This window comes from Streptomyces sp. NPDC126510, from assembly GCF_040302345.1.
Lineage (GTDB): Bacteria > Actinomycetota > Actinomycetes > Streptomycetales > Streptomycetaceae > Streptomyces.
Window position 1 is genome coordinate 1 of sequence record NZ_JBEORR010000050.1, and the last position, 42,819, is coordinate 42,819.

A 42,819-nucleotide genomic window follows, 5' to 3' on the forward strand; every position below is an offset into this window, starting at 1 on the left:
GCGGGCGGCGCGACCAACAGCTGGCAGGGCCGGTACGCGACCCCGCCTTCGGGCAAGTCGACGTTCTACGGCATGTACTACGACGAGAAGCCCGTGTACCACGACCCGCCGTCCAACCAGTGGTTCGGCTTCCAGGCGTGGTCCATGGAGCGCGTCGCCGAGCTGTACCAGCAGACCGGGAACGCGCAGGCCAAGACGGTCCTCGACAAGTGGGTCGACTGGGCGCTGTCCAAGACCACGTTCAACCCGGACGGCACGTTCCGCATCCCGTCGACGCTGCAGTGGTCGGGCCAGCCCGACACCTGGAACGCCTCCAGCCCCGGAGCGAACAGCGGGCTGCACGTGACCGTCGCCGACTACACCAACGACGTCGGCGTGGCGGCCGCATACGCCAAGACCCTGACGTACTACGCGGACCGCTCCGGTGACACGGAGGCCGCGGCAGCGGCGAAGAAGCTGCTGGACGGCATGTGGGCCAACCACCAGGACACCCTCGGCATCGCCGTTCCGGAGAACCGCGCGGACTACAACCGCTTCGACGACCGGGTGTCCATCCCGAGTGGCTGGACGGGCACGATGCCGAACGGTGACGCGATCAACTCGTCGTCGACGTTCGAGTCGATCCGCTCCTTCTACAAGGACGACCCCGCCTGGTCGAAGATCGAAAGCTATCTCGCGGGCGGCGCGGTCCCGTCGTTCACGTACCACCGCTTCTGGGCCCAGGCGGACATCGCCCTGGCCATGGGCTCGTACGCGGAGCTGCTCGAATAGCCCCCGCCGGGCGCTCCGCGGGTGGCGCGGTTTTCGTCTGCGGGCCGTGAGTGGCTGGTCGTGCAGTTCCCCGCGCCCCCAGGACAGCGTCCGAAGCTCTGCGTACACGGCCCTGCACCTGACGCGGGGCCACCACGGCCGGGCGGTCCCCACCCGCACTGGGGGCCGCCCGGCCCTCGCACGTCCCCCCTCTCGGAAGGACCCCCACCGTGCGAAGACCCCGTATCCTCACGGCCGTGCTGGCGCTGGCGGCCGGGCTGCTGTCGGGCGCCCCCACCGCCCTGGCCGCCGATCCCCCGGCGCCGAAGCTCGCCGCGGACACGTACACGTGGAAGAACGCCCGGATCGACGGGGGCGGGTTCGTCCCCGGCATCGTCTTCAACCGCTCGGAGAAGAACCTGGCCTACGCCCGCACGGACATCGGCGGGGCGTACCGCTGGCGGGAGTCCTCCAAGACCTGGACGCCGCTGCTGGACTCGGTCGGGTGGGACGACTGGGGACACACGGGCGTCGTCAGCATCGCGTCCGACTCCGTCGATCCGAACCGGGTGTACGCGGCGGTCGGGACGTACACGAACAGCTGGGATCCGAAGAACGGTGCGGTGATGCGCTCCTTGGACCGGGGCGCGAGCTGGAGGAAGGCCGATCTGCCGTTCAAGCTGGGCGGCAACATGCCGGGGCGGGGCATAGGCGAGCGGCTGGCGATCGACCCGAACCGGAACAGCGTGCTGTATCTGGGCGCGCCCAGCGGCAAGGGGCTGTGGCGGTCGACGGACGCGGGCGTGACCTGGTCGCAGGTGACGAACTTCCCCAACGTGGGCGACTACGTGGCGGACCCGAGCGACACGTCCGGTTACTCCAGCGACAACCAGGGCATCGTCTGGGTCACCTTCGACGAGTCCACCGGCACCGCCGGGAGCGCCACGAGGACGATCTACGTCGGGGTCGCCGACAAGGACAACGCGGTGTACCGGTCGACGGACGCGGGCGCCACCTGGCAGCGGCTGGCCGGGCAGCCCACCGGCTACCTCGCCCACAAGGGCGTCCTGGACGCGAGGAACGGCTACCTCTATCTCCCGTACAGCGACAAGGGCGGCCCGTACGACGGCGGCAAGGGCCGGCTGTGGCGGTACGCGACGGGCACGGCGACCTGGACGGACATCAGCCCGGTGGCGGAGGCGGACACCTTCTACGGCTTCAGCGGACTGAGCGTGGACCGGCAGAGGCCGGGCACGGTCATGGCGACCGCGTACAGCGCCTGGTGGCCCGACACCCAGATCTTCCGCTCCACGGACAGCGGCGGCAGCTGGTCCAAGGCGTGGGACTACACGTCGTACCCCAACCGCGAGAACCGCTACACGATGGACGTCTCGTCCTCGCCGTGGCTGACCTGGGGCGCGAACCCGCAACCGCCCGAGCAGACGCCGAAGCTGGGCTGGATGACGGAGGCCCTGGAGATCGACCCGTTCGACTCCGACCGGATGATGTACGGGACGGGTGCGACGGTCTACGGCACCGAGAACCTCACGAACTGGGACCGCGGAAGCAAGTTCGCCATCGAGCCGATGGTGCGGGGCCTGGAGGAGACGGCGGTCAACGACCTCGCCGCTCCCCCGTCCGGCGCCCCGCTGCTGAGCGCGCTCGGCGACATCGGCGGCTTCCGGCACACGGACCTGACGAAGGTGCCGTCGATGATGTTCACGCAGCCGAACTTCACGACGACCACGAGCCTGGACTTCGCCGAGGCGAACCCGGACACCGTGGTGCGGGTGGGCAACCTGGACGCGGGGCCGCACATCGCGTTCTCGACGGACAACGGAGCCGACTGGTTCGCCGGAACCGACCCTTCGGGCGTGAGCGGCGGCGGCACGGTCGCGTCGGCGGCCGACGGCAGCCGGTTCGTGTGGAGCCCCGAGGGAGCGGGCGTGCACCACACGACCGGCTTCGGGACGTCGTGGCAGGCGTCAACGGGGATCCCCGCCGGGGCGATCGTGGAGTCGGACCGGGTCGACCCGAAGACCTTCTACGGGTTCAAGTCCGGCACCTTCTACGTCAGCACGGACGGCGGGGCGTCCTTCGGCAAGTCCCCGGCCGGCGGGCTGCCAAGCGGCGACAGCGTCCGCTTCAAGGCGCTGCCCGGCAAGAAGGGCGAGGTGTGGCTGGCGGGCGGCGCGGCAGGGGGCACGTACGGGTTGTGGCACTCCACGGACGGCGGAACGAGCTTCACCAAGCTCGCGAACGTCGAGCAGGCCGACACCATCGGCTTCGGCAAGGCGGCACCCGGCGCCTCCTACCAGACCCTCTACACCAGCGCGAAGATCGGCGGAGTGCGTGGCCTCTTCCGCTCAACGGACCAGGGCGCGAGCTGGACGCGCATCAACGACGACGCACACCAATGGGGTTGGACGGGCGCGGCGATCACCGGCGACCCACGGGTGTACGGCCGCGTCTACGTCTCCACGAACGGCCGGGGCGTCCTCTACGGCGACAGCTCCGGCGCCGGCCCGACGGATCCGGGGCCCGGCCCCGGCCCGACACCGACCGCCGGCTGCAAGGTGACGTACCAGGTCACCAGTCAGTGGCCGGACGGTTTCCAGGCGGACGTCCAACTCACCAACACCGGTAGGAGCGCCTGGAACGGCTGGTCACTCGGCTGGACCTTCGCCGACGGCCAGAAGGTGACGCAGGCGTGGAACGCCGAGACGGCACAGTCGGGTTCGGCGGTGACGGGGAAGAACGTCGGCTGGAACGCGAGCGTGGCGGCGGGGTCGTCGGTGAGCTTCGGCTTCACGGCGAAGCGGTCGGGCACGAACACGAAACCGGCCGCCTTCAAGCTGGGTGACCAGAGCTGCACGGTCGCCTGACCGGCCGTCCGAGGGCGTGTACTGGACACGGTATGCGCCCTCTCCGCCGCCAGAACCGATCACGAATCGATCACCTCGCCCGCACACTACTCACATTTTCTTTACATATCCCGTTACGCTCACCTCTCACGAAACACCTCAGGGGGGTCCATGTCGTACACCCAGCCTCCGCCGCCGCCCGGCTTCGGGCCCCAGCCCTCCCCGCCGGTTCCCCGGCCGCCCTGGACCCGCAAACGCGTCCTCATACCCACCGCCGCAGTCGTCCTCCTCCTCGGCATGGGCATCGGCTCGGCCGGGAACAGCGGCGATCCGGAGAAGACCGCCGCCGCGCCCCGCCCGACCGTCACCGTCACCGAGAAGGCGCGGGCGGACGACGAAGCGGAACCGGCCCCCACGGTGACCGTCACCAGGACCGCCACCGCCACCGCCACCGCCAAGCCCAAGCCCAAGCCCAAGGCGGACACCGCGGACGACGCCCAGGCCGCCGACACCGCTGCCGAGGGCACGGCGGTGTTCAAGGTGTGGGGCTCCGCCCCCTCCGGTGTCGACATCACCTACGGCAACGACGGCACCAACCTCCAGGGCAAGGGCCTGCCCCTGAAGAAGACCCTGACCGTCAAGGACGACGCCCTCTACTACCAGGTGACCGCTCAGCTCATGGGCGGCGGCGACATCCAGTGCTCGATCACCATCGACGGCCGGACGAAGACGGGCCGGGCACAGGGCGGCTACAACATCTGCTCCGCCCAGCTCAACAGCGACTTCAGCGGTGATTTCAGCTAGGGCCTGCCGCAGGATTCACCCGGTCTTGCGGAACGCCCGCAGGCCGAACACCGGGTCGGGGCGCGGCCGGTCCTGGTCGGGCAGCTGCGCGAGCCGCGTGGCGAATCCGTCGGCCAGCGGGTGGCCCGGCGGCAGGGTGACGAACCAGCCCCGGCGCAGGTCGGCGATCGTACGCCGGGGGCTGCGGCCCTGACCGTGACCGGTGAAGCGGCCCTGCCCGGCCGGGACCAGACCGCGGGCGGTGGCGCAGGACTCGATGTCCGCCGCCGCGTCCCGGACCGGGCCCCGCGGCCGGGAGGACAGCACGACATCGATGTCGCTCCCCACGTTGTGCGAGGCCGCCTTGTCGACTGTGGTGACATAGACCCCGCCGGGGCGCAGCACCCGGGCGCACTCGCCGACGATGGTCCGCACCTCGGCGGGCCCGGCGGCCAGGTGCAGCAGCCACACGCTGCACACGGCATCGAACTGCCCGTCCCGGAAAGGCAGCCGGCGGCTGTCGGCGCGTACGACGGCACCGGGGAGGCGGGTGGAGGCCTGCCGGGCCATCGCGGCGGCGAGATCGACGCCGGTCACCCGCATGCGGTCGCGGGCGGCGGCGATGCGGCGGGTCACGATGCCGGTGCCGCAGGCGACGTCGAGCAGACCGCGCGTGTCCGGCGGTACGAGGCTCAGCACGGCCTGCGCGGCGGCGGCCGCCCTGGGCTCGCCTCCGCGCGAGGCGTCGTAGCGCTCCGCTTCCTTGTCGTAGTCGAGCACCCCGTCAGTGTGCCCCGTGCCCGGGGGCGAGGTCCTCGACCCTGCGGGCGAGCTCGAAGTCCTTCTCGGTGACGGCGCCGCCCGCGCTGTGCGTGTGCACGGCCAGGGAGACGGTGTTGTAGCCGAGCGTCAGGTCGGAGTGGTGGTTCAGTTCCTCCTGGACCTGGGCGATGTGCACGACCATCGCCGTCGCCGCGAAGTGCGATCCGAGCCGGTAGGAGCGGAAGAGGTGGTCCCTGTCGAGCGACCAGCCCGGCAGTTCGGCCAGCCGGTCCTCGACCTCCTTCTGCGACAGCGGTTCGACGGGCATGGGCTGCGCTCCTTCCCGGACTGCGGTGTCCTCGGTGTTCTCTCAGCCTGCCACAGCGGGGCGGCCGGAGCCCTGGTCACCAGGGGGCGTCTGTCCGGTGCGGCCGGTTCTCGACTACGGTCCCGGCATGACCACTCACCCGTCCACCGCCGAGCAGGGCGTGGGCCCGCTGCTGCGGGCCTGGCGGGAGCAGCGGCGGGTCAGCCAGCTGGAGCTGGCCCTGCGCGCGGACTCCTCGGCCCGGCACATCAGCTTCGTCGAGACGGGTCGCTCCCGGCCCAGTGAGGAGATGGTGCTGCGACTGGCCGAGCATCTGGACGTCCCCGTGCGGGAGCGCAACGCCCTGCTGCTGGCGGCCGGTTACGCTCCCCGCTACCCGGAGACCCCGCTGGACGACCCTGCGCTGGACGCGCTGCGGGCCGGCATCGACCGGCTGATCAGCGGCTACGAGCCGTATCCGGCGCTGGTGGTGGACGCGCTGTACAACGTCGTGGCCGCCAACCGGGGGGTCATGACGCTGGTCGACGGTGTCTGCGAGTCACTGCTCGAGCCCCCGCTGAACGCGATGCGGCTCGCCCTGCACCCGCGGGGTCTCGCGCCCCGCATCCGCAATCTGCGCGCCTGGCGGGGGCACCTGCTGGAGCAGATGGAGCGGCAGATCGCGCTGCACCGCTCGGAGCCGCTGCGGGAGCTGTACGAGGAGGTGGCGGCGTATCCGGCGCCCGAGGCGGATCCGGTGGACGAGCCGTCGGAGCCGGTTCCGTACTTCGCGCTGCCGCTGCGGATCGAGCACGAGGGACGGACGCTGTCGTTCATCTCCTCGATCTCCACCTTCAACACGCCGATGGACGTGACGGTCGCCGAGCTGGCCATCGAGACGCTGCTCCCGGCCGACCCGGCGACGGTCAAGTACCTTCAGACGTCGATGTCCTGACGGCTTTTCAGGGACATGTGCTGGAGGACGGCGAACCCGGCCACGGCCAGGGCCTGGAGCACGGTCCACACGGCGCCCGCCGTGCTCGGCGTGAGCCACAGCGCCAGTGCGGCGAGGCTCACCGCCGCCCAGGCGAGGTTGGCCTCGACGACGGCCCGTACGCCGAGCGCCGGCGGCCGCCTGCGGGCGGCCAGCAGGCCCACGGCCGCCGCGTAGACGGCGAGAAACGCCCCCACGGCCGGGAGCAGCGTGGGGCCCGCCCCGAGGAACCGGCCGAGCGGGCCGGAGAAGGCCAGGTAGCCGAGCGCGTTGGCGCCGGTCACGACGGCGTCCAGGGCGAGGAAGCGGCGCAGCATCGACTGCGGCTCGGAGGTACGGGCGAGTGCGGCGAGCTGGATCGAGGACATGGGGAGTCACCCTCCGTCGGTTGGTGGCGCTGCGGCTGAGGCCGGTTCCCGGGCCGGAGTGCGCCGGCCCGGGAACCGGTGCGTCCACGATCCCTTTCGGGTGGCGTCCGGTCGATTACCCGCGGGGTCATGCCCGCGCCGCTCCTCCGCTTCCGGCGATCTTCTCGCTCCCGGCCCTGTCATGCCGGCGACCGACCGTGACAGACTGATCGCAGGCTTGGGCGCGTTGGGGAGGCGTTGCGTGAGTGAACGGCGGGCCGCACCCACCGTGGGCCAGGTGGTCCTGGGCAAGCGGTTGCAGGAGCTGCGTGAGGCCGCGGGCCTCAGTCGTGACGAGGCCGCGAAGGTGCTGCGGGTCGCCCCGGCGACGGTCCGGCGGATGGAGACCGCCGACGTCGCGCTGAAGATCCCGTACGTGCAGATCCTGCTGACGGCGTACGGGGTGGCCGAGGGCGAGATCGCCGCCTTCGTCGACCTCGCGGAGGAGGCGAACCGGCCGGGCTGGTGGCAGCGGTTCCACGACGTGCTGCCGGAGTGGTTCAGCCTGTACGTGAGCCTGGAGGGCGCGGCCCGGATCATCCGGTCGTACGAGCCGCACTTCGTGCCGGGGCTGCTGCAGACGGAGGGGTACGCGCGGGCCGTGCTGGAGACCGGCACCATCGCGAACGCCGGGCCGGGCGCCGTGGACCGGCATGTGTCGCTGCGCATGGAGCGGCAGCGGCTCCTGGACCGCCCGAACCCGCCGCACCTGTGGGTCATCATGGACGAGACGGTGCTGCGCCGCCCGGTGAGCGCGGACGGCCGGGTGATGCGCGACCAGCTGGACAAGCTGCTGGAGTACGCCGAGCGCGACCGGGTGACCCTCCAGATCGCCGAGTTCGCGGACGGCCCCCATCCGGGCACGTACGCGCCGTTCTCGCTGTTCCGCTTCGCCGAGCCCGAGCTGCCCGACATGGTCTTCACCGAGTACCTGACCGGCGCGCTGTACCTGGACTCCCGCAAGGAGGTCTCCGCGCATCTGGAGGTGCTGGACCACATGACGGCCCGGGCCGGCTCCGCGCAGCGCACGGAGGAACTGTTGCGGGAGTACCGCGAGCGCTACTGAGCCGCTCGCCTCCCGCCCGACGTCATAGACGGGTTCTGACCCGTACGGGCGCCGTCGGCAGGTGTGCTTCCCGGCACGCCCCTAGCGTCGGGATGACGGGGCGGGCAGGAAGCGCTCGCGGAGGAGGTCCGATGCCCGGATTCGAGGTGCTGTACCAGGCGGCCGCGCTGTGCCTGATGTACCCGGACGACGACTTCCGCACCCGGCTGCCGCTGTTGCGCGAAGCCGCCCCGCAGTTGCGGGGGTTCGCCGACCACGCGGCGCTCACCCCGCCGATGGAACTGGCCGCCCACTACGTCGAGGTCTTCGAGGCCGGGCAGGACCACAGTCTGTATCTGAGCGTCTGGCGCGAGACCGCCCCGGCGCCGTCGGAGGAGCTGTACCGCGCGCACGGCCTGGAGACCACAGGCGAGGAGCCGCCGGACTTCCTGCCGGCGGTCCTGGAGTTCGCGGCCCGCACCGGTGACACCGGGTTGCTGGCGGACCACCGGGACGGCCTGGACCAGCTCCGCTGCAAACTCACCGACTTCGGCACGCCCTACGCGACGGTCCTGGACGCGGTGTGCGCGACGCTGCCGCCGGTCGCCACGGGGCGCTAGGCCCTGTCGTAGGCGTGGCGGGCCTGCTCGACCTCGTCCAGGTGTGCGGCCGACCAGTCGGCGAGGTGGGCGAAGAGCGGGGCGAGGCTGCGGCCCAGCTCACTGATCTCGTACTCGACCCTCGGCGGGACCTCCGGGTGGTAGGTGCGCACGACCAGACCGTCGCGTTCCAGTTGCCTGAGGCGCTGGGTCAGCACCTTCGGCGTGATCGTGCCGATGCGTCGTTCCAGCTCGACGAAGCGCTGCCGGCCGTGAGTGTGGAGCGTCCACAGGATCGGCGTGGTCCACCGGCTGAACACGATGTCCACGACCCCGCTGATCGGGCAGGCGAGTTCCGGGACGGTGGCGGCGGGCGCCGCCCCGGTCATCTCAACGGCCATGCGCACCCCTTAGGGATAGTCACTTTCCTCTAGGTACCTACTATACCGACGGTGTTAGCGTCCACGACATCGGCAACAGGGCCGTACGACAAAGGAGTTGCTCATGATCGTGGTGACGGGAGCGACCGGGAACGTGGGCCGATCGCTGGTCCAGGCGCTCGCCGGGGACGGGCAGAAGGTGACGGCGACATCGCGGAGGGTCGCGGACGCGGACCTGCCGGACGGTGTCCAGGCCCGCCCGGCGGACCTGACCGACGCCGGCAGCCTCCGCCCCGTCCTGGACGGCGCCGACGCGCTGTTCCTGCAGAACGGTGGAGCCGACGCCCATCTGCTGGACCCCGGGCAGATCCTCGACGCGGCCCGGGACAGCGGGGTCCGGCGTGTCGTGCTGCTCTCCTCCCAGGGGGTCGCGACCCGGCCGGAGTCGGATTCCCACGGGGGCGTCGGACGGGCCATCGAGGACGCCGTACGGCGGTCGGGCCTGGACTGGGTGATCCTGCGCCCCGGCGGTTTCGACTCCAACGCGTACGCGTGGGCCGAATCCGTCCGCACCCTGCGGACCGTCGCGGCGCCGTTCGGTGACGTCGGGCTGCCCACCGTCGACCCGGACGACATCGCCGCGGTCGCGGCCGCGGCACTGCGCGAGGACGGGCACACCGGACAGGTCTACGAGCTGACCGGGCCCGCCCTCAGCACGCCCAGGCAGCGCGCCGAGGCACTGGCGGAGGCGCTCGGCGAACCGGTCCGCTTCGTCGAGCAGACCCGGGACGAGGCCCGGGCGCAGCTGCTGCGGTTCATGCCCGAGCCCGTGGCGGAGACGACACTGGCCATCCTGGGTGAGCCCACTCCCGCCGAGCGGCGCGTCAGCCCCGACATCGAGCGGGTCCTCGGCCGCGCGCCCCGCACCTTCGCCGACTGGGCCCACCGCCACGTCGCCGCGTTCCGTTAGGGCCGCTCAGCCCTGGTCCGGGCCGCTCTTCTCGGTCCGGCTGCCCCCCTGGTCCTTGTCGTCGTCCACGATCTCCGCGTCGACCACGCCCTCTTCTCCGGGCGAGGTGCCGGAGGGTTCCTCGGTGGGGGTCTGCTGGGCCTGGGCGTACATGGCCTGGCCCATCTTCTGGCTGACGGAGGCGAGTTGCTCGACGGCGGCGCGCAGGGCGGCGGTGTCCGCCTGCTGTTCCAGGCGCTCCTTCACCCCGGCGACGGCCGACTCGACCTCGGACTTCGTGCCGGCCGGGACCCGGTCGCCGTTCTCGCGGAGGAAGTTCTCGCTCTGGTAGACGAGTTGCTCGGCCTGGTTGCGGGTCTCGGCGGTCTCGCGGCGCTCCCGGTCCTCCTCGGCGTACTGCTCGGCCTCGCGCATCATGCGGTCGATGTCGTCCTTGGGCAGGGCCGAGCCGCCGGTGACGGTCATCTTCTGTTCGCGGCCGGTCGCCATGTCCTTGGCGGAGACGTGCATGATGCCGTTGGCGTCGATGTCGAAGGCCACCTCGATCTGCGGTACTCCGCGCGGCGCCGGCGGCAGGCCCGTCAGGTCGAAGACGCCGAGCTTCTTGTTGTACGCCGCGATCTCCCGTTCGCCCTGGTAGACCTGGATGCCGACCGAGGGCTGGTTGTCGGCCGCCGTCGTGAAGATCTCCGAACGCCGGGTCGGGATGGTCGTGTTGCGCTCGATGAGCTTCGTCATGATGCCACCCTTGGTCTCGATGCCCAGGGACAGCGGGGTGACGTCGAGCAGCAGCACGTCCTTGACATCGCCGCGGATGACGCCCGCCTGGAGCGCCGCCCCGACGGCCACCACCTCGTCGGGGTTGACGCCCTTGTGCGGGTCCTTCCCGGTGAGTTCCTTTACCAGGTCGGTCACCGCGGGCATCCGGGTCGAGCCACCGACGAGGATCACGTGATCGATGGCCGAGAGCTTCACCCCGGCGTCCTTGACCGCCTGGTGGAAGGGGGCCTTGCAGCGGTCGAGCAGATCGGCGGTGAGCTCCTGGAACTGGGCCCGGGTCAGCTTCTCGTCGAGATGCAGGGGCCCTTCGGCGGAGGCCGTGATGTAGGGCAGGTTGATCGTCGTCTCGGTCGAACTGGACAGTTCGATCTTGGCCCGCTCGGCGCCCTCGCGCAGCCGCTGCACCGCCATCTTGTCGCCCGCGAGGTCGACGCCGGTCTGGCCCTTGAAACGCTTGATCAGATACTCGACGATCCGCTGGTCCCAGTCGTCGCCGCCGAGGTGCGTGTCACCGTTGGTGGCCTTCACCTCGATGACGCCCTCGCCCATCTCCAGCAGCGACACGTCGAAGGTGCCGCCACCGAGGTCGAAGACCAGGACCGTCTGGTCGTTCTCCTTGTCCAGGCCGTAGGCGAGGGCCGCCGCCGTCGGCTCGTTGATGATGCGCAGCACCTTCAGGCCCGCGATCTCACCGGCCTCCTTGGTGGCCTGCCGCTGGGAGTCGTCGAAGTAGGCGGGGACGGTGATCACGGCGTCGGTGACGTCCTCGCCGAGGTAGGACTCCGCGTCCCGCTTGAGCTTCTGCAGCACCCGCGCGGACAGCTCCTGGGCCCGGTAGCGGGTGCCGTCCACATCGCCCTCGCCGGGGAAGCGCCAGTGTGCGTCACCCATGTGCCGCTTCACCGAGCGGGCGGTGCGCTCCACGTTCGTCACGGCCTGCCGTTTGGCCACCTCTCCGACCAGCACCTCGCCGTTCTTGGCGAACGCCACGACCGAGGGCGTGGTCCGGGCCCCCTCCGCGTTGGCGATGACGGTGGACTCACCGCCTTCCAGCACGGCGACCACCGAGTTCGTGGTTCCGAGGTCGACTCCGACCGCTCGTCCCATCGCTGTCCCCTTCCGCCAGGGCGACGACTCGCCACACACTCCAGCACAAAACTTGAGTGCGCTGTTGTCAATGCCGCGAAGGGGTGATCGGCCCGCGCAGCGCCACGGCCCGCCGGGGCCGGTCGGTGACGAGCACGTCGACGCGCGGGTGAGCGAGGAAGGCCCGCATGAGCGTGTCGTCGTTGACGGTCCAGACCATGGTGAACAGGCCGTGCCGGGTCGCCTCGCGCAGCACGTTCGTCCTGGCCAGCCGCTGGTGCACGGCGACGCCGTGCGCCCCGCAGGCCCGGATGCGGCGGGCCGGGAACAACTCGCTCAGACGGGTTCCGGGCAGCCGCGACAGGGCGAGTTCCCGGCGGTCCCGCCCCAGGGACAGGGCAGTGCGTACGCCGGGGAAGCCCTGGGTGACGGCGGCGACGGAACGGTCCTCCAGCGAGGTGACGACGAGTCCGTCGACACCGAGCAGGGCGACCGCCCGGTCAATCACCTCCTGCTCGTAGCCGACCTCCTTGAGGTCGAGGTGGGCCACGAGTTTCCCGGCGATCAGCGCCATGACGTCGTCCACCACGGGCACGGCGTATCCGGCCCGCTCGCACAGCCCGGCGTGCGTGAGCGCGGACAGCGGCGGCCCGGCGGGACCGACCCCGGGGTCGTGGTGGACGACGAGGACTCCGTCCCCGGTGCGGCGGACGTCGAACTCGACGTACTCCGCGCCGGACGCGAGCGCGTCCTCGTACGCCTCCCAGGTGGCGGGACCTGCTCGCTCGGAGCCGCCGCGGTGGGCGGAGACGGCGGGGTGTGGGGTCATGGTCGTCGGTTCCCGGAGGGCGAGCGGGGAGACGCTTCGGGCAGCAGGTCGTGGCCGGTCGCGAGGTGGGGGCGAAGCGGCAGCCGTCCCGGCGGCATCGCGTTCCTTCCGGCCCGGCGTTCCGGGCGTCCGGTTCCCGCCCCCGCCGGAGGCGGTGAACCACGACGCGCGGGCCGCCTTCGGTGGGCGGGCCCGCGCGACGGGGGTGCGGCAGGTCAGGCGAGCTTGGCGGTCAGCGTGATGGGCGTCGCCTTGAGGGCCTGGCTGACCGGGCAGCCGACCTTGGCCTCGTCGGCGGCGGCCTGGAAGGCCGCCTCGTCGATGCCGGGGACGGTGCCCTCGACGGTGAGGTGGATGCCGGTGATGCCCTCACCGGGCTGGAAGGAGACGTCGGCCGAGGTGATGAGCTTGGTGGGCGGCGTCCCGGCCTTGTTGAGGATGTTGGAGAAGGCCATGGAGAAGCAGCTGGAGTGGGCGGCCGCGATCAGCTCCTCGGGGCTGGTCTTGCCGTTCGCCTCCTGGGCGCGCGAGGCCCACGTCACCGGCTGCTCGCCGATGGCACCGGAGGAGTCGAAGGAGACGACACCGTTGCCCTCGAGCAGGTTGCCTTCCCAGACGGTGTGTGCGGAGCGCGTGGTAGCCACGAGTTCTTCCTTTCGCGTGCGGACTCGCGTGCGGGCCCGTCGCCGGGCCCCGTGCCCCCCATCCGATCACACTACGGCTCAACTCACGCGGAGGACCTGCCCTCTGGCGGTGTGCGTGCGCCGCCGGAGGTCAGGCGGCGTGCTCCTCCTCGGTGGCCTCCAGCGGCACCTGCGGTCCGTTCGCCTCGCGCAGCCAGCGCCGGAGCACTCGGTGCACGTGCTCGGCGCCGACGAGCTCCTCGCCCTCGCCGACCGGTGCGGAGACGCCGAGCGGGGACAGCAGGAAGGGTCTGCCCTGGGCTCCGCCGAGGCCGCCGTGGGAGCCGATCTGCTCCTCGAAGGCGAGGACTTCGCCGTCGGCCGGGTCGTGGAAGGAGTTGACCATGATGTCGGCGGTGTGCGGGAAGGAGTGCGTACGGCGTATCGCGTCGGCCGCGCCCGGGCCGAACGGGGCGAGCGGGCCCGGGTTGTCGTCGAGGTCGGCCAGGGGGATCTCGGCACCGTACGCGCCGAGGACGACACCGCCGTGCTCCTCGCTGCGGACCAGCAGGAAGCCGATGCCGGGATGGTTGGCGAGGGTCGGCAGCAGCGCGGGGTGGCGGGCGTCGATCTCCTCCTTGCTCATCCGGTGCGCGACGTCCGGGAAGGAGACCAGGCCGAGGTTGCCGGAGGCCAGCACGATCGGCTCGGAGTCGCGCGCGGGGCGATGCTGTTCGCCGGTCTCCGCGACGGGGAAGCGCAGCGCGGCGCGCACGGCGGCGCGAGCCTCCGCGCCGCTGCGGGTGCGCTCGGCCTTGCGCGGTACGGGCATGCCGCAGCCGGCCCGGACCAGGTCGCCGAGTGTGAGGCCGTAGCGGGAGCGGAAGGTCTCGCCGGGGCTCTGCCCGTGGTCGGACAGCACGACGATCCGGTACGGACGCGGGGCGTGCTCGGCGACGTTCTCGATCAGGGCGAGCGAGCCGTCGAGGCGTTCGAGGACCTTCTGCGCGTCCCGGCTCGCCGGGCCGGAGTGGTGGGCGACCTCGTCGTAGGCCACCAGATCGGCGAAGACGGCCGTGCGGCCGACGAGCATGTCGCCGGTCACGGCGGCCACGACGACGTCCCGCTCGACGACCGTCGCGAAGGCCCGGACGAGGGGGTAGAGGCCGCCGCGGGAGACGCGCGGGCGCTGCTTGCGCAGGCTCGCGCGGGTGGACTGGCCGATCTCGCGGCCCACCTCGGCGATGAAGGAGAGCGCGGTGCGCACGGCGTTGGCCGGGTCGCAGAAGTAGGCGAAGTAACCCGCGCGGGAACGGTTCTCCCGGCTGCGGCGGCGGGCCGCGATGGACAGCACGAGGGCCTGCTGCTCGGCGCCGCCGCTGAACAGGTTGCCGCGACTGGCGCCGTCGACGGTGAGCAGCCCGCCGTGCCCCGCGTGCCCGACGGCACGGCGCTGGAGTTCGGCGGCGCTGGTCGGGCGGTTGCAGACGACCACCTCGCGGGTGTCCTTCTCGTACCAGCGGAAGGCGGGGACGTCGTGGTTGCTGCCGTGCAGGATGCCGAGCTGGCTGGCGCCGGTCTGGCTGGACCAGTCGGTGCGCCAGGGGGTGAGCCGGTGGGTGGGGCGGCCGCCGTCGCCGATGTCGAGCCAGCGGGCGACGGTGGGCATCAGGCCCCTGCCGACCGCGTCGAGCAGGGTGTCGTGGCCGACACCGTCGAGCTGTACGAAGACCGTGCCGGGGCCGGCCGGTGAGGGCGGTCCGGACCGGCGGCGGCGGTCCGAGAGGCGGTAGAGCCTGCGGCGGTAGGCGTCGTCGTCCCGCACGGCCAGGGCGGCGCCGGTCGCGGACGCCACCGCGGACATCACCGCGGCGACCACGACCGCGGTCTCCGGCGCGGCGGCACCGCGCTCGGCCGGGTTCAGGTGCAGGGCGAGCAGCAGCAGGGCGCCGTTGAGGAAGAAGACCAGCAGTCCCAGCACCAGGGCCGGCACGAGCAGCAGCAGCCGGACGAGCAGCGGCCACACCAGGGCCGACAGCAGACCGAAGGCACCGGCGCCGAAGGCCGCCGTGACGGCTATGTCGGTCGCGCTGTCGCCGTTCTCCGAGCGGAGCCGGAAGTCGGGGAGGATCCCGGCGAGTACGAGCATGGTGACGGTGGAGACCGCCCACACGGCGACGCTCCGCCCCACCTGACTGGCGGCCCGCCGCCATCGCACGCCCCGCACGCCCCGCCACCTCACGTCCCTGGCCCGCAGCCGCGGCGGGCCCTCCCCCACAGTGTCTCAACGCCCGGCCGGGCGGTTTCGTCCCCCGGTCGAACCACCGTGAGGGGGACGGCGTCAGCGCCCGTCGTAGCCGGCCGTCGGCATCGACAGCCGCCGGTGCACGCACGCCTTCATCGCCGCGTCGTACGCAGGCTCCGCATGCCCCACCGTCTCCACCCGTACACCGCGCCGGGCGCATTCGGCGGTGAATTCCTCGACGGAGGCCAGCGCGCTCTCCAGGACCCGCCGGCTGGGCGCGACGAACAGGTCGAGGCCGGGCCGGACGCCGTCCCACAGCGCGCCGTGGTCGGGCCGCAGCCCCCGGACCAGTAACTCCCGGCTGACCACGTAACCCCGCTCGGCGGCCCAGCGGGCGCACATGGCGTGCTGACTGCGGGAGTCGACGAGGAACGGATCGTCGTCCAGTTCCTCCAGCGGCGTCAGACTCGCGATCGCCGTGACCCGCACCGGCACCATGGGCGTCCCCCTCACCTCCGGTTTCGCCGCCGACCCTACTCCTGCACGTAGGCTTCGGGGGAGTCGCGCGAAGGAGGCAAAGAAGTGCCGGTGGAGATCACCTGGTGGGGTCACGCCACTTGCACCGTCGAGGATTCGAACGTGCGCGTGCTCACGGATCCCCTGTTCGCACGCCGGCTCGCACACCTGCGCCGCCGGCGTGGAGCCCTGCCGCCCCCGGGCGCCCCGCACGCGGACGTGGCGCTGGTGTCGCATCTGCACGCCGACCACCTGCACGTGCCGTCGCTGATGCGGCTCGCCGAGGGCACGCGCCTGCTCGTGCCCCGGGGCGCGCGCCGGGCGGTGCCGGGTCTGCGCCGGCTCACGCACCTGCGCGTGAGCGAGGTGGCGCCCGGCGACGAGACGCCGGTCGGCGACATCGTCGTACGGGCCGTGCCCGCGCGGCACGACGGGCGGCGACTGCCGTTCGGGCCGCACCGTTCCCCCGCCCTCGGCTACGTCATAGCCGGCGAGGCCCGGACGTACTTCGCCGGAGACACCGGGCTGTTCGACGACATGGCCGACGCGGTCGGGCCGGTCGAGGTGGCGCTGCTGCCGGTGGGCGGCTGGGGGCCGTACCTGGGCGAGGGGCACCTGGACGCGGGCCGGGCGGCGCAGGCGCTGGCCCGGCTGGCGCCGCGCAGTGCGGTGCCGGTGCACTACGGCACGTACTGGCCGATCGGCATGGACGCCGTGCGCCCCCACGAGTTCCACGCGCCAGGGGACGAGTTCGTCCGGCTGGCGGCCCGGCACGCGCCGGCGGTTTCGGTGCACCGGCTCGGGCACGGGGAGAGCGTGCGCCTGGAGGCCGCGCGGTGAACGGGTCCGCGCCTCTGGCGCTCGCGCCCCTCCTCGCGGCGTCGGCCGTCACACCGGCGTCCGTGGTTCCGGCGTCCACGCAGCAGGCGATCGGCTATCCGACGCTCTTTCTGCTGGTGCTGGCCGGGGCGCTGGTGCCGGTCATTCCGACCGGCGCGCTGGTGAGTTCGGCGGCGGTCGTCGCCGTGCACCGGACGGCGCCGTTCTCGCTGGCGATGGTGTTCGTGACCGCGTCGCTCGCGGCGTTCCTGGGCGATGCGGCGCTGTACTGGCTGGGGCGGCGCGGACTGAAGTCGAAGAACGGGTCGCGGTGGCTGGAGGCGATCCGCTCGCGTGCGCCGGAGGACCGGCTGGAGCAGGCGCAGGGGAAACTCGCCGCGCACGGGGTGGCGGTGCTGGTGTTGTCCCGGCTGGTGCCGGCCGGGCGGATTCCGGTGATGCTGGCGTGTCTGCTGGCGGAGTGGCCGATGCGGAGGTTCGCCCGGGGGAATTTCCCGGCGTGTCTAGCGTGGACCGTGACGTATCAGTTGATCGGGATTCTCGGGGGGGCGCTGTTCGACGAGCCGTGGCAGGGCGTGCTGGCGGCGATCGCGCTGACCGTGCTGATCAGCGCGGTGCCGGCGGTGGTGCGGCGGGTTCGGTAGCGCCGTGGTGGGTTGCGGTTCTCTTCGGGGTGCGAGTTGTGGGGGGTTGATCGCGCAGTTCCCCGCGCCCCTACATCGTTGTCCTAAAGCACCTTTGACGCGCCGACCGGCATGTCCCAGAGGTTTTCGCGGGGCAGGCCCGCCTTCTCCCAGGCCGCCCGCACCCGCGTCAGGGGCTCCATGACCGGCTCGGCCGACAGGACGAAGGTGGCCCAGTGCATCGGGGCCATCCTGGCCGTGCCCAGGTCCTGGGCGGCGCGGACCGCTTCTTCGGGGTCGCAGTGGACGTCACGGAGCCACCAGCGGGGGTCGTAGGCGCCGATGGGCAGGAGGGCCAGGTCGATTCCGGGATAGCGCCGGCCGATGCGGGAGAACCAGTGGCCGTAGCCCGTGTCGCCCGCGAAGTAGACGCGTTGGCCGTCCTGGTCGGTGAGGACCCAGCCGCCCCACAGGCTGTGGCAGGTGTCGGTGAGGCTGCGCTTGGACCAGTGGTGGGACGGGACGAAGTCGAAGCGTACGCCGTCCAGTTCGGCCGCCTCCCACCAGTCGAGCTCCGTCACGCGCGTGAAGCGGCGGCGGTGGAACCAGCGGGCGAGCCCGGCCGGGACGAACACGGGCGTGTCGCGCGGGAGTCGGCGCAGGGTGGGGGCGTCGAGGTGGTCGTAGTGGTTGTGGCTGATGACGACGGCGTCGACGCGCGGCAGGTCCTCCCAGGGAACGCCGACGGGGGTGATGCGGGCGGGGGTGCCGAGGATGCGGCGGGACCAGACCGGGTCGGTGAGAACCGTCAGTCCGCCGATGCGCAGCACCCAACTGGCGTGTCCTGCCCAGGTGACGGCGACGGTGCGGGCGTCGACGCGGGGCAGCGGGGCCGGGGCGTAGGGCAGCCGGGGGATGTCCGCCAGGCCCTGCGGGCCGGGTCTCACCGCGCCCTCGCGGGCGAAGCGGGCCATGGCCTTCAATCCCGGGAGCGGCGCGGTCAGCCGGTCGTGGAAGGTGCGCGGCCACACCCGCCGCTCGGCCAGGGGCCGGGGTTCGGCCAGGGGCGGATACGGGGGTGCGAGGGGTGACGGGAGCACGGGCTCGTCGGCTGCCCGGGGGGTCGCGCTGGTGGTCGACTCGGACTGCTGCGTCATCGAGGAGGCTCCCATCGCTCAGCGTCGTCGCGGAGATCGTCGAAGACCGATTTCAGTTGGATCAACGCGTGGTGCACGTGCGGCAGTTCCAACGGTGTGGGTGAGGTGAGGCATTCCGCGCGCTCCGTCTCGGAACCGGCCACCAGTGCGCCGGTGGAGAGCCGCACGCGCGGGGCTTCGAGGTCGTCGCCGAAGCGGTGCCCGCCCGGGGCGGGCATGCCGAGGCGTGCGGTGAGGAAGTCCTCCAGTTCCTGTGCGTCACCGATGCCGTGCGCGGTCAGCGCGGGACTCAGCGGCGTCAGGTCCACGTACAGGTGGCGGCCCGACCGCGGGGGCCGGGCGAGGGCGCCGGCGGCGACGACGGTGGTGTGCGCCGCGGCGGCCAGGAGCGCGTGCAGGCGTACGGCGGCCGCCACGCGCGCGGTGACCGCCTCCGGCTCCCCGAGGGCGTATCCGGCCGCCGCGGCGACGGGCGCGGCGACGCGGGCGTCGAGGGCGGTGAGGACGTCGAGGACGCGCGCGTGGAGACCGGCCCCGCCCTCCCCGGCCGGGAAACGGGCCACGGCGGCGGGCCAGCCGGCCGGGAGCAGGGCCCCGGCCAGATCGGTGACGACCGTGACCCGGTCGGGCACCATCTCCGCGGGACTGAGCAGCACCGTCTCGCGCGGGCCGTGCAGGGTGTCGCGCCAGGTCTCGTCGCTGACCAGGTGCAGGCCCTCCCCCTGCGCGGCCTCGACGGTCTCGTGGAGCAGTTCGGGAGGGGCGACGGTCGCGGTGGGGTCGTCGGCGACGGACAGCACGAGCAACCGCGGGTCACCGCCCTCGGCGCGGACCCGGCGCACGGTCTCCAGCAAGGCGTACGGGTCGGGTACGCCGCCGCTCTCCGGCGGGGTCGGCACATGGAAGGCGGGGCGCCCCAGCAGACGTGCGTAAGGCGCCCACCAGGCGGCGCAGGGTCTCGGCACGAGGACGTCGCCGCCGAGGGCGGCGGTCAGTGCGAGCAGCAGGGCGGGCGCGCCGGGCGCGGACGCCACCCGGTCGGGGTCGCAGCGCAGTCCGCGCCGGTCCCAGTAGCCGCAGGCGGCTTCGCGCAGGGCCCGGCTGCCACCGACCGGCTCGTGGCCGCCCCGGGACGCCGCGGCGGCGAGCACCGCGGACAGCTCCGGCAGGACCGGCAGCCCGTCCTCGGGGAGCGGCGGCCCGAACCGGACGGGGCCGTGACCTTCGGGGGCCGTCCGCCGCATCCGTACCTCCGCAGTGCCAGTGCCTGGTGCCGCCGTGTCGTGCCGCCCTCGGCGCGTGCGCCGTCCGCTGCCCGGGGGTCCGTACGGCGCGGCTCGTGCCCTCGGCCACCGAGTACCCCGGGAGCCACCGCACCATGGGCGCCGGCCGGGTCGTGAGGGTCACAGCATGAGCGGGCCCGGCCGGGGAAGCCGTTGACGTCCGGGGCGGTGGACCGCCCGGCGCCTCAGCGGCAGGGGTCGCTCTCCCGGTTGAGCAGCCGGTGCAGGGCGGCACCCAAGGCGCCCGCGATCAGGACCCCGCCCGCCACCAGGGCCGGCACGGAGTCGGTGAAGGCGCCGCCGTCACCGGCCCGTACGCCACGCTGGACGGCCGCCGGTTCGCACTCGGTGTGCTGCGGTTCGCGGTGGTGCGGGGGCTCGGGGCAGGGCTTGTGGGCGGGTGGGTCCGTGGGCCGGTGCGAGGGCTTGTGGGGCGCGGAGCCGTGGGTCACGGTGAACGTCGCGCTCCACGGTGTGCCCTCGCCGCCGGGAGCGGCCGGGCAGGTGCCGTCGACGGTCCACGCCGAGTCCTCCCCCTGCGCGTCCGGGTCGCCCTCGAAGCTCTCCGCCGAGGCGATCAGGGCCGTGCCGCGGTAGGCCGGGCCGGACACCTCGTCGTCGTTGCCGGTGACGAGCTGCAGCGGCACCGTGCCCTCGTCGAAGGCCTGCGAGGTGGCGTCGATGCTGTCGGGCGGCGGCCCTTCGGTCGGGTCGCAGCTGACCGAGACGGTGAGCGTGCCTCCGGGCCGGACGGCGGCGGGACTGACCTCGGCGGCCGGTTCGGAGAATTCGGCCGGCGCGAAACCCACCAGGGCTGAGCCCGCCAGGACGGAAACGGACAGGGCGTACAGGCTGCGGCGCATCGAGGGGACTCCTTCGGTGGTGTTACCCCTCTGCCATGACAGCCAGGCCTCTGTGGCGTTGCGCGCGGCGGGGCCCCATTGGCGGGACAGTGCCACTCGACCGGGTGAATCGGGCCGACTCCGCGGCGCGGCGAACGGCGCGGCAGGCCGGCACGGGCCCGCACCCGCGCGGCGGCGTCAACCCCTGCGGCGCTACGCGACGTCCCGCATGACCTGCTCCCGCACCCGCCCGCAGCACCGGCTGATCAGCCGGGACACGTGCATCTGCGAGATCCCCAGCTCCTCGGCGATCCGGCTCTGCGTCATGTCGTCGAAGAACCGCATGTAGAGAATCGCCCGCTCCCGCTCGGGCAGGGCGGCCAGCCGGTCCTTGACGGACTCGCGGTCGACGACCGTGTCGAGGGCGGGGTCGGCGGAGCCCAGCGCGTCGCTCAGGGAGTACCCGTCCTCGCTGCCGGACAGCTCCGCGTCCAGGGACAGTGCCTTGAAGCTCTCCAGCGCTTCCAGGCCGGCCCGGACGTCCTCCTCGCTCATGTCCGCGTGTGCGGCGAGCTCGGCCACGGTGGGCTGCCGGCCGGCGATGCTCTGGGACAGCTCCTGGCCGGCGACCCGCACCCGGTTGCGCAGATCCTGTACACGACGGGGCACGTGCAGGGTCCACATGTGGTCCCGGAAGTGTCGCTTGATCTCTCCGGTGATGGTCGGCACGGCGTAGCTCTCGAAGGCGTGGCCGCGCTCGGGGTCGTACCGGTCCACGGCCTTGACCAGGCCGAGGGCCGCGACCTGGCGCAGATCCTCGTAGCTCTCGCCGCGGCTGCGGAAACGTCCGGCGAGGCGGTCGGCCATGGGCAGCCAGGCCTCGACGATCTCGTCGCGGAGGGCGTCGCGCTCCGGGCCGGCGGGCATCGAGGTGAGCCTGCGGAAGGCCTCGGCGGTGTCGGGGGCGTCGTCGTGGGGGTGCTTCTGCGCGCGGATTCGGGTCGGCATGATGCGTCGCAATTCCCTTGAAAGTGCAGTGGGCCGGACGGTCACCGTGGAAGCGCATCCGCTGTGGGACAGGGCCTCGGTGCGGCGCGACGCCGCTCCCACGGGCGTGCCTCCTGTCCGAAGCACTCAAGGGCGCCTGCCCCCTGCCCCCACCCGCAAACCCGGAGAGCTTTTCCGCCGTCGCGCAGGGTGACTTCCGCCGCCTTCTCTTGTCCGCGTCGACCGCCTCGGTTCTATGCGCGACGCGGGCCGGGGATCGTCGCTCAAGCAGGTCTTCAAGGCGAAGGTGCGGGGGTTCCCGCCGGGGCGGGAGAGGAAGTGACCGTCGCGGCGGGGGCCGGAACGGCGGCCGGTTCACGCCGGTCGGCGTCGTCCTGCGGGAGCAGCAGCTCCTCATAACGGCCCAGCACCAGCAGGACTCCGAGCATGAGCACCGGGATGAGCACGGCGAGCAACGCCATGGCGTGTCCTTCCCCAGGGAGGTGTGGGGGGGACGGTCCGGGTCTCCCGCGGGGCGTGGCGCAAACCAGTGCGGACGGCGGCGATCGGGTCGGCTGAACCTGTGTCGCCCTCCGGTGTTCGGGTACGCGGTGCGGGCCCCCGAACGTCTGGAGGGAGACATGCAGCGAGGCAGCGACCGGCTGAGCGTCCACCGGGACGACGAGATGAAACACGAACTGCAGGGTCTGCTCAGGTCAGGGCACCCCACGCGCAGTGAGGAGTGGCACGACCCGGAGCCGGCCGCCGAGGACGACCCCGAGGTCGCCCACGGGCCGGTGACGCCGAGCCGTGCGCCGACGTCACTGGAGTCGACGCGGCTGGAACTGGCCCGGATCCTGGGCCGCAAGGCGTTCCCCGCGAGTCCGCGGGAGCTGGCCCGCGAGCTGCGCGGCCACCAGGCGCCCGACGCCCTCGTCGAGGCCCTGGAGGGGCTGCCGCGCCAGGAGCGCTACGGCAATGTCCAGGAGCTGGCCCAGGCCCTCGTCCGGGCCCGTGAGACCGGTCCGGAGGAGTACGCGTAGGGACCCCGGTGGGGGCACCGCGGCCTGCCGCGGTGCCCCCACCGGCTTGGAAACGGAGGGAAGGCCCGAGTGATGGCCGAGTACGTCAAGGACGTGATGACAGCGGGTGTGGTGGCCGTGCGCCCGGACGCCTCGCTCGTCGAGGCGGCGCAGCTGATGCGGACGCAGAACATCGGCGACGTGGTGGTGGCCGAGGGGCAGGACGTGATCGGCGTGCTCACCGACCGCGACATCACCGTACGGGCCGTCGCGGACGGCGCCGACCCCATGACGGTCAGCGCGCAGACCGTGTGCACCAGGAATCCGGTGACGGTGACGCCGGACGACCGGGTGGCGACCGCGGTGGAGCTGATGCGCGAGCACGCGGTACGCCGGCTGCCGGTGGTGGAGCACGGGCTGCCGGTCGGGATCGTGAGCCTGGGCGACGTGGCCGAGGCCGAGGACCCCGCGTCGGCACTCGCCGACATCAGCCGGGCCGCCCCGGACGCCCGGGGCGATGCGTGAGCCCGGACCGGGCCGAGCGGATCAGCGCCACGGGCGACACGAAGAACGAGAACCACGAGAACCACGAGAACCACGCAGGTAGCGACGCGGCGCGCCGGATCGCGCCGCCCGCTCCGGGAAAGGACGTCGACATCATGCGTATCGCGTTTCTGGTCGCGCCCGAGGGCGTCGAGCAGGTCGAGCTGACCGATCCGTGGCAGGCCGCGAAGGACGCCGGTCACGAGCCCGTGCTGGTGTCCACGCAAGCGGGCGAGATCCAGGCCTTCAACCACCTCGACAAGGCGGACACGTTCCCCGTGGACGAGGTCGTGGGCGACGCCGCACCGGACTCGTTCGGTGCCCTCGTGCTGCCGGGCGGTGTCGCCAACCCGGACTTCCTGCGGATGGACGGCAAGGCGGTCGCGTTCGTCAGGGACTTCTTCGAGCACGGCCGTCCCGTGGCGGCGATCTGCCACGCGCCGTGGACGCTGGTCGAAGCGGACGTCGTACGCGGCCGGGAGCTCACCTCCTGGCCGAGCCTGCAGACGGACATCCGCAACGCGGGCGGCACCTGGGTGGACCAGCAGGTGCAGGTCTGTGACCACGGGGCGAACAAGCTGGTCACCAGTCGCAAGCCGGACGATCTGAAGGCCTTCTGTGAGACCTTCCTGGACGTTTTCGCGCAGGAGGCCGCCTGATGGCGTCCCCCGCCGACCGCAAGGAGGCACAGCGCGAGGCGTCCCGGGCCGACGATCCCGCCGCCGGTCCGCTCACCACCGACCAGGGCGTCGAGGTGGACCACACCGACGACTCCCTGGCGGTGGGCGAACGCGGACCGACGCTGATGGAGGACTTCCACTTCCGGGAGAAACTCACCCGGTTCGACCACGAGCGGATCCCGGAACGGGTGGTGCACGCGCGGGGCGCGGGCGCGTACGGGTACTTCGAACCGTACGAGTCGTGCGCGGAGTTCACCCGCGCGGCGTTTCTCCAGGATCCGTCCGTGCGGACACCCGTCTTCGTGCGGTTCTCCACCGTGCAGGGCCCGAAGGGCTCGGCGGACACCGTGCGGGACGTGCGCGGCTTCGCCACCAAGTTCTACACGTCGGAGGGCAACTACGACCTGGTGGGGAACAACTTCCCGGTCTTCTTCATCCAGGACGGCATCAAGTTCCCGGACTTCGTGCACGCGGTGAAGCCGGAGCCGCACAACGACATTCCGACGGGCGCCTCCGCGCACGACACGCTCTGGGACTTCGTGTCGCTCCAGCCCGAGACGCTGCACGCGATCATGTGGCTGATGTCGGACCGGGCGATCCCGCGCAGTTACCGCATGATGCAGGGCTTCGGCGTGCACACCTTCCGGTTCGTGAACGCCGAGGGCCGCGGCACGTTCGTGAAGTTCCACTGGAAGCCGAGGCTGGGCGTGCACTCGCTGGTGTGGGACGAGGCGCAGGAGTGCCAGGGCCGGGACCCCGACTTCAACCGGCGCGATCTGTGGGACGCGATCGAGACGGGCGATTACCCCGAGTGGGAGCTGGGCGTGCAACTCGTCGCGGAGGAGGACGAGTTCGCCTTCGACTTCGACCTGCTCGACCCGACGAAGATCATCCCGGAGGAGCAGGTGCCGGTGCGGCCGATCGGCCGGATGGTGCTGGACCGCAACCCGGAGAACTTCTTCGCGGAGACCGAGCAGGTGGCCTTCCACACGGCCAACGTGGTGCCCGGCATCGACTTCACCAACGATCCGCTGCTCCAGGCCCGCAACTTCTCCTACCTGGACACCCAGCTGATCCGGCTCGGCGGGCCGAACTTCTCGCAACTGCCGGTGAACCGTCCGGTCGCGCCGGTGCGCAACAACCAGCGCGACGGCTACCACCAGAGCGCGATCCACTCGGGGACGAACTACTCCCCGAACTCGCTCGGCGGGGGTTGTCCGGCCCACGCGGGCGCGGGCGGAAGCGCCTACACCCACCACGCCGAGCGCGTGGACGGCCACAAGATCCGGCGCCGCAGTCCCAGCTTCCAGGACCACTACAGCCAGACCGCGATGTTCTGGAACAGCATGACGGACTGGGAGCGGCAGCACATCGTGGAGGCGTTCCGGTTCGAGCTCGGCAAGGTCGGGGCGCTGACCGTGCGGGCCCGGACGGTGGAGCACCTGGCCAAGGTCGACGGCGAGCTGGCGGCGCGGGTGGCGCGGGGCGTCGGGGTACCGGAGCCGTCCGGTGCGCGGACTCCGTCCGAGAAGACCTCTCCCGCGCTCAGTCTCGAGTCGCTGCGCGGGGACGGTTCGATCCGGACCCGGCAGATCGCCGTGCTCGTCACCGACGGGGTGGACGCCGAGCAGGTGACCTCCGTGCGGGAGCGGCTGGCCGCCGAGGGGGCGAACGTCGAGGCGCTGGCCGCCGCGGACGGCACGATCACCGGGGCCGACGGTGAGACGTACGCCGTCGACCGTGCGCTGCCGACCGTGGCGTCCGTGCTGTACGACGCCGTGCTGCTGCCCGGCGGGCCCGTCGGGACCCCGCCGACGGCGGCCGACCCGGACATGCTGCGGTTCGTGCGGGACGCCTACCGGCACGGCAAGCCGGTGGGAGCGCTCGGTTCGGGTGTCGGGATCCTGGCGGCGCTGGAGCCCGAGGGGCTCGGTCTGTCGACGGAGTTCCAGCGGGTCGTCGCGGACCGGGGCGTCGTGACGGACACGTCGCCGGGCCCGGCGAGCGAGGAGTTCCGGGACGCGTTCGTGGCGGCGGTCGCGGGGCATCGCCACTGGGAGAGGCCGCCGATGCGGCGCTGAGCCGCGGGCTCGGGCCGGTGGTGGTCTCCGGTCCGGTCCGCGCGTGAGTGCCGGCGCTGTTCCCGGTCGTTTCCTTCGAGGGGCTCAGGTGCCGGGGGTCGTGGGAGTCGTCGACTCCCCGCTCCCCCGCTCCCGGGCCCCTTCGCGTGTGCGGCCCGCGGCCACCGGGCGGCTCGGGTTGCGGCGCAGGTACTCGCCCTCGAGCTGCGCCATGCGCTCGTTGTGGGCGCGCAGCGCGTCGTTCGAGCCGTAGAGCAGTGTGTCGTGGCGCGTGCGGTGGATGGTCTCCAGCTCTTTCATGAGCTGCTGGTCGTCCAGCCGGTCAGGATGCACTCCGGTCATCGTCTCGCCCCGCTCGTCGTGTTCGTCTCTGCGGTCCGGGTACCCGCCCCCGGAGCAACTGAGCACTACCCCCGAGCGGCATCCGGGAGGAACCATGGATCTCGCCTTTCTGCACCCACTGTACGAACACCCCGGGCCTTGGGCCTCCGTGTACGTGGACACCTCACGGCACACGGAGGGCACTGCCCACGAGCGGGAGCTGACCGCCCAGGCGATGGCCGGGCAGCTGGCCGAACAGGGAGCGGACGAGGCGACGTGTCAGGCGGTGCGCAGCGCGATCGAGGATCTGAAGCATTCCTCGGAGCCGCACGGCCGGGCCCTCTTCGCCCGCGCCGGCGAGGTCGTCCTCGACCCGCCGCTGGTCCGTCCCCCGCAGGGCGGTGACTGGGCCGAATGGGCGCCGCTGCCGCGGGTGGCGCCGCTGCTGGAGCTGGCCGGGGAGGACCCGGTGTGCGTGGTGGCGTACGTCGACCGCAAGGGCGCGGACTTCGAGCTGCGCAACGCGCTGGGCCGGGAGGACGCCGGGAGCGTCACCGGGCGGCAGTGGCCGGTGCACCGGACGAGCTCCGCGGACTGGTCCGAGCGGCATTTCCAGCTGCGAGTGGAGAACACCTGGGAGCACAACGCCGCGGAGATCGCCGACGCGCTCGCGGTGTGCCAGGAGGAGACCAAGGCCGACCTGCTGATTCTCGTCGGCGACGACCGGGAGCGGCGGTCCGTGCACGAGCGGCTGCCCAAGCGGCTGCACGACCTGGTGGTGGAGGCGCCGCACGGCGCGGGCAGCCGGCTGCTCGACGAGGACGTGGAGCGGGCCCGGGCCGAGCACGTGGGGCGGCAGGCCGAGGCGGAACTGGAGCGCTTCCGCGCCGCCCGCACCGCGGACGACGAGGGCCGGGCCGGAGCCGTCGAAGGCGTGCCGGCGCTGGTCGAGGCGGCTCGGGAGCACCGCATCGACGAGCTGCTGGTCAGGGTGGACGGGCCCGACGCGCACCGCGAGGTGTGGATCGGGGAGGACCCCGACCAGCTCGCGGTGCGCCGCACGGACCTGAAGGTTCTCGGCGAGCAGCACTCGTGGTCGGCCCGGGCCGACGACGCGCTGATCCGCTCCGCGGTGGCCACGGACGCGCCGGCGCTGGCTGTTTCCCAGGAGGAGGTGCCGGTGGGGGGCCTCGGGGCGTTGTTGCGCTGGAAGTGAGCGAGTCGTTCTGCACCCGGCCGCCGTTCGCGTGATTCCCGTAGCGCGTGTGCGGGTGCGTGGTGGCTGGTCGCGCAGTTCCCCGCGCCCGCTAGGGCCGCGGTCCCCCCGGGCCGCGGCCCTAGCGGGCCCGTTCCACCCTGCGTTCGTCCCAGACCGGGTCCGGGGTCTCCCGGACCCGGCCGTCGCTGCCGAAGACCAGGAAGCGGTCGAAGGAGCGGGCGAACCAGCGGTCGTGGGTGACCGCGAGGACCGTGCCGTCGAAGGCCTCCAGGCCCTCCTGGAGGGCCTCGGCGGACTCCAGGTCCAGGTTGTCGGTCGGCTCGTCCAGCAGCAGCGCCGTCACGCCCTGGAGCTCGAGCAGCAGGATCTGGAAGCGCGCCTGCTGGCCTCCGGAGAGACGCTCGAACGTCTGCTCCGCCTGCTGGGTGAGTTCGTAGCGGCGCAGCCGCGAGGACGCGGCGCCGCGGTCCTGTGCGTGTTCCTTCCACAGGATGTCGAGGAGCGTGCGGCCCTCCAGCTCCGGGTGTGCGTGCGTCTGCGCGAAGTGGCCGGGGACGACCCGGGCACCCAGCTTCCAGTCCCCCGTGTGCGCCACGTCATCACCGGCGAGCAGGCGCAGGAAGTGGGACTTGCCGGAGCCGTTGGAGCCGAGGACGGCGACGCGTTCGCCGTAGAAGACCTCCAGGTCGAAGGGCTTCATCAGGCCGGTGAGCTCCAGGTTCGCGCAGGTGACCGCCCGGATGCCGGTCCGGCCGCCCTTGATGCGCATCCTGATGTCCTGCTCGCGCGGCGGCTCCGGCGGCGGGCCGGCCTCCTCGAACTTGCGCAGCCGGGTCTGCGCGGCCGCGTAGCGGGAGGCCATCTCGTGGCTGACCGCGGCGGCCTGACGCAGGGTCAGCACCAGCTTCTTCAGCTGCGCGTGCTTCTCGTCCCAGCGCCTGCGCAACTCCTCGAAGCGGGCGAAGCGCTCGCGCCGGGCCTCGTGGAAGGTGGCGAAACCACCGCCGTGCACCCAGGCGTCGGCCCCGGCCGGACCGGGTTCCAGGGAGATGATCCGCTGGGCCGCGCGGGCGAGGAGTTCACGGTCGTGGGAGACGAACAGAACCGTCTTGCGGGTCTCCTTCAGCCGCTCCTCCAGCCACCGCTTGCCCGGGACGTCGAGATAGTTGTCGGGCTCGTCGAGGAGCAGCACCTCGTCCGTGCCGCGCAGCAGCGCCTCCAGGACGAGCCGCTTCTGCTCGCCGCCGGAGAGGGTGCGGACCTCCCGGAACTGCGCCTTGTCGTACGGCACCCCGAGCGCGGCCGTCGTGCACATGTCCCACAGCGTCTCGGCCTCGTAGCCGCGGGCCTCGGCCCAGTCGGCGAGGGCCTGCGCGTACGCCAGCTGAGCGGCCTCGTCGTCGACGGTCATGATGGCGTGCTCGGCCTTGTCGACGGCCTTCGCCGCCTCCCGGATGCGGGGCGTGGCGACGGACACGAGCAGGTCCCGCACGGTGGTCTCGTCGCGTACGGACCCCACGAACTGCCGCATGACGCCGAGCCCGCCGCCGACGGTCACGGAGCCGCCGTGCGGCCTGAGCTCCCCGGCGAGCATCCGCAGCATGGTGGTCTTCCCGGCGCCGTTGGGTCCGACGAGGGCCACGACGGCCCCCTCCCCCACCCGGAACGAGACATCACCCAGCAGCGCCCTTCCATCGGGCAGGTAGTACTCCAGGTGCGCGGCTTCGAGATGTCCCATGGGCGCGATTCTCCGCGGGCCCGGGCCTGCGGGGCAAACGGGTTTCGACGCCGGGGGTGCCGGTCAGACCCGTTCCAGCGGCCGGTGCGGCTCGCTCGGAAGCTCCACCTCGATCGGGTCGCCAGGGCGCACCACGCCCCCCTCCCGCACCACGCTCATGATCCCCGCCTTGCGCACGATGTTCCCCGCCTCGTCGCGTCCGACGACCTGCTTGAGCAGCCCGTCCTGGAAATGATCGATCTGCAGACAGGGGTTGCGCAGTCCGGTGACCTCCAGGACCGCGCCACCGCCGATGCGCAGCAGCGTGCCGGCCGGCAGTCCGAGCAGGTCGATGCCCCGGGTGGTGATGTTCTCGCCGAGTTCGCCGGGCGCCACCTCGAACCCGTCCTCGCGGATCTCCGCGAAGAGTTCCTCGTGCATGAGGTGGACCTGGCGCAGGTTCGGCTGGGTGGGGTCCTGCGCGATGCGTGAGCGGTGCTTGACCGTCACCCCGGCATGCACGTCTCCCTCCACCCCGAGCCCCCTGAGCAGCGTGATGCTCTCCCGGTTCGGCTTGGTGAAGGAGTACTCCCCGTTGCTGCTGACGGCCGTCACGTGCGCGTTCATCTCTCGGTACCCCCTGTGTCGCCGATGGTGATCAGCCCCGAGCCTGCCCCCGTGGGTGCCGATGTGTCCAGCCTCCTTGAACTGACACACAGTCAGTCCACATAGCAGGATTCAGGTCTCAGCATGCGACCAACCTGCGTAGGGTGATCTCCAGCCGACTCGACCGGAAGGGGTGGGATCCGCCATGCCGGAACCCCGGGACACCGCCGTCTACACCCACGGGCACCACGAATCCGTACTGCGCTCGCACACCTGGCGGACCGCCGCCAACTCGGCCGCGTACCTGGTGCCTTCGCTCAGGCCCCACATGAAGATCCTCGACATCGGCTGCGGGCCCGGCACGATCACGGCCGACCTGGCGGAACTCGTACCCGACGGGCGGGTCACCGGCGTCGACCGGGTCCCGGAGATCCTGGACCGGGCACGCGCCACGGCGGCCGGGCGGGGTCTGGCGAACATCGACTTCGCGGTCGCCGACGTACACGCACTGGACTACCCGGACGACACGTTCTGCGTGGTCCACGCCCACCAGGTGCTCCAGCACGTGGGTGACCCGGTGCGGGCGCTGTGCGAGATGAAGCGGGTCGTCCGGCCCGGCGGGATCATCGCCGCACGGGACGCGGACTACGCGGCCATGACCTGGTATCCGGCCTCCGGGGGACTCGACGCCTGGCTGGACCTCTACCGCCGGGTCGCCCGGGCCAACGGCGGCGAGCCCGACGCCGGACGCCGGCTGAAGGCATGGGCGCGGCAGGCCGGGTTCACGGACATCACAGCGAGCTCCGGCACCTGGACCTTCGCCACGCCCGAGGAGCGGGCCTGGTGGAGCGGGCTGTGGGCGGACCGCACGCTGGCGTCGGAGTACGCGGACCGGGCCCGGCTGGGCGGCCACGCAGACGACGGGGAACTGCGGGCGGTGGCCGAAGCGTGGCGGGAGTGGGGCACCCGGGAAGACGGGTGGTTCAGCGTGCTGCACGGGGAAATTCTCTGCCGGAAGGAAGCCTGAAACACCGTTTCAGGGACACCCTGAAAGCAGGAGGTTCGATTATGGTTCCCATCCTGCTGGTGCTGCTTCTGGCTTTGGTTCTGTTCGGCGCCGGATTTGCAGTAAAGATTCTCTGGTGGATCGCACTCGCGGTTCTCGTCCTGTGGCTGCTGGGATTCTTCGTCCGCGGCACGTCGGCAGCCGGCGGCAGGGGCCGTTGGTACAGGTGGTGAATGAGCAGCCGTCTCCCCGGTGCCCGGTCAGGGCCCGGGGAGACGGCTGCGGGAGTCAGTCCCGCGGAAGCAGCGGTCCGAGCGGCCCGAGGTCCAGGTTGAGGTCCTCGGGCCGCAGTCCGTACCGCTCGCGCAGTTCGGTCATCCGCTCGTCGAGCAGCATGAGCGTGAGCCCGATCCGCTCCTCCTGCTCCTCGCTCAGGTCCCCCACGTCGAACCGGCGCAGCGCCTGGCGCTCCATGAGCTGGCGCAACAGCTCCACCACCGTCAGCACGAGTTTGACCAGGTCACGCTCGACGGTGTCGGGCTCCAGATCCATGTGGTTCGAGCGCGGCCGGGGGTTTTCCGAGGCGGTCACAGCAACTCCTCGAACGGTGAGGGCACCTGGGCGTTCACCGAGCTGATGAGCGCGTTGAGGTCGATACGGACGAGATCGACGTCGGCGATGCGCAGGGTGATGTCCCCCGTGATCACGACGCCGCCGGCGAGCAGCCGGTCGAGCAGGTCCACGAGGGCGACCTCACGGCGTTCCACTACGGTCACGGATTCTCCCCGTCGCTCATGTGGTCTCCCCGGCGAACGAATAGGCCGCCCAGGGACCGGTGAGTTCGATACGCATTCCGGGCACCTCCCCCTTCGTGCGGTCCACCAGTTCCACGAATTCCTCGGAATGCGCACGCGGAACGAGATAGGCGGCGTTCAGGACGTTCCGCCCGGTCGCCTTGGAAAGAGCCGGATTCTGCGGGGGGTGCATCCGGGAATCCTCCGCAAAGGCGGAGAGCTCCTCGTGCAGCCGGGTCGAGAAAGCCTCGGCCTTTTGCCACATTTCCTCGTGGGACCTGGTCTGCGTGCGCCGCTGCCGCAGGTAGTCCCGTCCCGAGGCCGGCTTCTGCGGGGGCCGGGCGCTCTCCTGCGGTTCGGACTCGGCGTAGACCTTGACGCCCCATTCCACCCGGCCTTCCAGCCGGTCCAGGGTGCGCTGGAAGTCCTCCTCGCGGGCCTCCATCATCATCCGCACGCCGCTGTCGTCGTGGAAGACGGTGCCGAGACGCAGCGGCAGCGGGGTGGTGACGGTGGTGAGCGCGTCGATGACGCCCTGGTGGGCGCGGGCGGTCTCGGTGAGCCAGTCCAGGTCCTCCAGATGGCGCCGGAGCGGCTCCTCGGCGAAGTCCCGCTCCGGCACGTGACTCACCACGGCCACCAGGCCGTGGTGAGTCAGTGCTCTGGGTGGATCACCCGCGACCCCGGTCAGCTGGGCCTGGAGGGGTGTGCCGAAGGGGCGGCAGACGGCGTAGACGTACCGCAGTCCGGTCACGGTGCCTCCTTCTTCTCCGCGCGACCCGGCTCCAGTTCCTCCAACCGGGCCAGCCTCTCGCGCAACTCGGCGTTCTCACGGGTCAGTTCGTCACGGCGAGCCCGTGAGCTCAGCGCCGGGTCGGTCTCCCACCAGTCGATGCCCATCTCCTTCGCCTTGTCGACCGAGGCGACGATCAACCGCAGTTTGATGGTGAGGAGTTCGATGTCGAGCAGATTGATCCGGATGTCGCCCGCAATGACGATGCCCTTGTCCAGCACCCGTTCCAGGATGTCGGCGAGGTTGGCACTGCTTCCCTGACCATAGGGCTCGGGCATCCTGCTGGGCGTCGTCATCGCCGGCTCCCCGCCTCGACTTCCTCGTCCTCGTCCTCGTACTCGTCGTCCTCGTACTCGCCCTCGGGCTCTTCCTCCTCCTCGGGCTCTTCCCCGTCCTCCTCGTCGTACTCGGCCTCGGAGTCGTCCTCGTACTCGCCCTCGGGCTCCTCCTCGCCCTCCTCTTCGTCCTCGTACTCGTCCTCGGCGTCCTCGTTCTCGGGGCGCTCCTCCTCGGAGCCCTCCTCGGACTCCTCCTCCTCGAGGGCGTCCTCATGGCTGCGGACGACCTCGCCGTCGCGGATCTCGCCGCGCCAGCCGTCCTCCGCCTCGCCCTTGATCGTGATGAAGCGGACGAAGTTCTTGAGGTCGAGCCGGGCCCGGCGGCCCTGGGCACGCCAGATGTTGCCGGTCTTCTCGAAGAAACCGGAGGGGTAGTACTCGATGACGAGCAGAACACGGGTGAGGTTGTCGGTGAGCCGATGGAAGGAGACGACGCCCTTCGTGGTGCCCTTGGCCCCCTCGGAGGTCCAGGCGATGCGGTCGTCGGGGATCTGCTCGGTCGTCTTCGCCTTCCAGCTGCGGTTGGACCACCAGATCTTCGCCTGCCAGTCGGAGTGGGTGTCGTCGTCGCGGCTCGCGCTCTTGACGCCCTTCGCGAAGGTGCTGAAGTCCTGGTACTTCGTCCACTGGTCGTAGGCGGTGCGCAACGGCACACCGACGTCGATGTGCTCGATGATGACCGTGGGCTTGTTGCCCGAACGGCCCTTGCCCTTCTTGCCCTTGCCGCCGCCGCCCAGGTTCTTCACGGCACCGGTGACCTTGTCCTTGAGGTGCGAGCCACCCATCTCCAGTGCGGAGCGCAGCGGCCCCTTGCCCTCGGCGATCTTGCGACCGCCGTCGAGGGCGAGTTTGGCGAAGCCGGGGCTGTTGCCCTCGGCGATGTCGTTCAGCTTGCCGGTGGTCTCGCCGAGCTTGCGGCCGACACCGGTCAGCATGCGGGTGGCCTGAGCGGCGAGGTACTCCTGCAACTCGGCCTTGAGCCGGTCTGCGGCCTCGCTGTGGGCCAGGTCGCTGAGCGGGTTCTTCGCAGCTCCGTTGGCGGCGGACTTCGCCGAGCCGATGGTGTCGCTCATCCCTCACCGCCTCCCTTCGGCAGACGGGACCGGGCGCTGCCGCCCCTGCTCCCGGAGGTCGCCTTCTTGGCGGCCGTGGTCTTCTTGGCCGCCGCCTTCTTCGCGGGCGCCTTCTTCGCGGCGGCCTTCTTGGCGGGGGCCTTCTTCGCGGTCTTCTTGGCCGTCTTCTTCGCGGACGGCCGCTCCGCCGGGGCCTTCTTCGCCGCCGGCTCCGACTCCTCGTCCTCCTGCGACCCGGAGTCCTCTGAGTCCTCTGAGTCCTCGTCCCGAGGCTCTCCGGACTCGTCCGCCTCGTCGTCCTCGGGCTCCTCGTCCTCGTACTCGTCGTCCGCCTCGTCGTCCTCGCGGCCGCCGGGCACCGCACCCGTCAGCTGGTCGCGCATCTGGGCGGTCCGGCCGTGCAGCCGGTCGGACAGGGCGTCGAACTGCCGCTCGACCATGGCGCCGGAGGCCGCCTTGCCCACACCGCGCAGATCCTCGCGCAACTGGTCCCCGATCTCCTTGAACTGCGGGTTGTTCCGCAGCTGCTGCTGGAGAAGCTCCGCGACCATGCGCGGACTCAGATTCAGCTTCTTCCCGGCGACCAGGCCGCCGACGGCGACCGCCATCTTCAGCTTCTTGGTGCGTCCCAGGAGATATCCGGCCCCCACCGCGAGGCCCAGTCCCATTCGGTTCATTGTGATGTCCCGTTGCCTGTTCCCGCGCTCCTGCGCGAAGCGATCTCCAGCCGGTCGAGGAGTTCGTCCTCGAGGCGGTCGAACTCCTCTTCCGTGATCTCTCCGGCCTCCAGCTGCTCCTCCAAGCGGCCCAGCTCGGCGCGTACCGTGGCGGGGTCGTAGTAGATCCGCTCCGCCTCCTGGAGTACCTGTCTGATGGCCCAGGCGCTGCCGCGTGCCGGTGCGAGCGGCAGCAGCAGCACCTCCGAGATCAGGCCCACGTCGTCACCCCACTCCGGTGTCCGTGCCACTCACCGCGGTGCCCGCGGGCTCGGCCGGGCCGGGCTCGACGAAGCTGTACGGCGGCAGCGGTCCGTTGACCCGCACCTCCAGGTGCGGCATGTCCTTGCGGAGCTGCTCGACCGCGGCCAGGAACGCATCGGCCGACTCCCGGTTCACCAGGAACGACACGTTCGCCAGCCAGCCCGTCGACTCGGGGCCCGTGCTCACGTCGTCGGCGGCCGGCTCCAAAGCCCGCTGCACCGCGGCGCCGTCGTCGGCCTCCTTGGCCTTGACCGCGGCGGCGACCAGCTCGCCGAGCCTGATCTTGTCGTCGTAGCTGCCGCCGCCCGCCTGCCGGTTGGCCTCCGCGAGCCCGCGGATGTCGGGGCTCTCGGCCATGACCTGGTGCAGGACGGCTTCTTCGACGTGATTGGCCTTGACGTTGTACTCGACCCGGTTGTCCAGGGCCTGCAGCCGCTCCTTGTAGTGCTCGGCGCGCTCGGCGAGCACCCCCGTGATGGAGTTGTCGTCCGGGGCGACGCTGCCGAACCGCATGGGCAGCACACAGCCGCCCGCACCGGCCTCGCTGAGCACGTTCTGGTGGGCGAGCAGATCCTTGCGCTTGGGCCGCAGCCCCTCGGGCGCCTCACTGACGACGGCCGCCAGGTCACCCGCCCGCAGGATGCGCACTTCGCGGGGCGGGTCGCCGACGCCGCCCATGCCCTCGGGCAGGGCGGGGTGCGAACTCGCGGCGATGCCGTAGACGTAGGTGCTCACTCCTGCTCCTCCTTACGGCGGGACGAGGTGCTCTTACGGGCGCGCGGACGGGACTCACCCTGGCGCTCGGAGCCTTCGTCACGCGCCTGCTTGAAGGCGTCGGATATCGTCTCGGCGGCGCCGGACAGCGCCCCCTTCGACTTGCCGCGGGCGCCGGACTCGGTCATCTCGCCGACCAGGTCGGGCAGGCCCGGATCCTTGCGCGGCCCGGCCTCCAGGTCGAGTCGGTTGCACGCCTCGGCGAAGCGCAGATAGGTGTCGACGCTGGCGACGACGACGCGTACGTCAATCTTGAGGATCTCGATGCCGACCAGGGACACACGGACGAACGCGTCGATCACGAGCCCCCTGTCCAGAACGAGTTCGAGCACGTCGTAGAGACCGCTGCTGCCGCCTCCGCCGCCGGACTGCTGTGCCGGTACGACAGTCATGCCGGATGTTCCTCCTCGTGTGTGGGTGTGGGTCCGGTCGGGCGGCCTAGTGGCCGCCGGACCTGCGCGCGTCGGACCGGCCGCGTTCGTAGCGGCGGACGCGCCGGTAACCCGTGAGCTGCCCCTCTGTGTCGAGCTCCACCTGGTAGCTCGCCATCAGGCTCATCGTGTCGGGCACGCGCTCGAGTTCGAGGACCTCGACCTCCAGCGCCCAGCCCTCCTCCGTCTGCTCGAAGGACGACACGGACTCGGCTTCCATGCCGGTGAGCTCCGCGAGCTGGCCGCGCGCTTGGCGCAGCACCTCCATGGGCTTCGGCCGGCTTTCGGCCTTCTGGTTGTCGTTCGTCCTGCCCGAATCCTGTGAGTCTTGGGACTTCTGTGAACCCTGTGACTCTTGCGTGTTTTTTGTGTTCGACATGGCCACCTCCCCCTCCGTGTGGCCGCAAGAGTGTTCGCCAAACCTCTACAGGCGCATGCATCTGACACCCACCGGGAGATCGCCAGGGATCCTCAGCCGCGCAGGGCGTCCAGCCGCCGCCGGGCCGGCCCGAGCGCCCGGCCTCGGTTCAGCAGGCCTGACCAGGGGTCGGTGCGGGCCTGCTCGACGGCGTCGGCGACGGTCCAGCGGCGGGCATGCAGCTCGGGGTCGTCCAGCTGGTCCCAGGTGATGGGGGTGGCCACCGGCGCGCCCGGGCGGGGCCGGACCGTGTAGGGCGCGACGGCTGTCTGGGCATAGGCGTTGCGCTGGATGTCGAGGTAGAGCCGCTCGCCGCGCTCCTTCTTGCGGGCCGCGGTGGTGAGCCGGTCGGGGTGCGCGCCGACGAGGGTGTCGGCGACGTCCCGGGCGAAGGCGCGCACCTCGTCGAAGTCGTGCCGGCCGTTCAGCGGCACGATGACGTGCAGCCCGCGCGAGCCGGTGGTCATCAGGGCCGAGGGCAGGTGCAACTCGTCCAGCAGCTCTCCGAGGAGCCGGGCGGCCTCGCGCACATCCTCGAAATCGTCACCCGACGGGTCCAGGTCGAACACCAGCCGGTCGGGGTGGTCGACGGCGTCGGCGCGGGACAGCCAGCGGTGCAGGGTGACGCTCGCCTGGTCGGCCAGGTAGACGAGGGTGGCGGTGTCGTCGCAGACGGCGTGCCGGACGGTGCCGCCCTCCTTGGCCACCTCGACCCGGGGGATCCACTCCGGGTAGTGCTCCGGAGTGTTCTTCTGCATGAACGTCGGGCCGTCGATACCGTCCGGGTGCCGTTCCAGCATCAGCGGGCGGCCGCGCAGGTGCGGCAGCATGAAGGGCGCGACGGCCCGGTGGTAGTCGGCCAGATCGCCCTTGGTGTACTCCTTGGCGTCGCCGCCGCCGGGGAAGAGCACCTTGTCCGGCCGGTGCACCTCCACCGTGCGGCGGCCCGCCCGCACCCTGCGTGTGCCCTCGCCGCCGCTCACCGCACGACCGCCTCCTCCACCAGCAGCCGCCCGGCCGCCGCGATGGACTCCGCGTCGATGCCCGAGGCGCGCAGCTGCTCCTCCGGGGAGGCCGAGCCCGGCATGCTCCGTACGCCGAGCCGCACCAGCCGCGGTACGGGGCGTCCGTCGGTGAAGGCGTCGAGGACCGCGTCCCCGAGGCCGCCCTCGGGGTGGTGGTCCTCCACGGTCACCAGGCAGCCGGTCTCCTCGGCGGCCCGGTGCAGGGTGGCCCGGTCGACGGGCTTCACGGAGTACAGGTCGATCACCCGCACCGCGATGCCCTCCTGCTCCAGGGCCTCGGCGGCGGCCAGCGCCTCGTGTACGGTGACGCCCGCCGCGACGAGGGTCAGCCGGTCCTGGCCGGAGGAGCGCAGCACCTTGCTGCCGCCGACCGGGAACTCCTCGTCGGGGGCGTAGATCACCGGGCTCTCGCCGCGCGAGGTGCGCAGATAGCGGACGCCCTCCAGGCCGGCCATCGCACCGACCAGCCGTGCGGTTTGGTTGGCGTCGCAGGGGTACAGCACGGTCGAGCCGTGCACCGCCCGCATCATCGCCAGGTCCTCCAGGCCCATCTGGCTGGGTCCGTCCTGGCCGATGGCGACGCCCGCGTGCGAGCCGACGAGGTTGATGCCGGAGCCGCTGACGGACGCCATCCGGATGAAGTCGTACGCGCGACTGAGGAAGGCCGCGAAGGTGGCGGCGTACGGCACCCAGCCACGGGACGCGAGCCCGACCGCCGAGGCCACGAGCTGCTGCTCGGCGATGTAGCACTCGAAGTAGCGGTCGGGGTGCTCCTTGGCGAAGAACTCGGCGCGTGTGGAGTCGCCGACCTCGCCGTCCAGGGCGACGATGTCGCCGCGGCCGGTGCCGAGGGCGGCGAGCGCCTCGCCGAAGGCGTTGCGGGTGGCGATCTCCTCGCCCTTGTCCCACTTCGGGAGTTCGAAGTTCCCGGTGTGGACGGAGTGCAGCATGCGGGCGGCGGGCGGCTCCTGCACCCTGACGCGGATGTCGCGGGGGCCGCCGAGTTCGGTGATCGCCTCCTCGGCCTCCGGGAGCGGCTTGCCGTGCAGGCCCTCGCGGTCCTGGACGCCCTCGACGCCCTTGCCCTTGAGCGTGCGGGCGAGGATGGCGGTGGGCTGGCCCTTGGTGGAGGCGGCCTCGGCGTAGGCCCGGTCGACGGCGTCCACGTCGTGGCCGTCGACCTCGATGGTGTGCCAGTCGAATGCCTGGAAACGCCGGGCGTAGGCGTCCAGGTCGTGGCCGTGCCGGGTGGGGCCGCGCTGGCCCAGCCGGTTGACGTCGACGATCACGGTGAGGTTGTCCAGGTGCTCGTACCCGGCGTGCTCGGCGGCCTCCCACACGGATCCCTCGGCCAGTTCGCTGTCGCCGCACAGCACCCAGGTGCGGTAGCCGGTGCGGTCGAGCCGCTTGCCGGCCAGCGCGATGCCGACCCCGACGGGCAGGCCCTGCCCGAGCGAGCCGGTGGCCGTCTCGACCCACGGCAGGCGCTGCGGGGTGGGGTGCCCCTCGAGGCGGCTGCCCAGCTTGCGGAAGGTGAGCAGCTCTTCGTCGTCGATGGCGCCGGCCGCCTTGTACGCGGAGTACAGCAGCGGGGAGGCGTGGCCCTTGGAGAGGACGAAGCGGTCGTTGCCGGGGTGGGCGGGGCGGTCGAAGTCGTAGCGGAGGTGGTGCGCGAGCAGGACGGCCAACAGGTCGGCCGCGGACATCGAGGACGTCGGGTGCCCGGATCCCGCCGCGGCGGCGGCGCGGACACTGTCCACCCGCAGCTGCTGTCCGAGGTCGGTGAGTTCACCGGTGTTCATGAGTCTCCTTTCGTGGAGTCGTCCGGGTCGTCCGGGACGTCGGTTCGTTTGACGGGGCCGGGGGCGGGATGGGGGGCCGGCCGACCGGGCGGGGAACCGGTGTCGGGCGGGTGCACGGGGCCGGGCTGGTTCTTCGCGGGCTCACCGCCCGGCTGGTTCCTGGCGGGCTCGCCACCCGGCTGGTTCCTGGCCGGCTCGCCACCCGGCTGGTTCCTGGCCGGCTCGCCACCCGGCTGGTTCTTCGCGGGCTCGTCGGCAGCCCGGGCAGCCGCCGCGGTCCCCGCAGCCGGGCGCCCCTTCGCGGTCTCCGACTCGGACCGCAGCTCCCCGCGCCCCGAGCCGGAGGCGTCCGCAGCCGGGCGGCCCTTCGCCGTCTCGGGCTCGGACCTCGGCACCGCGGCCCCGGATCCGGGCCGTACCTGCGTCGCCCCGGATCCGGGCTGCCCCTTCGCGGGCTCATCGGGGGGCCGGTACCGGCCCGGTCCGCCGCCGGTGCCCCCGTCATCCGTGTCGGCCGCGAGCGCCGCCCCCGGCCCTGACCGGGCACTAGCCTCCTGCCGCCGCCCGGGCCCGCCCGGCACCCGGGCCACCTCGGGCGACGAGGTGTCCAGCGGCACGGACCAGGACCTCACGAGCCCCAACTGCACGGCCTGGCGCGGCAGTACGGCGTCCAGCAGCCAGTCCGCCGCGACCCGGACGCGGTTTCCGGGCATCGCGGCGAGATGGTAGCCCCGCGTCACCGCGCCCGCCGGTACGCCGGACAGGGGTACCCCGAGCGGATTGGCGGCGGCCTTCGCCCCGCCCAGGTCGACGACGAAGCCCAGGTCACGATGGCGGTAGGGCTTGCGCGCACCGCCGAGACCGAGCGAGGCGGCGACGTTCTCCGCCGCGATCTTGCCGTGCCGCCAGGCGTGCTGCGCGGTCATCGGCGTATAGCTCCCCGGGTTCTCCAGATCGGGTACCGCGGCCACGTCACCGCACGCGAACAACTCCGGCCGCCCCGGCACCCGCAGGTGCGGGTCGACCAGCAGCCGCCCCTTCTCCATGGGCAGCCCCAGGGACTCGACCAGCGGGTCGGGCCGTACCCCGACGCACCACACCAGCGTCCGGGTCGCGACGAACTCGCCGTCGGTCAGCACGACCCCGTCGTGCGTGGCCTCCTGCACGGAGGTTCCCATCCGCACGTCGACGCCCCGCTGCCGCAGCACCCGGTCGGCGGTGGCCGAGAGCTTCTCGTCCATCTCGGGCAGCACCCGCGGCGCCACGTCCAGCAGCATCCAGCGCGGCCGCATGCCCTGCCGCAGCGGATGCTTGCGCACCTGCGCGTCGGTGAACATCTGCCCGTGCGCGGCGACCTCCGTGCCCGTGTACCCGGCGCCGACCACCACGAAGGTGCACCGCGCGGCGCACGTCTCGGGTTCGTCGGAGGAGGCCGCGAGCTCCACCTGCCGGGTCACGTGGTCGCGCAGGTACAGCGCCTCGGGCAGCCCCCGGAAGCCGTGCGCGTGCTCGGCGACGCCGGGAATGGGCAGCAGCTTGTTGACACTGCCCGCGGCGAGCACCAGCCGGTCGTAGGCGAGGGTGCCGCCCTCCCCCTCGGGGCCGGTGTAGTGCAGCGTGCGGTCGTCGAGGTCGATGCGGTCGGCCTCGCCCAGCACCAGCCGTACGTCCGGCAGCGAGTCGGAGAGGGAGACCGTGACCCGTCGTGGCTCCAGGACACCGGCGGCGACCTGGGGCAGCAGGGGCAGGTACAGGAAGTAGTCGGTCGGGTTGAGCAGGGTGATGTGGGCCCGGCCCCGGGTGAGCCGGGACAGGGTGCGGGCCGTGCGGTACCCGGCGAAGCCGGCACCGACGATCAGGATGCGGGGTCGACTCACGGTCGCTCGCCTCCGGCGCTGTCGCGTAGCTCGGGAGCCTTCCGCGTCCCCCTGGCCAGGGCACCCAAACGTCGGCCAGGCGCCTGCTCACCAGCGCGCCGCCGGTTTCCGGTCCCCCGCTCGGGTACCCGGTGCGGGATACGGACCGCCGACGTCGCGGAGGCACTTCCCCATGCCCGAGTACGGATACTTCCTCTCGTGCGAGCAGTACGGACCCGCCGAGCTGATCGAGCAGGCGCGGATGGCCGAGCAGGCCGGGTTCCAGGCGCTGTGGATCTCCGACCACTACCACCCCTGGAACGACGAGCAGGGCCAGAGCCCGTTCGTGTGGTCGGTGATCGGCGCGCTGTCCGAGGCGGTGTCCCTGCCGATCGAGACGGCGGTGACCTGCCCGACCGTGCGTATGCACCCGGCGGTGGTGGCGCATGCCGCGGCGACCAGCGCGGTGATGACGAACAACCGCTTCCGGCTCGGCGTCGGCTCCGGTGAGGCGCTCAACGAGCACATCCTGGGCGACCACTGGCCCCCGGCGCACGTCCGGCTGGACATGCTGGAGGAGGCCATCCAGGTGATGCGCCGGCTGTTCAGCGGCGATGAGGTCAATCACCACGGGCCGCACTACACGGTCGAGAACGCCCGTCTGTACACCGTCCCGGACGAGCCGATCCCGATCGACATCTCCGGGTTCGGCCCCGCCGCGACCCAGCTCGCCTCCCGCGTCGGCGACGGCTACATCTCGGTCATGCCGGACGAGGCGATGGTGGAGCAGTACCGCAAGGGCGGAGGCGGCGGAAAACTGGTCAGTGGCGGCACCAAGGTCTGCTACGACACCGACAAGGACGAGGCCGTCCGGACCGTCCACCGGCTCTGGGCGAACGAGCAGCTGCCGGGCGAACTGGGCCAGGTGCTGCCCTCCCCCAAGCACTTCGAGCAGGCGCAGCAGCTCGTCACCGAGGACATGGTGCGGGAGAACCGGGTGTGCGGTGACGACGTGGACGAGCACGTGGCGGAGCTGAAGCAGTTCGCCGACGCGGGCTTCGACCGGGTCTATGTGAACCAGATCGGCCCGGACCTGCGCGGCTTCTTCGACTTCTACCGCACGAAGGTGCTGCCGCAGCTCCAGCAGGCTGTCTGACGCGGGGGTTCGGCTCGGCCGTCGTCTAGAGTCGCCCGCATGTCTGTTCGTTTACGTATGCGTCACGCCCTGCCGGAAGCGATGCGGGCCCGGGACAAGGCCGCGGTGAGTGCCCTGCGTGGCACGCTGGCCGCGCTGGACAACGCCGAGGCGGTGCCCGTGGACGGCTCCGTGCCCCGGGCGGCTGCGCTGGAGGCCTCGCCGGTCGGGGCCGGGGCCACGGAGGCGGCCCGGCGCGAGCTGAGCGAGCGCGAGATGGTGGCTCTGGTACGCGCCGAGGCCGCCGAACGTCTCGAGGCGGCGGCCCACTTGACCGCCCCCGCCCACGCGGATCGTGCCGAACGGCTGCGGGCGGAGGCGGCCGTGCTGCTGCGGTTCCTCGACCCCGGGGACGGAGCGGAGGGCGCGTAGCGGGCGCTAGGTCGTGTCCGCAAAGTGGCGGCGTCGTTGGTCTGTTCGTGGTGCGTCGTCATGAGCTGACTGATGAATCGTGGGCGGTGATCGAGCCGTTG

At 71.9% G+C, this 42,819-nt stretch carries 48 protein-coding genes; 18 read left to right on the top strand and 30 right to left on the bottom strand.

Going from position 1 to position 42,819, the window contains the following annotated elements; genetic code table 11:
• The 3 genes from ABTX60_RS40065 to ABTX60_RS40075 all read left to right on the top strand — a co-directional run.
• A partial coding sequence (locus ABTX60_RS40065) for a glycoside hydrolase family 48 protein (RefSeq protein ID WP_352101724.1) occupies positions 1–771 on the top strand: 771 nt, incomplete at its 5' end.
• A 209-nt stretch (positions 772–980) separates the two neighbouring features.
• Positions 981–3,635 carry a cellulose binding domain-containing protein gene (locus tag ABTX60_RS40070; protein WP_352101725.1) on the top strand — a complete coding sequence of 885 codons (2,655 nt, stop codon included), beginning with the start codon at positions 981–983 and terminating at the stop codon, positions 3,633–3,635.
• A 150-nt stretch (positions 3,636–3,785) separates the two neighbouring features.
• A complete protein-coding gene (locus ABTX60_RS40075; protein ID WP_352101726.1) occupies positions 3,786–4,418 on the top strand; it encodes an MmpS family transport accessory protein in 633 nt (210 codons plus the stop codon).
• 15 nt (positions 4,419–4,433) lie between these two features.
• Here the strand turns inward: ABTX60_RS40075 and ABTX60_RS40080 are convergent, their stop codons facing one another.
• A complete protein-coding gene (locus ABTX60_RS40080) occupies positions 4,434–5,177 on the bottom strand; it encodes a class I SAM-dependent methyltransferase (protein WP_352101727.1) in 744 nt (247 codons plus the stop codon).
• Between the two features lie 4 nt (positions 5,178–5,181).
• On the bottom strand, positions 5,182–5,487 hold the full coding sequence (locus ABTX60_RS40085; protein WP_142157404.1) for a 4a-hydroxytetrahydrobiopterin dehydratase: 306 nt from the start codon (positions 5,485–5,487) through the stop codon (positions 5,182–5,184).
• A gap of 127 nt (positions 5,488–5,614) precedes the next feature.
• Between ABTX60_RS40085 and ABTX60_RS40090 the strand changes: the two genes are divergently transcribed.
• Entirely contained in the window at positions 5,615–6,421 is an 807-nt protein-coding gene (locus tag ABTX60_RS40090; RefSeq protein WP_352101728.1) for a helix-turn-helix domain-containing protein, read from the top strand.
• On the opposite strand, the gene ABTX60_RS40095 is transcribed toward ABTX60_RS40090, so the two are convergent.
• On the bottom strand, positions 6,403–6,828 hold the full coding sequence (locus ABTX60_RS40095; RefSeq protein ID WP_352101729.1) for a hypothetical protein: 426 nt from the start codon (positions 6,826–6,828) through the stop codon (positions 6,403–6,405). The two genes, ABTX60_RS40090 and ABTX60_RS40095, sit on opposite strands and share 19 nt — an antisense overlap.
• A 241-nt stretch (positions 6,829–7,069) precedes the next feature.
• On the opposite strand from ABTX60_RS40095, the gene ABTX60_RS40100 reads away from it, so the two are divergent.
• Together ABTX60_RS40100 and ABTX60_RS40105 are read left to right on the top strand one after the other, a co-directional pair.
• Positions 7,070–7,933 carry a Sco1979 family transcriptional regulator gene (locus ABTX60_RS40100; RefSeq protein WP_352101730.1) on the top strand — a complete coding sequence of 288 codons (864 nt, stop codon included), beginning with the start codon at positions 7,070–7,072 and terminating at the stop codon, positions 7,931–7,933.
• A 131-nt stretch (positions 7,934–8,064) separates the two neighbouring features.
• Entirely contained in the window at positions 8,065–8,532 is a 468-nt protein-coding gene (locus ABTX60_RS40105; RefSeq protein ID WP_352101731.1) for a nitrate reductase molybdenum cofactor assembly chaperone, read from the top strand.
• On the opposite strand, the gene ABTX60_RS40110 is transcribed toward ABTX60_RS40105, so the two are convergent.
• Complete coding sequence (locus ABTX60_RS40110) at positions 8,529–8,912, bottom strand: winged helix-turn-helix transcriptional regulator (protein ID WP_352101732.1); 384 nt, start codon at positions 8,910–8,912, stop codon at positions 8,529–8,531. The two genes, ABTX60_RS40105 and ABTX60_RS40110, sit on opposite strands and share 4 nt — an antisense overlap.
• Positions 8,913–9,015: 103 nt before the next feature.
• Here ABTX60_RS40110 and ABTX60_RS40115 point away from each other — a divergent pair, with 103 nt between their 5' ends.
• The gene (locus ABTX60_RS40115) at positions 9,016–9,861 is read left to right on the top strand and encodes an NAD(P)H-binding protein (RefSeq protein WP_352101733.1); all 846 of its coding nucleotides are present in this window, start codon (positions 9,016–9,018) and stop codon (positions 9,859–9,861) included.
• Positions 9,862–9,867: 6 nt separating this feature from the next.
• Here the strand turns inward: ABTX60_RS40115 and dnaK are convergent, their stop codons facing one another.
• From dnaK to ABTX60_RS40140, 5 genes are all read right to left on the bottom strand, one after another.
• A complete protein-coding gene (gene dnaK, locus ABTX60_RS40120; protein ID WP_352101734.1) occupies positions 9,868–11,748 on the bottom strand; it encodes a molecular chaperone DnaK in 1,881 nt (626 codons plus the stop codon).
• A 67-nt stretch (positions 11,749–11,815) separates the two neighbouring features.
• Positions 11,816–12,556: a glycerophosphodiester phosphodiesterase family protein gene (locus ABTX60_RS40125; RefSeq protein WP_352101735.1), complete on the bottom strand. Its 741-nt coding sequence runs from the start codon at positions 12,554–12,556 to the stop codon at positions 11,816–11,818.
• 215 nt (positions 12,557–12,771) lie between these two features.
• A complete protein-coding gene (locus tag ABTX60_RS40130) occupies positions 12,772–13,200 on the bottom strand; it encodes an OsmC family peroxiredoxin (RefSeq protein ID WP_352101736.1) in 429 nt (142 codons plus the stop codon).
• A gap of 130 nt (positions 13,201–13,330) precedes the next feature.
• On the bottom strand, positions 13,331–15,406 hold the full coding sequence (locus ABTX60_RS40135) for a phage holin family protein (protein ID WP_352101737.1): 2,076 nt from the start codon (positions 15,404–15,406) through the stop codon (positions 13,331–13,333).
• A 114-nt stretch (positions 15,407–15,520) separates the two neighbouring features.
• Positions 15,521–15,922 carry a hypothetical protein gene (locus ABTX60_RS40140; RefSeq protein WP_030843767.1) on the bottom strand — a complete coding sequence of 134 codons (402 nt, stop codon included), beginning with the start codon at positions 15,920–15,922 and terminating at the stop codon, positions 15,521–15,523.
• An 84-nt stretch (positions 15,923–16,006) separates the two neighbouring features.
• Here ABTX60_RS40140 and ABTX60_RS40145 point away from each other — a divergent pair, with 84 nt between their 5' ends.
• Both ABTX60_RS40145 and ABTX60_RS40150 read left to right on the top strand, forming a co-directional pair.
• Positions 16,007–16,780: an MBL fold metallo-hydrolase gene (locus tag ABTX60_RS40145; RefSeq protein ID WP_352101738.1), complete on the top strand. Its 774-nt coding sequence runs from the start codon at positions 16,007–16,009 to the stop codon at positions 16,778–16,780.
• A gap of 62 nt (positions 16,781–16,842) precedes the next feature.
• Positions 16,843–17,424: a DedA family protein gene (locus ABTX60_RS40150; protein ID WP_502992489.1), complete on the top strand. Its 582-nt coding sequence runs from the start codon at positions 16,843–16,845 to the stop codon at positions 17,422–17,424.
• 83 nt (positions 17,425–17,507) lie between these two features.
• On the opposite strand, the gene ABTX60_RS40155 is transcribed toward ABTX60_RS40150, so the two are convergent.
• The 5 genes from ABTX60_RS40155 to ABTX60_RS40175 form a co-directional block, all read right to left on the bottom strand.
• Positions 17,508–18,560, bottom strand: coding sequence for an MBL fold metallo-hydrolase (locus ABTX60_RS40155; RefSeq protein ID WP_352101739.1), 1,053 nt, complete (start codon positions 18,558–18,560; stop codon positions 17,508–17,510).
• Complete coding sequence (locus tag ABTX60_RS40160) at positions 18,557–19,804, bottom strand: aminotransferase class I/II-fold pyridoxal phosphate-dependent enzyme (RefSeq protein WP_352101740.1); 1,248 nt, start codon at positions 19,802–19,804, stop codon at positions 18,557–18,559. The genes ABTX60_RS40155 and ABTX60_RS40160 overlap by 4 nt, the downstream gene beginning before the upstream one ends.
• A 224-nt stretch (positions 19,805–20,028) precedes the next feature.
• Entirely contained in the window at positions 20,029–20,706 is a 678-nt protein-coding gene (locus tag ABTX60_RS40165; protein WP_352101741.1) for a hypothetical protein, read from the bottom strand.
• Positions 20,707–20,898: 192 nt separating this feature from the next.
• Entirely contained in the window at positions 20,899–21,693 is a 795-nt protein-coding gene (locus ABTX60_RS40170) for an RNA polymerase sigma factor SigF (RefSeq protein ID WP_352101742.1), read from the bottom strand.
• Positions 21,694–21,968: 275 nt separating this feature from the next.
• Entirely contained in the window at positions 21,969–22,154 is a 186-nt protein-coding gene (locus ABTX60_RS40175; RefSeq protein ID WP_352101743.1) for a hypothetical protein, read from the bottom strand.
• 159 nt (positions 22,155–22,313) lie between these two features.
• Between ABTX60_RS40175 and ABTX60_RS40180 the strand changes: the two genes are divergently transcribed.
• From ABTX60_RS40180 to ABTX60_RS40195, 4 genes are all read left to right on the top strand, one after another.
• Positions 22,314–22,715: a DUF2795 domain-containing protein gene (locus ABTX60_RS40180; protein WP_352101744.1), complete on the top strand. Its 402-nt coding sequence runs from the start codon at positions 22,314–22,316 to the stop codon at positions 22,713–22,715.
• A 72-nt stretch (positions 22,716–22,787) separates the two neighbouring features.
• A complete protein-coding gene (locus ABTX60_RS40185; protein WP_352101745.1) occupies positions 22,788–23,219 on the top strand; it encodes a CBS domain-containing protein in 432 nt (143 codons plus the stop codon).
• Between the two features lie 134 nt (positions 23,220–23,353).
• Entirely contained in the window at positions 23,354–23,896 is a 543-nt protein-coding gene (locus tag ABTX60_RS40190) for a type 1 glutamine amidotransferase domain-containing protein (RefSeq protein ID WP_352101761.1), read from the top strand.
• Positions 23,896–25,998, top strand: coding sequence for a catalase (locus ABTX60_RS40195; RefSeq protein WP_352101746.1), 2,103 nt, complete (start codon positions 23,896–23,898; stop codon positions 25,996–25,998). Before ABTX60_RS40190 ends, ABTX60_RS40195 begins: the two co-directional genes overlap by 1 nt.
• Before the next feature lie 84 nt (positions 25,999–26,082).
• Here ABTX60_RS40195 and ABTX60_RS40200 read toward each other — a convergent pair whose 3' ends face one another.
• The gene (locus tag ABTX60_RS40200; RefSeq protein WP_352101747.1) at positions 26,083–26,340 is read right to left on the bottom strand and encodes a DUF6158 family protein; all 258 of its coding nucleotides are present in this window, start codon (positions 26,338–26,340) and stop codon (positions 26,083–26,085) included.
• A 94-nt stretch (positions 26,341–26,434) separates the two neighbouring features.
• On the opposite strand from ABTX60_RS40200, the gene ABTX60_RS40205 reads away from it, so the two are divergent.
• On the top strand, positions 26,435–27,535 hold the full coding sequence (locus ABTX60_RS40205) for a baeRF2 domain-containing protein (protein ID WP_352101748.1): 1,101 nt from the start codon (positions 26,435–26,437) through the stop codon (positions 27,533–27,535).
• Positions 27,536–27,656: 121 nt separating this feature from the next.
• Here ABTX60_RS40205 and ABTX60_RS40210 read toward each other — a convergent pair whose 3' ends face one another.
• Both ABTX60_RS40210 and ABTX60_RS40215 read right to left on the bottom strand, forming a co-directional pair.
• The gene (locus ABTX60_RS40210; protein WP_352101749.1) at positions 27,657–29,276 is read right to left on the bottom strand and encodes an ABC-F family ATP-binding cassette domain-containing protein; all 1,620 of its coding nucleotides are present in this window, start codon (positions 29,274–29,276) and stop codon (positions 27,657–27,659) included.
• A 63-nt stretch (positions 29,277–29,339) separates the two neighbouring features.
• Positions 29,340–29,882 (bottom strand): MOSC domain-containing protein, encoded by a 543-nt coding sequence (locus ABTX60_RS40215; protein WP_352101750.1) that lies wholly within the window; start codon positions 29,880–29,882, stop codon positions 29,340–29,342.
• Between the two features lie 184 nt (positions 29,883–30,066).
• Between ABTX60_RS40215 and ABTX60_RS40220 the strand changes: the two genes are divergently transcribed.
• Positions 30,067–30,888, top strand: coding sequence for a methyltransferase domain-containing protein (locus tag ABTX60_RS40220; RefSeq protein WP_352101751.1), 822 nt, complete (start codon positions 30,067–30,069; stop codon positions 30,886–30,888).
• Positions 30,889–30,929: 41 nt separating this feature from the next.
• On the top strand, positions 30,930–31,100 hold the full coding sequence (locus ABTX60_RS40225) for a hypothetical protein (RefSeq protein WP_031136400.1): 171 nt from the start codon (positions 30,930–30,932) through the stop codon (positions 31,098–31,100).
• Positions 31,101–31,155: 55 nt separating this feature from the next.
• On the opposite strand, the gene ABTX60_RS40230 is transcribed toward ABTX60_RS40225, so the two are convergent.
• The 13 genes from ABTX60_RS40230 to ABTX60_RS40290 form a co-directional block, all read right to left on the bottom strand.
• Positions 31,156–31,419 (bottom strand): gas vesicle protein K, encoded by a 264-nt coding sequence (locus ABTX60_RS40230; RefSeq protein ID WP_031108664.1) that lies wholly within the window; start codon positions 31,417–31,419, stop codon positions 31,156–31,158.
• 35 nt (positions 31,420–31,454) lie between these two features.
• Positions 31,455–31,643, bottom strand: a complete 189-nt coding sequence (locus ABTX60_RS40235; RefSeq protein WP_003994122.1) for a gas vesicle protein — start codon at positions 31,641–31,643, stop codon at positions 31,455–31,457.
• Between the two features lie 16 nt (positions 31,644–31,659).
• Positions 31,660–32,415: a GvpL/GvpF family gas vesicle protein gene (locus tag ABTX60_RS40240; RefSeq protein ID WP_352101752.1), complete on the bottom strand. Its 756-nt coding sequence runs from the start codon at positions 32,413–32,415 to the stop codon at positions 31,660–31,662.
• Positions 32,412–32,750 (bottom strand): gas vesicle protein, encoded by a 339-nt coding sequence (locus tag ABTX60_RS40245; protein WP_053673813.1) that lies wholly within the window; start codon positions 32,748–32,750, stop codon positions 32,412–32,414. Before ABTX60_RS40245 ends, ABTX60_RS40240 begins: the two co-directional genes overlap by 4 nt.
• The gene (locus tag ABTX60_RS40250) at positions 32,747–33,865 is read right to left on the bottom strand and encodes an SRPBCC family protein (RefSeq protein ID WP_352101753.1); all 1,119 of its coding nucleotides are present in this window, start codon (positions 33,863–33,865) and stop codon (positions 32,747–32,749) included. The genes ABTX60_RS40245 and ABTX60_RS40250 overlap by 4 nt, the downstream gene beginning before the upstream one ends.
• Positions 33,862–34,542, bottom strand: coding sequence for a DNA primase (locus tag ABTX60_RS40255; protein ID WP_352101754.1), 681 nt, complete (start codon positions 34,540–34,542; stop codon positions 33,862–33,864). Before ABTX60_RS40255 ends, ABTX60_RS40250 begins: the two co-directional genes overlap by 4 nt.
• Complete coding sequence (locus ABTX60_RS40260) at positions 34,539–34,802, bottom strand: gas vesicle protein GvpG (protein ID WP_053673810.1); 264 nt, start codon at positions 34,800–34,802, stop codon at positions 34,539–34,541. Before ABTX60_RS40260 ends, ABTX60_RS40255 begins: the two co-directional genes overlap by 4 nt.
• 4 nt (positions 34,803–34,806) lie before the next feature.
• Positions 34,807–35,580, bottom strand: a complete 774-nt coding sequence (locus ABTX60_RS40265; protein ID WP_352101755.1) for a GvpL/GvpF family gas vesicle protein — start codon at positions 35,578–35,580, stop codon at positions 34,807–34,809.
• Entirely contained in the window at positions 35,577–36,011 is a 435-nt protein-coding gene (locus tag ABTX60_RS40270; RefSeq protein WP_104780933.1) for a gas vesicle structural protein GvpA, read from the bottom strand. Before ABTX60_RS40270 ends, ABTX60_RS40265 begins: the two co-directional genes overlap by 4 nt.
• A 46-nt stretch (positions 36,012–36,057) precedes the next feature.
• Positions 36,058–36,429: a gas vesicle protein GvpO gene (locus ABTX60_RS40275; protein ID WP_352101756.1), complete on the bottom strand. Its 372-nt coding sequence runs from the start codon at positions 36,427–36,429 to the stop codon at positions 36,058–36,060.
• 92 nt (positions 36,430–36,521) lie between these two features.
• Complete coding sequence (ligD, locus tag ABTX60_RS40280) at positions 36,522–37,451, bottom strand: non-homologous end-joining DNA ligase (protein WP_352101757.1); 930 nt, start codon at positions 37,449–37,451, stop codon at positions 36,522–36,524.
• Positions 37,448–39,295: a transketolase gene (locus ABTX60_RS40285; RefSeq protein WP_352101758.1), complete on the bottom strand. Its 1,848-nt coding sequence runs from the start codon at positions 39,293–39,295 to the stop codon at positions 37,448–37,450. Before ABTX60_RS40285 ends, ligD begins: the two co-directional genes overlap by 4 nt.
• Positions 39,292–41,172, bottom strand: a complete 1,881-nt coding sequence (locus ABTX60_RS40290; RefSeq protein ID WP_502992488.1) for an NAD(P)/FAD-dependent oxidoreductase — start codon at positions 41,170–41,172, stop codon at positions 39,292–39,294. The genes ABTX60_RS40285 and ABTX60_RS40290 overlap by 4 nt, the downstream gene beginning before the upstream one ends.
• A 172-nt stretch (positions 41,173–41,344) precedes the next feature.
• Between ABTX60_RS40290 and ABTX60_RS40295 the strand changes: the two genes are divergently transcribed.
• Positions 41,345–42,307, top strand: a complete 963-nt coding sequence (locus tag ABTX60_RS40295) for a TIGR03557 family F420-dependent LLM class oxidoreductase (RefSeq protein ID WP_352101759.1) — start codon at positions 41,345–41,347, stop codon at positions 42,305–42,307.
• An 81-nt stretch (positions 42,308–42,388) separates the two neighbouring features.
• Entirely contained in the window at positions 42,389–42,718 is a 330-nt protein-coding gene (locus ABTX60_RS40300) for a hypothetical protein (protein ID WP_352101763.1), read from the top strand.
• The last annotated feature ends 101 nt before the right edge of the window (positions 42,719–42,819 follow it).

Coding starts and splice junctions, on each gene's coding strand:
- ABTX60_RS40220 (WP_352101751.1), top strand. CDS start 30,067: ATGCCGGAACCCCGGGACACCGCCGTCTACACCCACGGGCACCACGAA.
- ABTX60_RS40125 (WP_352101735.1), bottom strand. CDS start 12,556: ATGACCCCACACCCCGCCGTCTCCGCCCACCGCGGCGGCTCCGAGCGA.
- ABTX60_RS40190 (WP_352101761.1), top strand. CDS start 23,354: ATGCGTATCGCGTTTCTGGTCGCGCCCGAGGGCGTCGAGCAGGTCGAG.
- ABTX60_RS40115 (WP_352101733.1), top strand. CDS start 9,016: ATGATCGTGGTGACGGGAGCGACCGGGAACGTGGGCCGATCGCTGGTC.
- ABTX60_RS40090 (WP_352101728.1), top strand. CDS start 5,615: ATGACCACTCACCCGTCCACCGCCGAGCAGGGCGTGGGCCCGCTGCTG.
- ABTX60_RS40225 (WP_031136400.1), top strand. CDS start 30,930: ATGGTTCCCATCCTGCTGGTGCTGCTTCTGGCTTTGGTTCTGTTCGGC.
- ABTX60_RS40160 (WP_352101740.1), bottom strand. CDS start 19,804: ATGCGGCGGACGGCCCCCGAAGGTCACGGCCCCGTCCGGTTCGGGCCG.
- ABTX60_RS40200 (WP_352101747.1), bottom strand. CDS start 26,340: ATGACCGGAGTGCATCCTGACCGGCTGGACGACCAGCAGCTCATGAAA.
- ABTX60_RS40300 (WP_352101763.1), top strand. CDS start 42,389: ATGCGGGCCCGGGACAAGGCCGCGGTGAGTGCCCTGCGTGGCACGCTG.
- ABTX60_RS40270 (WP_104780933.1), bottom strand. CDS start 36,011: ATGACTGTCGTACCGGCACAGCAGTCCGGCGGCGGAGGCGGCAGCAGC.
- ABTX60_RS40285 (WP_352101758.1), bottom strand. CDS start 39,295: ATGAACACCGGTGAACTCACCGACCTCGGACAGCAGCTGCGGGTGGAC.
- ABTX60_RS40205 (WP_352101748.1), top strand. CDS start 26,435: ATGGATCTCGCCTTTCTGCACCCACTGTACGAACACCCCGGGCCTTGG.
- ABTX60_RS40095 (WP_352101729.1), bottom strand. CDS start 6,828: ATGTCCTCGATCCAGCTCGCCGCACTCGCCCGTACCTCCGAGCCGCAG.
- ABTX60_RS40245 (WP_053673813.1), bottom strand. CDS start 32,750: ATGACGACGCCCAGCAGGATGCCCGAGCCCTATGGTCAGGGAAGCAGT.
- ABTX60_RS40215 (WP_352101750.1), bottom strand. CDS start 29,882: ATGAACGCGCACGTGACGGCCGTCAGCAGCAACGGGGAGTACTCCTTC.
- ABTX60_RS40195 (WP_352101746.1), top strand. CDS start 23,896: ATGGCGTCCCCCGCCGACCGCAAGGAGGCACAGCGCGAGGCGTCCCGG.
- ABTX60_RS40295 (WP_352101759.1), top strand. CDS start 41,345: ATGCCCGAGTACGGATACTTCCTCTCGTGCGAGCAGTACGGACCCGCC.
- ABTX60_RS40155 (WP_352101739.1), bottom strand. CDS start 18,560: ATGACGCAGCAGTCCGAGTCGACCACCAGCGCGACCCCCCGGGCAGCC.
- ABTX60_RS40250 (WP_352101753.1), bottom strand. CDS start 33,865: ATGAGCGACACCATCGGCTCGGCGAAGTCCGCCGCCAACGGAGCTGCG.
- ABTX60_RS40230 (WP_031108664.1), bottom strand. CDS start 31,419: ATGGATCTGGAGCCCGACACCGTCGAGCGTGACCTGGTCAAACTCGTG.
- ABTX60_RS40210 (WP_352101749.1), bottom strand. CDS start 29,276: ATGGGACATCTCGAAGCCGCGCACCTGGAGTACTACCTGCCCGATGGA.
- ABTX60_RS40085 (WP_142157404.1), bottom strand. CDS start 5,487: ATGCCCGTCGAACCGCTGTCGCAGAAGGAGGTCGAGGACCGGCTGGCC.
- ABTX60_RS40075 (WP_352101726.1), top strand. CDS start 3,786: ATGTCGTACACCCAGCCTCCGCCGCCGCCCGGCTTCGGGCCCCAGCCC.
- ABTX60_RS40140 (WP_030843767.1), bottom strand. CDS start 15,922: ATGGTGCCGGTGCGGGTCACGGCGATCGCGAGTCTGACGCCGCTGGAG.
- ABTX60_RS40105 (WP_352101731.1), top strand. CDS start 8,065: ATGCCCGGATTCGAGGTGCTGTACCAGGCGGCCGCGCTGTGCCTGATG.
- dnaK (WP_352101734.1), bottom strand. CDS start 11,748: ATGGGACGAGCGGTCGGAGTCGACCTCGGAACCACGAACTCGGTGGTC.
- ABTX60_RS40255 (WP_352101754.1), bottom strand. CDS start 34,542: ATGAACCGAATGGGACTGGGCCTCGCGGTGGGGGCCGGATATCTCCTG.
- ABTX60_RS40185 (WP_352101745.1), top strand. CDS start 22,788: ATGGCCGAGTACGTCAAGGACGTGATGACAGCGGGTGTGGTGGCCGTG.
- ABTX60_RS40170 (WP_352101742.1), bottom strand. CDS start 21,693: ATGCCGACCCGAATCCGCGCGCAGAAGCACCCCCACGACGACGCCCCC.
- ABTX60_RS40165 (WP_352101741.1), bottom strand. CDS start 20,706: ATGCGCCGCAGCCTGTACGCCCTGTCCGTTTCCGTCCTGGCGGGCTCA.
- ABTX60_RS40180 (WP_352101744.1), top strand. CDS start 22,314: ATGCAGCGAGGCAGCGACCGGCTGAGCGTCCACCGGGACGACGAGATG.
- ABTX60_RS40175 (WP_352101743.1), bottom strand. CDS start 22,154: ATGGCGTTGCTCGCCGTGCTCATCCCGGTGCTCATGCTCGGAGTCCTG.
- ABTX60_RS40275 (WP_352101756.1), bottom strand. CDS start 36,429: ATGTCGAACACAAAAAACACGCAAGAGTCACAGGGTTCACAGAAGTCC.
- ABTX60_RS40110 (WP_352101732.1), bottom strand. CDS start 8,912: ATGGCCGTTGAGATGACCGGGGCGGCGCCCGCCGCCACCGTCCCGGAA.